The sequence below is a fragment of the Bacillus sp. 16GRE42 genome, assembly GCF_019837435.1.
Taxonomy (GTDB): Bacteria; Bacillota; Bacilli; order Bacillales; family Bacillaceae_G; genus Bacillus_A; species Bacillus_A wiedmannii.
The window spans coordinates 1-57,671 of the sequence record NZ_JADAXF010000010.1 but is presented as its reverse complement, the minus strand read 5'-3'; the positions used below and the strand labels follow the sequence as shown (position 1 = coordinate 57,671).

The following is a 57,671-nucleotide window of genomic DNA, read 5'->3' as shown; positions in this document are numbered from 1 at the left end:
ATAAGCCAACCAATGATCAAATGGAACTACATCAGAGAAGATGCCTGCATTTCCTGTTAATTCATGAAAATCTGTCTCTATTTTATGCTCTCCAGCTGTTAACTTTGGTAGTAGCGCACGTTTGAGTTGTCCAATTGAAGCGTTATTCCATCCATCAATAATATTCTTACCATCAAAATTTACTTTGACATAATCGTCGGCAAGAGTTTGCATAAAGTAATCCCCTGCTTCTAACCTTTGTGATTGATCAAATTTAGCTGAAAACTCATCAATTTTTTGTCCTTCTGGTGCGCCTAATCCCCAATTATAATGAACTTGGCTGGTTTTTTCTTTGTAAACATTATTACTAGATGAAATATCAGCACCTGGAATAACAGCATAAAAATTATCAATATCAGGAGTCCAAACAAGATAATGATCTTGAGGAGTAGAAATCCATTCATCATGTACAATTGCTGAACGGTGCCAAACTCTTTCAGCAGGATCAAAGATTTCCTCATATCCTACACCTGTCACAGCATGATTTTTATAAATTGGATGTGTTTGAGTTGTGATAATAGCCGGTCTATTTTTATCTATCTCTTTCTTATATTCCTCAAAAACAGCAGGATTCACAGGCTTGTTCTTATATTCTTTAATAGACACAGAATATTTCGCTGTCTTTTCCCAATATTCTTTCGCACCTGCAATACCATTATTGCCAAATGTATTACCTTGAGCATCTGTTTTCATTAATTTCGGTAGGGTATCGATAATATAAGTTTCATAATCTGCCTGATTATTTTTCAGACGTGGAAATCCATTATTTGCCCAATATACAGAAACATTTGCATATGCTGTAGGTAAACACCCATGAGTCCAGTCGTAGTCAGGTACATTCGGTATGTACTTATGATTATAGTATGGAGCATTCGCTGAGCGAGTTAACCCATTAAATTTTTTTATATTCTCGCTATTTGAGATAGTGTTCTTTGCATTCTTAAATATATTTATTTCTTCTAATTTTTCCTTTGATACTGATTTTTTAGTGTTCAAATCTATGAAAGAACCTTCTATATCTGATTTTTGTAAATATGAAATAGGGGCCACATAAATGCTATTCTCTTTCTTGATTGTTTTGAATGGACTAGCACCTTTCCTCGTAGATTCTATTACACCCGGAATCTTTTCGTTACCGCTCACAATAATAAATCCATTTTCCTGGTCTGCTTTTTGTACAACAAAAAGATATGCAGTTATTTTTTTATTTTCGTCATATAATTTCCTGTCAAATACCAGCTTACTATCTTTCCAATCAGTGTTGGAATTATTTTGAATAATATTAAAATAATTCACTGCTTGTTGTGTTGCTTTCTCAATAGGGACACTCCTTAAATCTCCCTTTTCTTCGGCATTGACACTGGTTGCAGTAACGAAGAGTAAAAATAAAAAGGTTAAAACGGTATAACTAGTTTGAAATACTTTGAACATACAAAAACTCCTTTTCTATAAGATTTTGAATTCTCACATATGATATAACAATTTTTAGAAAAAAGTAAATTATTTTCCTATATAAAAATTTACATATATTTAAAATTGAATTATAAATATATAGACTACTAAAAAGGGAGGTCCATGAATATGTGGAAGAAAACATTACTTATTTTTTGTTTATTATTTTCTATTTCTTTATCCGATGGTGGCTTTGCATCCGCTCAAACAATACCATCAAATGAAATGACTTCAAGCTTCTCTTATATTTTAAAGAGAAATGCCTTAATTATGGCTTATGCTGCTGAAGAGGCTAAAGAAGAAGGCACTTATCCTTGGAGTGTTGGATTGGCATTTGCCGAAAAAGTAAAGCCGGGTGGTGAATGGGATTATAAAACAAAATTCGGAAGAAAAAAACAGTTCATTTACAATGGCTACTTGATGAAAGGTGAAGACTTAGGAAATATTCACTTTGGTTATGTAGCAAGAGCTGGAACAATACCAATTGAACTATTAGCTGATATTGAAGGAGCTTACCAAATTTGGTATAGCGAGGAATTAAAAGGATGGGCTGATAATTATTTTGATCAAGAAAATGATGAAGCCGGTAGAGCATATGGGGTTATTTTATGGGATAACAAATTGCTTCCGAATCCCCAAGATCCACCCCCTCCACCGGTGAAGCCTTTTGATCCTAATGCAGAGAAACAAAAATTTAATGCTTTAACTGTTCAAGAAAAAACTAAAATTAAAGCAGATATACAACGTATCTCTAAAGAATTATCAAAGTAAACATATACGATTTTGATAATGTAAACTGACCTCATAAATAGGGGTCAGTTTTTTATATTCCTTAAATATGCAATTATACATATTTAAGGAATATAAATTGCTATAATATACCATTTATTCTAGAATATTATAAGATTATGAATTAAGGAGATGCGATATGAAACCAATTATTAAAGGATTAAGTATGAGTGTTTTAGCAATAAGCTTTTTACTTCCTTCCAACGTTAGCTTTGCAGATGAAAATATTCAACCAAAACAAACAGAAAATACAGGTGCTTCGCTAGATGCAACATTTTTAGAGACAGATGAAGGAAAAGAAATAATTGAAATTGGAAAAGAAAAAGCAGAAAAAGCCTGGGAACAAGAAAAGAAAAAGCAAAAAATGAATAGACTACGACAACCAAATGAAAAATATTATTTAAATGCTACACATTTTGAACAAAGAGATTGGTATTATTGTGGACCAGCATCAGGACAGGAAGTCTTAAGTTTTCATAAAAGAGATAGTGGATCCAATTTCACTTTGCCAACGCAAGATCATCTCGCTTCTGTGATGGGCACAACCTCAGCGGGTACTAATTCTGCTAACTTAGCATGGGGATTAAATTTATATAAGCAAGATTATGACTTTGCCGATAGTCCCTATGGAGCTTCAACTCCAAGCAGTATCAAAGAATTAGAAGTATTTATTAAATCTAAGCTATCACAACGTACTAACATGCCGATTGTCTTAACGAATACGCAATATATGTGGCGCTATAAGGATGCTGAGAAAAATTACAGACATTATGTTGCGATAAATGGATATGATGGAGCAGATGGAACAATGCACGTGATAGATCCTAATCATAAAAAAGATAAAAATGGTCATAATTTAGGAGGGGAATATTGGGAAAAGATTGGCGATTACAATATGACTGGATATGGTGTAGGAAAAGCAGTACAAAGTGCTGCTGGTGCTAACCCAACATTAGTATGGTAAGAAGTATTAAAACAATTCTAGTTCTCTTATTATGTTGGGGAGTCTTAATTTCCTGCAATCAAACTTCCCCTTCCTCTAATCAATCGACAGCAAATAAACAAGATAAAAGTAATACCTATTCTGAATTAAAAATAAACTACGAGACATTTTATATGCCATCTAGCTCTAACAATAAATTATATTTACCTGTTGATGATAAGAGTATGTCAGGAATGCCTAATAAGCTTCTTTCTTATAACCTTTCTAATAAAAAAGAAGAAACTGTCTTTTATTCTGAAATAAAAGATGCAAATGTTCAAGGTGTTCAGGCTAATGAAAAATGGTTATTATGGATTGATACAGACTCTTTTGGGACAAATTCTGTTCTCTATGTGAAAAATTTAATTAATAATCAACAATCTAACATCTATACAACAAAAAAAATACTGGATCCATTTCTTTATGATCATTATGTATCTTGGATGGATATTGATGATGAGAATGGTATCGGCACTATAGTACTTTATGATTTAGAAACTAATACAAAAAAACAAATAGCTACATTAGAATCCTATAATACTTATAGTACAACTATTCATATGAATAACAACCAATTAGTTTATTCAAATTCTAATGGAGAACAAACAACTGTATACACTTATAATCTTAAAAATGAGCAAGTTAATACTTATGAAATTCCACAAAAATATATAATGAAGCCTAGGATTGTTGAAAATAAAATTTTCTATACTAGTTTTTCTTCTCCAGAAAAACAATTCCCGGAGTCATATTATATTTTAGATATGGAGTCAAAAAATGTAGTGCAGTTTTTACAAGACGATATTACTGGAGAACAATCAAATAGTATTGGATTAGTAAGCGCATCTAAAGATTATATGATTTTTCAAACAACAGATCAAAAGATTTTTGCGTATCATATAAATAATAATGAGTATAAAAAAACAAAATTAGAAATATCTAATATATTTAAAGTACGCATGTCAGAAAACAGGGATGTTACTATTATATGTGATAATCCAAACGCATCTAAAAAAAGTGATTTGCAATTTATTAAATTGCTCCCCTATAATGAATTAAAAAATAAATTTCAAAATGAAAAGTTACAATATTTCACTTACTAAAAAATATCATGGATAAAAAAGCTATTTCAAAGAAATAGCTTTTTTATTTCCTTAAATGGAAACGTTTCTAAAAAAAAGGAGTATATAGAAATGATTAAAAAAAGTATTTTAACAGGAGTTATAGGATTACTTTGTATTAGTTGTTTTTTTTGGTTTATGTACCCTTCACCATACTTAGAAGAGTTAAATCAACAAGAACAAAAATTATATAATCAATTTCACAAAAACAACAATATATACGTATTAAAAGATCAAAACCCAGAAACTATCGTTAGATTGTTTTTATATTCTATTCAGCAAGAGCATTACGAAACCACCTATCACTTTTATACAACTCTTCATGATGAAGAAGATAAGAAAATGTTTTTAAAAAGTGCTACTTCTCAAAAAGAAATTTTATTTGCTTTTAAATTTGCAAATAACCCTATAGAAACTAGAAAATATTATGCTCGTATAAAACTACCATCTTTTTTTAATAATAAATATTTTGAAATGAGTGAAAAAGATGGTATATGGTTAATTAATGAACCCTCCATTAGTATACGTTAACTTAATTGCACACTTTCGTTTCTTTTCTAAGATTTTTACGGTTCTGATGCAAAATTCATTTAATAGATACATAGGGCCTACACAGGCTGTTTAATTACAACGGAATGAAAATTACATATGTTCTAGTCAGTATTTATAAATTAATCCTAATGTATTTAGCATTTACATTCTTAGCTAACTCTAATACGTATTTTGTAGACTGAACATTTACTTTTTGAAAATGCTCACGTTCTCCATAGTGTCTAACTTCTCCACCACAATGTATTAGTGACTCTATATTACTCTTTAAATACCCACTTTCTTTGAATCCAGACCTAGATTTATCAAGAATAAATCTCCTTCAATTATATTTATTAAAATATATACTCTAATTTATACCCCGAAACCGAATTCAAGAATATTCCAACTGGTCACTATGTATATTTCTAATAATATACACTGAAAAGGAGGAGTCCGTACAAAATGGAATATAGATTATTAGGTAACACGGGATTAATAGTTTCAGAGATAGGATTTGGTTCTTGGGCGATTGGTGGCGATGAATGGGGAGTAGTAAAAGATAATGAATCCATTGATGCAATCAATAAAGCAATTGACCTAGGGGTTAATTTTATTGACACTGCTGACGTTTATGGATTAGGTCATAGTGAAACACTCGTTGCAAAGGCTATACATAAACGTAGGCAGGATATCATTCTTTCTACAAAAGGTGGATTAATTGGTCATCATTATGACCCCAATCAACCAGCCGTTTATGGGAATCCTCGAAAGATCATTGATTCGTTTGATGCTAGTTTACTGCGGCTTAAAACCGATTATATAGATGTATACTTTTGTCATATTTGGTGGGATAAACCTGAAGAAACAGAAGCTTTTCTACAAGCTTTCCAAACCTTAAAAAAATCTGGCAAAGTGAGAGCAGTTGGCGTTTCTACTAATGATTTAGATTATATTAAACATTTTAATCAGAATGATGATTTAGATGTTGTACAATTTGATTATAGTATTTTAAATAAAGAACCTGAAAAAGACATCCTTCCTTATATTGAAAAACATAATTTAGGTGCTGTGATAAGAGGTCCACTTAAGATGGGAGTTTTAACTGGGAAATTTAATCATGAAACTCAATTTCCAGACGATGATTTAAGAAAAGATTGGCCCAAAGAAAAGTGGTTTAAAGATAGCTTAAACAAAGTAGAGAAATTAGGTTCACTTGTACGATCAAATCGAAGTCTAGCGCAAATCGCCTTACGTTATGTTTTAGGCCACCCAGCCGTTTCAGTTGCGATTCCTGGTGCAAAAAACTCTACTCAGGTTGAAGAAAATTCTTCACACTTAACTCGTCCATTATTATTAAATAATGAAATTGAATTCATTAAAAAACTTTGATCGAATAATTATTCTTCTATAAAAAATTATGCTGATTTTACTACCAAATCCATACTACTACTTCTTCTCCACTAGAACATATCTTTAACACTTCCACCCTATTTTTTCTCTTTTTCCGACAATTTCTACAGTTTATAAGGTAGTTGAACACTTTTATTCAACTACTTTATAATACGTTCTACATTATATTAAAATATCTACTACACTAGTTCAATACATGTTAGGACAACATATAAATTAAATAAACAATTAATTCAGATATATTTTTAGAAACTTCATTATCTCACAATTACTTTTTTAAAAATAAATCAAAAAATTTTTCTTTACTTTAAATTCCATAGTTCATATAATTTTCTATGGAATTACATTTTTTTCTAAATAGCTCCTCATTTCTAAGGATTCAAAAGGGCAATTACAAACTATTATACCCTTATGTTTAACCAAGTAAAATAAAAATCCAGTTTTTCACAACGAGAAGCGACTGCATGCAAGATATTTTAAAACTATTTCCGAGCGTTGACGGAAATGAAGAAAAACAACAACTTTTATTAGAATCTATGCAGAAAATAATTAAAAATCTTGACCAATTAAAAAATGAAGAGCGAGCTACTTTAGGTAAATGTGAGGAAAAATCAGAAGGATACTATAATAGCTTAATTCACCAAAGTCATATACCACTAGCTGGAATCACTATGTCTGAGGTTATTGAAGAGCTAAACCAATTTATGAATGGCCATCCTTATCCCAATAAATACTACTTGTCTAATGCTGTACCACTACCAAGTATTCCATCACTATTGGGTATACTAACCATGGCACTTTTAAATGGTAATGGCGTTTGGGATGTCTATGGCCCAGGGGCAGCTGAAGCAGAGGTAAAAGTTGTATCCATGCTTTCAAAACTGATTGGTTATAATCCACATAATAGCGGTGGTTATACAACATGGGGTGGACAAGGTTGTGTATTTTCGAGCTTACGTTTAGCAATTTCTAAACAATTCCCATTAGCAAAAGAACATGGTGCTCCACAAAATGTTTATTGCTTTGCTTCTGAAAATGCACATTATAGTTTATTAAAGTCAGCTGAAGCAACTGGCATAGGGTCAAATCACTTAATAAAAGTGAAGACTGATCCTTATACAAATTCTATGGATATAGAAGATTTAGAGGCTAAAATGATACAAGTTATTAAAAATGGCGGTATCCCCCTTTATATTCTAGCTACTATGGGGTCAACAGATACATTTACCATTGATGATATAAAAAAAATTAAAGAGAGCGCTGAAGCAATACAAAAAAAATATAAATTAAAACCTATTTATATCCATGCGGATTCTGCAATGGGCGGATTCTATAGTTTCTTTAATAATTATAGTTTTGAAGAAAATTCACTCTCATTTGAACCTAATGTGAAAAATGCCTTACAATACGTACAAGATAAAATGCAATATATGTCCCTTGCAGACAGTGTATGTTTTGATTTTCATAAATTAGGACAAACACCTTATGCTTCAAGTATTTTAATCGTAAAAAATCATACTGATTTACAACTGATGGACATTGAACAAGATGATACACCTTATCTTGGTAATAGATCATATGGGAGTTATCATACAGGCTATACCTTAGAATGTTCACGAGCTGGTAGCGCTATTCCCATGTATATCAATATATTAGCCTTTGGTGTTGAAGGATATCAAAAATTACTAGCAAATTATATTCGTGTAAATCTATTATTTAGAGAGAAGTTGCGTGAGGCTCTACCTCAGGTCGCAATCACAAATGATTTTACATATGGACCAATTACAACCTTCCGTTTCTATATGAATGGAGATGGCCAAGAAAATTGGGAAAAAGAACGAATGGGTCTTGCAACAAAAGAAGAGATTGAGGATACAAACCGATTAAATATAGAACTATTTAATTATCTAGGAAAAAATCGCGATCAAGTATTTTTTGGTGATACAACTCGTTCTTGTGTAGTAGATGTAATAAACAGTAGTGATAGAAATCCGATTTCCACATTAAAATTCTTTTCTATCTCTCCATATACAACTGTTGAATGTTTAGATGATATCGTATTATTTCTTTATGAACATATTTCGATTGCTACTAAACAGATTTATTCATATGTTTAATAACCACATTTGTTAGCGCTTTAATAGTTAAATTTAACTAGATTAAATAAAATTCTTTATTCTTTTAATTACTATTAACTATATCAGGAAAAGAGGAAAAACATATGAATATAGAGCTACTAGATACACACCACGTGGAAGATGCAGCACATTTACTTGCACATTCTTTTGTGAATAACGAACCTCTTGTAAGCAGTTTACAAATTCCCTTTGCTCCTTTTCACAAAATGTGCGAAGAAATGATAAAGCAAGCTGTATCTCAAGCTATGTCATTTGTAGCAATAGATAATTTTCAAATTGTCGGTGTTCTTTTAACAAGAAAAGTAACCCAACCACTAATAGATAAAGATAAGGCAAATGAACTATGCCCACAAATGGACCCTATTTTTCAACTTTTAGATACATTAGAGATGGAATCTATTGGGTTTTCTCATTTAGATAAAGAAAAATTGGTCTATCTAGATATGGGTGCTAGTCATCCAGATTGGATGGGAAGTGGTATAGTCACCAGCCTTCTTTCACATGCAATTCAAGAAATAAGTAAAAAAGATTTTGATTTTATTGCTGCTTGTACAAATAAAATTTCTCAAAAAATCCTAAAAAAACTGTTCACGACCTTGGAAATGAATGAAATAGTGTATAGTAGTTTTCCTTATAAGGAAACATACCCATTTGCTAACACGACAACTTCCTTAGCAGCTCAATTACTATATATACCTCAATCCCAATTCGTCATTAAGGCTATATAAATTTGTGTAGAAGTCTAGCTGTACTTTTGTACAGCTTCTTTTTTATATAGAGTAAAATAGAAATAGATATTCTTACATAAGTGACACCTTTTACACTTTAACTTCTTCGAATTCAATAGCCACTTTCTCAGCATGCCTTATTTCTCTCCTTAGCCTACCTCAAGATCCCCTTCTATTTATTTCAACATGTTTCATCGTGTTTTAATTTGTTACGCTCCATTATTTCATCTATACAAGTAACTTAAATACTTTTCCCTATTTTAATGTCTAATCTTTTATTTTTTAAGTAACGAGTGATACATAGACTCCCACTCTTAAACACTTTAAAACATACTACCTGATAACCCCTTAATATTACCTATAATGCTGACGGTTACCATTATCTTTCATTTCGTTTATCTATTCATATTACATACCCTATAACTATCTAATCTTCCTTAAAGAATCCCATTTAAAATTCATGATAAAAGGAAACAAACGTGTCAGATTTAGCATTTAAGAAAAAAGAGTGAAAATTACTGGATTCCCCTTTCTTCTCTTCCTTTTAAGAAGCTTTTTTAAGTCTAATTCAATTGTATTCCTGCTTAATAACATGCTCACTAATCCTTAACAATTTCTATAACTGTATAAAGACTTTACTAAATTACTAAAGGAATCTCCTTTCCCCTATCGAATTATTGTAGAGGAAAGGAGAGGAATACATGGAAATTCTAGGATTAGACCCTCGCGCATTAGCGACTTTAGGTGCACTTGAATACACCAACCGTCGTAATAAATTAATCGAAGACTCGGAGAATAATTTATACGAATGTAAAGAAATAAAAGAAATACTTCAATCACTTCCTAAAGAGAAGCAGATTGAGGTTCTTGAGAATCAAGCTCACTTTGAAGCTGTGGCAAAGATGATTGAACAAAACAATTTAATTCTTTTAGAACAGATGAAAGCTCTACAGCTAATTCAGAAATAATAAACTTATGATTGATTAATTCTACATATGCTTCCATAAATAATGTATCTTTATTGATACCATCAGCCTCTGTTTTTACAGGGGCTTTTGTTATGCGTTGATTCATATTTTGAATTTGAATGGTTTCTTTCACATGTACGAATAGATCTTCTAATAAACCTGGTGTAGACTCTAATTCTTGTTTCTCAATTTCCTCTGTGACGGCACTTATAAACTCCCATAGTACTTTTGCACCAAGTAGTTCTGCTAATCGTTTTTCACGCATTTCAAATGTTTTCATATTCATATTTAAACACTTCCCTTATCTAATATTTTCTTAAAAATAATTAATAAATTATTTCGTTTTAGGAAAACAATATAGAAATGAAATTCTCGCCCTAACAATTACACGTATCGTGACATTACTCTTCAAAAAAAAGAGTCCAATCAAAATTTAGTACCCTAGCTATATTCTTTGCGACAGGAACACTTGGATTTCTTTCACCACTTTCAATCATTGCATACATACTTCTAGATATTCTTGCCTTATATGCAATATAATCCTGTGTTTTCTCTCTATATTTGCGTTTTTCCAATAACCATAACCTCATTGTTCCCCTCCTTACATTGTCACAAAATGTGTATCTAATAATCACATTACATGAAAACAATTATAAATTCAACGTTTTTTACACATTTTGTGTAATTCATTAAATGTTACATATTGTGACGCTATAATTGATATAGAAAACATCTAAAAGGAGGTAGCATATGTTTGGCACAAGACTACACACTCTTCGAAAAGAACGCAAGATGCGTCAAGAAGACATGGCAAAACAACTAGGTATTGCCCGAACTACATATGCAATGTATGAACAAGGGAATCGAGAACCTGATTATAATACATTGATAAAATTAGCCACTTTCTTTGAAGTATCAATTGATTACCTCCTCGGTACAACTGAAATAAGACAAGTTACAGACATACAAGATCCTGAGCTCTATCAATGGTTTAAAGATATAAAAAATGCGACTCCTCAAAAGCGTGGAGAATTAAAGAAGTTTTGGGAGTTTATAATACAAAGAGAAGACTAGATTATTAAAAAAACCTTCACCTTGACAGGATGGAGGTCTTGAGTTCGAGCCTCTCCGGGGTCATATCCTTTTGTACCAACTGTTGATAATTTCATATTTTGACCAAAACTATCGGTGAGCAACGCTCAAGTTTTGATTGAAACTCCTCCTTTAATTCTAAATAGGAATGAAGGAGGTTCTTTTATGTCCTTAACTTACTTCACTGAAAAAGAAACAGTAAAAAAACGACAACCTCACAAACGAAAAACTAGCAAAATTTCAAAAGAAAATTCTGTTGAGCGTATATTTGAAAGGTTCATTGATACCAAAATGAAACAAAATTTACGTCCCAAATCTTTAAATCAATTCCTACTTATGTATAATAGTATAAAAGCATTTCATGAAACACAAAATGCTCAAACATTTTATATGACTGACATTACAACAAACTTTATTTCCGATTGGGTCTACTGGTTGAAAAATGAATATGTGCGTTATGAAGGTCATGCTTATATGCCAGAAAGTGCTCAAACTGTTGGATTAGCAGATGAAACTATCGCTAGTAGAATTAAACGTTTGAAAACATTCATTAATTGGTGCTTACGGCAAGAAATCATCACTAAGAATCCATTTAATAAGTTCGAAGGATTCCGTAAAGACAACACACAAATTGATATTCTCTCGATTGATGAATTGAACAAGTTATTGAAAGTAGCAAAATCATATTCCAATAAGAGTTTCAAGCACTTTCGTGATTATGTATTATTACACCTTCTTATTGATGGAATGTTTCGTATAACCGAAACATTGTTGTTAAGCCCATCAGATATTGACCATACGAATCGAGCGGTAATTATACAATCCAATAACGCTAAATCACGAAAATCTCGCACTGTACCATTATCAAATAAAACATATCGTTTGCTTATGCAATTGCTAGAAGAAAATGAAGCGTTTGAAAGTGATGTTGATGATTTAATTTTCTTGTCGCTAAGTGGGCTTATGTTAAGCAAAAACAATGTGCTTCGTGACTTTCGCAAATACGCCATTGAAGCAAAAATTAAAAAACGATTTTATTTACATTTAATACGTCATTCAGTGGCTACTCATTACTTATCATCTTCTGGTGATGTTGAATCATTGCGGAAAATCCTCGGACACGCCGATTTACGAACAGTTCTCATATACAGTCATATGGCAGACAGTACTGTACAAGAGAAACATGCAAATTACGGATTCTTTGGAAGCGAAAATGTAATCAATCGTAAACGAAGTAATAAAAGAAAATAAAAATAAAACCGTCTACTCCCCCACCGACCAAAGTTTGGGAATAAACGGTTCACGACAAATCCGTGAAGGACTTGCTATGTTTTATTATAGCAATGTTTCTTCTCCATGAAAAGGAGAATACCCATGTGTATTAAAAGCGAAATTAATTGCATTCAGAAACGTTTGCTTAAACGACTGAACGTTAAAAATGGATCGACTCTATTTACTATTATCGAGGCACTCTCTCAACAAGCATACGCAAAATGCTCGTTTGTAGTGTCACAGAAAAATTCTACACTAGCAACTAAATGTAATGTGACCGCTTCTACAATCAGTAGGAACTTGAAGAAAATCAAAGATAAATGCGCTGATTTAATACAGATTACACAAAATCGCAATGTGTCAGAACAATTTGCTTCACTGGTGTTTACATTCATTTCACAGAATACTCGTGAAGAAAATTCACAACTAAAAAATGAATGTCAAACGGTGAACAAACGGAGCAAGTCAATGATACCAACGTTGCTGATGATATTGCTGAATCTTCTTCTAGAAGTTTTTCTACTAATCCTTTAGTGTATATTTCTAATCCTAATAAAGATTTAAATAATAGTATTGTTAACAATAACATTATACAAAACGATATTATCCATGAAGAATATGTGTTCGCACGTAAAAACGGAATCTGTAAGAAATTGTTTTTCAAAATAATCAATAGAATAACAAATAAACGTGGAATTAATGATTTAAGAGCATATATTCGTGGAGCAATCAAAAACGTAATAAACCATATTTCATTTCGTAATGGAACACGTACATACGATAGTCCACGGAATCAACTGTTTTATGACTGGTTAAATGATGACGGACACGAAACGGTATAGATCTTGAATTTTTATTAATAGTTTTATAAATAATTGCCGTTTGCTGTCCGTGATTTGACTCAACTAAATTGTGAGGCTAAATAAAAATTCCCACGTAACGAATGAACGATACATGGTTATAATGGGCAATTTAATTATAGAAACTGTAGTTTTAAAAGATATTTGGATATAAGGGGATGAAAAAATAACGCCCATTAATCAATAAATACAATGAGCGTTATACAGTAAAATTTCTATTTTAATATAGATAATTAATAACATCGTACAAGTTTTATGTAGTCATCGTTCTAGCTCAACGCTATTTTGTTTTCAAGTCCGTATTTAAAAATTAATGTAACTAACTCATTCCCATCTATTAGGGTTATATCCACATGCTTTCTTACTTTTTCTACATACCTGATAACATTTTTATTATAACCAATGGTAGTGACAAAATACCCTTTCTGTCCTCCTACCCCTAATAATGCACCTGCAAACTCTCGTAGCAATTTGGGAGCTACAGATTTATCATTTTTATCGTAGCATTTAGCCTGAAAATAGAATTTAGATCTTCCGCCTTCTCTTGAGTGAATGATACCATCAATCCCTCCATCATTTCTCCCATCTATTATCTGTAAATTTCTTGAAAAGTCTGTATTATTAACTTTAGATAAAACCATACCTGCTACATGTGCAAAATATTTCTTATCTATCTTCCTTAACTTTTGCAGATATTTAGCGTTACGTTTGATAAGCAATTCTTTCTTTATTTCTCCTGCCTCCTTTTCCATTCTTCCTTTAGCTAGTTGGTTTAAAAAGTGTTCTGTAATTTCAGCAGGAGCCTGCTCTATTAGTTTTCTTGCTTTAATTGTCGCTATAAATGAATCTATACCATCAAATATGAGGCCTGCTTTAATAAATAATGCTTTAGCAGAATTAACTTGTTCATAAAGAACAGATTCTTCATCTACATTCATGTTCAGCTGAGTTAAATCTAACCTCTTGCTCTTGACTAGTAGTTTTGTGGCAATTTTCACACTGTCAACTTGCTTATAATCAATAATTAATTCTAACAATGGTAAGAAGATTCTCTCACGGACTTATAACATAATTATCGCCTCCCAAATACAATTTTCAATTCATTATTTCTACTAGGAGGCTTTATAAACCTATGGGTATCATCATAATTTCTAAACAAAAAAATCCATTCAATTTTTCATGATAACTATAGTCGTTATCATAATAAATGAACGGATCTAAAATTAGTTTAATACTTCTTCTTTTACCGTAAAAGCTTCTTGTAATACAGCTTTCATTAACCTTTCACTTTCTTGCTTTGATTGTTCGATATTTTTCTCTAATTCATTACATAGAGACATTAGCTGATTTAACTTTTCAACTATGCGTTTTTGTTCGTTAAGGGGCGGTATAGGAAATTTTAAATTACGTAAAGTTGTTAACGACACAGTTTTTTGTGCTGTGCCTGTAGCCCCTTCATCGCATTGTTTCTTTACTAAATCAGAAGTAAGCACCCAATATAAATATTTCATCATTATATTTAAACTTGGTTTCAGCAAAGCAATATGTCTTTGAAAGCAAAACTCTCTATCTGTATCTACAATTATCGGTATTCCATACGAACCTGTAACTGTGAATAAAATATCACCTTTTTTGGGCTTTCTAAGTTCAGACAGTCTATCATAATACTCTTTTGGTACAAAACGAGTATTTTCAAAAGAAAGCGTTCCTTTGGATACATTAGAGATAACCAAAAAGTTGATACCATCTGTTGTTTGCGGTGGAGGCTGATGATCTCCATCTGTAATTACGTTACAAATCTCTCCCAATCTCCCCCATTCCCACCTATTGGGTAAGTTAAACGGTTTCTCTTCATCTGTAATTTGAGGGAATGGCTTTTCTTTTTTTATTTTCTTTTGTTTAATTAATTCTTCTTTTTCTTGTTTTACTTTTTCTAGAAAAATACTTGCTGGTTCATCATTATCATCTTGTGGTACAAGCTTTCCTTTCACAGCAAGTGACAAAATAGCATTCCGTAATTTCTGTACATGTTTCGTATCTGTACAAAGAGAATGCAAATGAGATAAAACAAATTGGAAATTCTCCTTTAACTCTTTTTCTGTTTCCGATTGTTCCAACAAAAGAAAAGCAGATATATTTAACCTATCTTCTCTCCTCTGTTTCTTTTCTAACTGTTCCTTTAATTTTCTACAAAAACTCATAAGTTGATATATTTTCTCTACGATATGTTTTTGTTCAAGTACCGGAGGTACTGGTACAGGTATTTCTTTAAATTTACCTATTGATATACCACCTATAATTCCAGTCATTCTTGAACAAAAACTCCTATAAAAAAGAGGACTTTGGTATAGAAAATATATATATTCACTATTCATTTCTGCGTATGTTTGAATAGCAAATAACTTATTCCCAAAACATACATCCCTATCTAATATACCTATCTTTTTACCGGCACTTCCACCTTCAGCACAAATTAAAACTGAACCTTCATGAGCTACTTTAAATTTTTCTTCATGAAATGGTATTTTGACCCCATTTTCATATTTGATCTCTCTTGTTTGTGAGTCTATATCTTTAGTGGCTATAAAACCATACCCTTGTGTTACTTTAGAATATCTTGCTTCCTTAATTTTTGCATTAATACTATTTCCATTAAATATATTTCCTAATTCACCTAACCTTACCCACTTCCATCCTTTTGGAAGTATATATGGCTTTTCTTCCTCAGTGATTTTTGGAAATTCATTTCCTTTTCTAATTCTCTTTTCTTTAATTAGTTTCTCTCTTTCTACTTTAACCCTCTCTAATAAAGCACTTGCAGGTTCATTACTTGAGTTTTGTGGTACAAGTTTCCCTTTCACAGCCATATCTAGGATAAACTCTTGCAACTTTTGTACAGATTCTGGAGTGTCGAAAATAGTATCAAATTGTTCTAATAACGTAATCATTTTATTCCCTCCAAAATAGTTGCTAACTCCTGTTTTAATAAACCCTTCACCTCTCGCACTTGTTCCACAGCTCTCTCATATTTCTCCAATGTATCTTCCAGAGAAAGTAATTCTTGTTCTTCGCTGTACGGATTTTTAAAGTCCAAGTTGTATTTTCTTTCTATCACCTCATCTATAGTTATTTTCCAAGCATACCGGTTTTCCTCACGATTAATCCACCATTGCTTTTCAACTTCAAATTCTTCGTAACGGATTGGTTTTGTTTTTGTATACGTTTTATACCCTTCAGGAAGTGGGTGCTCATAAAACCAAATTTCTTTTGTTGGAACTGTTTTATCAAAAAAAAGTAAGTTTGTTGTAATTCCTGTATATGGTGAAAATACACCATTCGGCAATCGAACAATCGTATGAAGATTGAATTCCCTCAACAACTTCTCTTTAATATTTCCTTTTACACCTTCTGTTCCAAACAAAAATCCATCAGGTAATACAACTCCTGCCTTACCATTTTCCTTTAGGCGTTCCATAATCATCACCATGAATAAATCTGCTGTTTCGGAAGTTTGGAATTCCTTTTTAAAATTATTTTGAACAGATTTTTCTTCTACTCCACCAAAAGGAGGATTCATGCCAATTTTATCAACTTTTTGTTCATCCAAGATATCACGAGTATCAATTTCTAATGAGTTATCACGTTTAATTTTAGGAGCATCTACACCATGAAGAATTAGGTTGGTTACTGCTAATAAATGTGGCATTGGTTTCTTTTCTATTCCAATTAGCCCACTAAATACTGCTTCTTCTCCACCTGTCAGTTTATATTCTGATTGTTTTTTCATGTGCTCTAAAGCACAAGTTAAAAACCCACCTGTACCACATGCAAAGTCAGCAAATTTTTCTCCTACCTTCGGATCTAACATTTCAACAATAAATTCCGTAACTGCTCGTGGTGTGTAATACTCTCCACTGTTCCCTGCACTTTGTAAATCCTTTAAAATTGTTTCATAAATATCATTAAAAGCATGACGTTCTTCATAAGAACCAAAATCAATATTATCAATAACATCAATAACTTGACGAGTTAACGTACCATTCTTCATATAATTGTACGCATCTTCAAAGACATATTTAACAATAGCAGCACGTTCTTCAGTTTGTTCATCAATTACTAACTCTTTTAAAGTAGGAAATAACTTTTCATTGATGAACTCAACAAGTTCATTACCTGTCATAGCTTGTCCTGTTTCTTCATCCGCTTTTGCCCATTCACGCCATTTCAAACCCTCGGGGATGATTGAAACATAATCGTCTTCAAATACTTCCCATTCTTCTTCTTCCTTAGCATCATATATTTTTAGGAATAGCATCCAAACTAATTGAGAAATTCGCTGAGCGTCTCCATCGACACCAGGGTCTTGTCTCATTATATCTTGTATAGATTTCACGAAATTTGTAATTGACATTCCATCTAACCTCCACTTATCAATATGTAAATTATAACACAAAGACTATATCACAAAACCAAAAAAAAAAGAACACACGTTTTATATTAACATGTGTTCCAATCAGCGATTTAACTAATGTCAAATAACTCTCTTTCTAGCTCTTTTATAGCTGTATGCCAACCATTCTTCCCACCAAAAGCTTGTATCAAGTCTTTTGGTTTTCCAATTTCACAAAATGGTTCAAGTCTTAAAACTTTGGCATCGTCTAAGTTATAAACCCCTTCATTCATGTACTTTTCTAAGAGATTTTCTAACACCTTTTGTGCTACTTCTGAATACTTACCGAAATAATTTCGTTTTTTCACATTATTAGCCCGTTCTTTTCTAGTCAATGGCTTCATATCGTATGCTATATGACAAATCAAGTCAAAATCATCAATTTCATTTAAACCTGTTTCTTCACGCAAAGCATCTAAAATAACACCATGTTCCTTTAACTCCTCAATAATTGCTTCTTTTCGTTCCTCGGAATTCCAACGTCTTAGAAACGCATTTAAGTCAGCAAACTCTTCCTTTATATTACGTTTAGAATAATCTCTAAGCGATTCCGTCACTAACTTACCGTCTTTATCATAATATTGAACTCGTTCATGTAACAACATTACCTCAACGTCGTTCACATAAATCTTTCGTCTTGGTTCGCCACCATCACCGTCATCTCCAGTGTCACCACCACCGTTGCCAGTTCCTCCACCTTTTCCTCCTGTGCCCCCTTTGCCACCTTCGTCCTCACCACCATCAACTGGAATAGGATCTCCATCGAAATCAGGGTCAGCAAATTTATTAGACACATCTCTAAAGTCCAGCAAGTTAAAGTACAGCTTGTCGTGCTTCTCATTAATTCGAGTACCACGACCAAGAATCTGCTTAAATTCAATCATGGATTCAATTCGGGAATCAATGGCGACAACTTTACAAGTCTTTGCATCTACACCTGTTGTAAGCAGCTTTGATGTTGTTACAATAGTTGGGTACTTGCTATTCGGATCTATAAAATTGTCTAATTGCGCTTTACCTTCGTTATCATCGCCTGTAATTTTCATGACATATCGTGAATCTTCTTTTACTAAATCACTATTTTCATTTACTAATGCTTCACGCATACGTTCAGCATGTTCAATATCAATACAAAAAACTATCGTTTTCATAAATCTATCTTGCTTTTTAAGAAAATCTGAAATAACTTTTGCAACTAATTCTGTTCGTTTTTCTAATACTAAATTTGTATCAAAATCCATTGTATTATAAATACGGTCTTCAATAACTTTTCCATCTTTATCAAGTTGTCCCTTTTTAGGTCTAAAACCCATTAAATCTTTATCAAATCCGTAGCGGTATACCTTGTAGGGAGCAAGGAATCCGTCCTCAATTCCTTCTTTGAGTGAATAAGTGTATACTGGCTCTCCAAAATAGCCACTATTAGAAACATCCTCCGTTTCTTTTGGTGTTGCTGTGAGTCCAACTTGTACAGCATCTGAAAAGTATTCAATAATTTCTCTCCATTGCGAATCTTCTTTTGCAGAACCACGATGGCACTCGTCAATTACAATCAAATCAAAGAAAGAAGGAGGAACTTGCTTATAAATTTTATCCTCTTCATTAGGACCTGTTATTGCTTGATACAATCCTAAATATACTTCATAGCTTGTATCTATTTTACGATTTTTAATCTTTGTCATTACAGACTTAAATGGCTTAAAATCTTGATTCATTGTTTGGTCAACTAGAATATTCCGATCTGCTAAAAATAAAATGCGCTTAGCTTTCCTTGCTTTCCACAAACGATAAATAATTTGGAAAGCAGTATATGTCTTTCCTGTCCCTGTTGCCATGACCAATAATATTCTATTTTGACCTTTTGCCACACTCTTAATTGTTTCATTAATTGCGTTCATTTGATAATATCGAGGTGTTTTTTCACCAAGTTGAAAATAATACGGCTCTGTAATTAACATTTCTTCTTGATTATCAATATTATTATGCTGTTTATAACGATTCCATAATTGCTCTGGACTTGGAAATTCATCTAAACCTATTTGTCGTTCCCTACCTGTTAATCGGTCATGTTCAAGAAAGCCATCACCATTTGAAGAATATACAAAAGGTACCTTTAACGTCTCACCATAACCAATTGCTTGTTGAATTCCATGTCCAATTGAATGTTTATTATCCTTAGCTTCGATTACTGCAATAGGTAGATTTGCTTTATAAAACAATACATAATCGGCTCTTTTTTTAGTTCCCCTTGCGACAAGACTTCCCCTTACAATAATTCTACCATCTGTTATTTGATATTCTTCTCGCATTTGTCTATGTAAATCCCATCCAGCGTTCACAATAGCTGGTGTAATATATTTTGTACAAATATCCCGTTCAGTCATTTTGTTTTTGTTCATTACAAATTGTCACCCCCGTAAATTTTCCAGACAAATTTATATTTATAATATCAAATTTTACCATATACATATATAAATAGTCTTGGAACATATGGCAACTTTAAAATTTCCCTTTTAAAAAACACAATTTTTTAAGTTTAAAAACGTCATCTTCTTGATTTTTGAACCTCGGGAAAAATTCTTGTAGTTTTGCTACACCCTTCCACCCTTTTATTCTTATACTATTTTTCATTCCCAGTAGAGGGAGCATATTTGCATTGCTTGCTTTTTTAGTACCCAGTCATATTAATCTCTTTACCAACTTTTACTGTTCCTCCCTTATCAAATCATCTCGGTTATTCCTATACCAATTAATTAAAGAATATAAGTCATTTTGACAAAAAAAAAGAGACATTTGCCTCTCTCTTAAAACTGATGTTCAGCTTGTCGCTCTGCTATAATTATTAACTTCAAACTGAATATCTTACAAACTATACCCTCTCCATAGTACTTTAATCATAGATACAAAAAATTAAGTTTCATGGAGTAGGAACCCCGTATATTCTTATAATTAAAATAAATCCTTAAAATCTTTTCTTTCCATACTTGTGGAAGCAATTTCATCAGCCGAACTATTAGTGAATAGATCCGTTTGGATATCCCGATTCCTTAAAAATGACGCTCGTTCTTGTGCAAGATCATTTAAATATTCCTCAACTAAATATCCAGATTTCTCAAACTTCATGTCTTTCATGTCTTTCATGTCTTCCATATTCTTAAATATTTTGTTATTATTGTAGGCTTCAACGATATCTCTAAACATTCTATAATTCTCATTGTTAACTAATTTATTTATATATTTATAAATTGTGTCTTTATACCCCTCTTCAATAGAGCTAATAAATGCAATATATCCTCTAATACGATCATTTGAACTATAATCGGTAGTTACAAAAGCATGATGAATCATAGTCCTTACTTCCCTCTTAAGTTTTTTACTGGCTTTAACAGTCTTTTCATTCACAGTTATACCAGTAACCTTTTTATGAGAAGAGGGAGAAAGAAGCCTTGTTTTTAATGAATTAACATTAAAACCCTCATCCTCAATTATATCCTCTATAACCTTTTGAACTTTTTTTAGGGTTTCCCTATTATCACATGAAAAAGTTAAATCATCAGCATATCTTGTGTATAATATATCCCTTTTAGCACACAAACCTTTTAATCTTTTGTCTAATTTGTAACAAACTAAATTTGAAATATAAGGAGATGTAACACCGCCTTGTGGCAAATACCCATTATAAGTACATAAACTTGCTAATATATTGGAAACTACTATGTTATATCCCAAATCTTTAAAAAGATAAAAAACCTTTTCTCTCTTAATACTCGTAAAAAAGTCTTTTAAATCTAGTTGTAATAAATATAAACTATAAAGATGAATCTCAGCATTCTTCTTTATGCCATTTCCAGGTCCTTTTTTAAAAGCCATTGACTCTTCCGAAACGTCTATCTTCTCAAGAATTTCTTCTAAAATCCATCTTTGTACTAATTTTAATGAGTATGTAGGTGTATGTATTTCTCTTTGATCACCATTTTTTTTGCAAATAAAAAAACTTCTATAATATTCTTCGGAAGATTGAGATAACAAATATAGTAAACGCTTACTAACCCCTATAGAATTAGAGAATGTATCTAAATCCCTAATAATAGGTAAATTTAAAGCATTTAGTATAAAACTATTAGTAAAATTTTTATTCATTGTAAAAACCGCTTCCCTTACCCTAAGTCTTTTTTTTAAAAGTAAGTGTATGAATTCACCTTTGTGGATTTAGACACTTACTTTTGAAAAATCATGCATAATATACCATTCTGGAAGACGAATCATCTCCCAACACCTAAAACATAATAAATATGTGCACACTATATGAATTAAGTGCAACATCTAAGAGAAGCGGAATTAATTATAATATTTTCGCTTCATTATACCAAATCTTATTCGATCATACAAAATAGTTTTATTTTTAATATCTACACTTCCTAGTATTTTATTAACATTTTTAAAACCCTTTTCAGTTAATAAATAAACTAATTCCCCTTCGCTAAAGCTTTTACTTATATATTTATCCTTATGCAAAAGTTTTAAAGATGATCTGAAAAGGGTATCAAATTCATCAAGTTCGTAGTTATTTTCATGAAACAAAAATTTTAAAAAATCAATTATTATCTCTATACTTAATTTATTAAAAAAATATAACATGATTGGAATAAAATAATGCAAACCTGTAATTGTATTTATTGTTTTATTAATGCTTTGTTGTTCATCCCTGATGTTCTTTATCTTATTCTTTTTAAAAGCTTGTCGTAATTGCATATTCAGTTCTTCTACTTTATTAGGATTATAGAAGAAAACTTGATTTTTATTTGTTTTCTTTAATCTTTTTATTGGCCCAAGCATAAGAAAACTTTTATCCTTTTTTCTTTTTTCTTCAATAACCGCGATAACTTTATTAACCGTTTCTTCGTTATTCGTAAAAGCTCCTAATTCTACTAATGATCCATCACTCTCACATACAATACAGATAATGTCACAATTTTTTGCTAAAAATCTTTCTAAACTTAATAAATCATGTTCCTTATTTTTATTTAAAATCTCTTTGAATAAATCTTCCGGATAATGAATACGAATATCTTTTAAGGCATTCATACCCTTCCTTACTTTATCACGAGTTGATATATGTTTGGCATTACTAGTACCTCCACATAAAAAAACATCTACTGTAAGCTGATTTATTTTAATATAAATATCATTATGGATATTTACAAGTGTATTCTTGGTCTCACAATCTATTTTTTTCATTGTCAATTTACTTTCACCACACAATAATTTGATTACTAACTTCTATAACTCTCATATAGTAAAATACAACACTTTGCAATTTAAATTTATATATTGAGGATATTAAGAATAAATGAATTAAGCTCGTACTTCTGTATTTTTAATAAGAAGATATAACTAGATTAATAATACAAATTTAATATACTTACTTATATCACTATAGATTGATAACCGTTAATAAGAAACTTAAAATTCAGAACCCTTCCTTCATTCTAATCCTTTAATAACTTTTATAATTAGGCCAAAACTTCATTTTATAATTTTATTCATTGTCATTTTGACTATCGTTAAATCATCCTTTTTTATTAGAATTCCTTTTATTAGTTCATTTATTCGATGAAAATAAACTTCAACTAAAAATCATTACCTTATGCCATTAACTGTTTTTCCTTCTAATTGTATTAATTAATTATGGATTTTTAAAAGTCTATACATTTGATTCCTCTTCAATGCAAAGTTGTTTTCTATATAAAAAATTGAAATTTTTATTTATAAGTTCCTAGAAAATTATAACATATTTAAAAGTAAGTATTCCCTTTCCATTATTAAAACACTCGCTTTTTATTAATAGGATAAATCCCACTGATTGAATTTATTAATGTTATCGACTGTTTGGATTGATATTATTTTATGTACTTTCATGTAATTAATTTTCTTGATTATCATTTCCTCTACCCCTTTAATCAGTCCTTTTAACCCGGCTAATTTACCTATTATTAAGACTATCATTCTGTGATTTTTTCTCAAAAAAAATTGAAAAAACATTCTTAAAAAAACTATATTTAGTAAAAACCATAAGGTATCACTATATTAACCTGTTTCATTCTAACATAATACGGAGGACTATTAACATTACAGCTATTATTGAAATTTTTATTCCAGGAAAAAATTGAAAAATAGGAATCATTAAGAAGGTATGATTTCACAAATTATGATGCGTGGTTTCAATGCCTGCGAAAGAATACTAAAGCTTCGAATGGTAAGCGGAAAATTTATAAAATTTTATTAATGGAAGAAGTAAATGAAGAGCCTTATATTAATAGAAGTTACGGTGTAATCCCAAATGCTGCGGAATCAGTTTATTATGAGGTAATAGACTGATTTAACAAGCTGAAGCAAAAACAAACACGACATTAGCTTTTATTGGCGTATTATTTCGAGCTTATTTAACTTACATAAGTGGATATAAACCTCCCATGAAAGAATTAGCTGATTTGATTCATACCGTTATATTTAAAGTCACCATATTTATCTGTTACATAATTAGTATAATACATTTTTTAAAAATCTATTACTACGGGAAAATATAAACAAGTTGGCATAGAAGAAATAGCAACAGAACCGTTTGCTAAGCAAGGAGCTGCAGTTACTAAACTAGGAGTTGCCTTCACATATAGAGAGGCAATTAAACTTAACTGTGATACTCTTGGAAAAAAAATTAAAATTTCAACAGATTGGATTATATATCATGACTTGCAGTTGTATGGTTTTCGCACTTCACTTTCTTCTTGAGAAGATGAAACACCATGTCAAATAGCTCTTCTAACTCAAGCCGTGAAGAATCTAGTAATATAATAGCGAAAATATAAAGCCAGCAACTATTATCACAGTAACAAGAGGTACTAACTGTAGAGTTACATATGGAGAAACACAAAATAACGAAAATAGAAAAGGTGGTAAACAATGAACTGCACGCCAATTCTTAGACACATCCTAACAATTGGCGGTGTAGTTTCTTTATGACTAAATTTCCTTCAAAGGAACTAGTAATTTTGTAATTCCTTTATTCTTTAAATTTTCAAATCCATATTAGAGATGAAATTTTATATACACCAATTTCATATAAGTTTATTTTACACCTAGAGATTTCAATGTTGCACCATATTTTTTACACATAGACACTTTGTCATTTAACCTAAACACTGAAGTTATTTAAAGATTTTTCATATTCACATTGCAACTTTGACATAGAATTTCCAAGTTTTGATTTAGTAATTCTTCACCTATTCCCTTAGGAATAACATGTCTAATTTGTGCTAAGTTCATATCCAGCTCTTTTCCACAATTTTGACATTTATAATCTACCGTTTCCAGTAACTCAGACATTAATTTTTGGGATACACTAAATCTAGATGGACCGGTCTTCGATTCAATATAGGCTAATCTCTTCTCTATAGTTCTTATTGAGTTTAATATTAAACTTGATTCTTTACTCAAATGTATATCTTCAATTTTTGCTGGTTTAATTCCAAGAAGTTGAACAAGTGAGTTAACATCAGGATTAGTACTCTGACTAGATTTATATGTGCTAATTAAGCCTTTAGATATATCATCTATCGCTAAATTGACGGTATCAACTCTAAGATTTTCATCGTATACTATGTCTCTAAAACCTTGTATGTCAAAAATTCGTTCAGTGGACTCATCTTTTATTAGAGTAACTGGTAGATTAAAAGCTTGTCTAAGCCCTAATTCATAGAACACATTAGGGCTTTTTGAACTTAAATCACAAATCGCTATGTCCGCCTGAAGAATATTTTTTAGTATATCAAGAGCTATAAAATTAGTTTTTGTAACATCATCCCCACGAACAGCCTGAAAACCAGCTTTTTCACAGGCGGGTTTTATTATATACTCATAGACTCGTTTAAAGTGTCCTTTTGGATACGATCCACCGTCTGAAAACGGCATAATTACAAAACACTTTTTATCATTCAAAATTTCTTTTTTTGTCATTTTTAATTATAACCTCTCGATTTATTTTGATAAGATATTACATTTGTTCTATAACAATTAATAATTCCCCCAATAATCACCTAGAATTTTTATATAGTTTTCTTCTATTTCTTCTTAAAAACTTTTGCTTCTCATAGATATGCAATACCTTTTATTAAAAAATAGATATTACATTGAGCACAGATTTCCCCTGCACTCTCATAATATGAATTTTTCAAACTATAATTCAAAATTTTAATTAATTTTAATGACCAAATTTATAACGATTGATTACTAAAAATAAAAGACTAATTACAAAATGATCTCTCTTTACCCTTTTTAAACCTTAATTATTCATTATATCAAAAATTAACATTATAAGAGTTATATTCAGTCTCTATCTGATTAAACTCCTAACTCGTACATTACATTAATAAGAAACTAATTAATGTTCGGTCAATAAGTTTCAGTTATCCTACGTTACAGTATTCACATTAAAAAAATAAAAAGATCTTCATAATCCTCTATACAATTATATGCACACTCAATATTTCCAAAACAAAAAATTAATATATTTGAGCAACATAAGGAATATTAATATCTTTGTGATATTACAATTATAATGATGCGGTATTTACTCCATAAGGATTACTTAAACGGTTCCTTTTTAACTATATTTTGCGTAGCTTTAGAATTTTCGAAATTTTGTTGTAACATTCCGATATTTCCAATGATTTTATTACCGCCATGTTGTTTCATTTCCTCTTTTTGCTTCTGAAGCAATCGACCTACCTCCTCTTTCGTAATTTGAATCGCTTTATGAAAAATATCTTTTTTGTCTTGTAGTAAAAGATTATTATTTTGTTTAATCCCTTGTTTAATAACAGCTTTTAACTTTCTAATTATGTAAAAATAATTAGATAAATTCAATTCAGAGAGATGTATAAAATGGAAGCTTTTTATGTCCTCAAACCATACCATAATCGCAGGCAAGTTCTCTTCATTTATAAAAATGCCACTTTCTTCTTCAAACCTATTAATTATGTTATAACCAGAAAGTTTTCCCTTCACATCTTTCTCAGAGTAATAAATATTAACAATATCGGAAGTCATACCATTTAATTTATCGAATTTATTTTCTAAAAAAGTTTTTTGAAAAGCATCATCATCTTCAAACAAAATAATACAATGACAAAATGCTTTTTGATATGTTTCGTAACTTAAATAATTTACTTCTTTTGTCTTACTAAATAAATTACTTATTTCTTTAAGTAATGATTTTTTTCCAAAATAACTATTCAATAATGTCCCTTTTAAAGTTTTTTTACTTTCCATTTTTAATTCAGAGCAATAATATTCTATTTCTTTTTCAACTTCCATTTTAGTAAGTAGACCAATTTTTCTCTCTTTAAGTTTCCCAAAGAAATTAAATACATGGTAATATTCATTAAAACTACTCGAATAAACCGAAGATGCTTTAACCTCTGGATATTTAATAATAAAATCCATTATATTTTCATTATTAACATATCTGTACTGATGTATTACTTTAACAAAAACATTTACTATACTATAGGATGAAACAATATGGATATGATTTTCATATACATATAATGGCTGATATTTATAGTTGGGATTACTATAACAAAACCCTTCAAATTCCCTAATTAATTCTTTAGAAAACACTTCGCATATACTATCAAATGTCTCTTCTTGGCTAAATTGTCCTTTTTTTCTTATTTCCTCAGCAATAAACAAATCAATCTCTTTTAATAAATTTGTATAATCTCGAAGATAAGATACAAAATTGAATGAAAATCGGGTTAAATAGAGCCTATTATTTTGTTTCTTAGACAGTAATTCACAATTATAATATTGAAATTGCTCTTCATTCCATTGTACAGATAAATCCACACATGCTAAAAGTCCCCTGATTACATTATAAGAATTAAATTTCCAGTAATCCCCCTTGCGATAATAGGCATAGCTACTACTCTCAATCTCAAATCTCGAGCTTTTAGGGTAATCAATCTCTTTTTTTAAAGCCTCTAAATACCAATTTATAAATTCAGCTTTATGAATTGGTAACTTAGTATGATCATCTACATCGCCTATTAAAGAATTCACCGACTAGTTCCTCTCTATACTTAAATTCACAAACAAATACCACCTTTTAATAATTAATAGGTGGTATTTGTTATCCCCAATAAATAGTTTAATCTTACTAAATTGATTTAATGATTTTCTCAAATCCTTCTATAATCTTAGGTAATTTTTCTGTCAACTGAGTTGCGTTATCTATCGTTTTCATGGTCAGAATTTTTTTTAATGAACTTACAATTCCATTTGCAAAAGCTTTTACTCTAATTGGTTTTGGATTAGACTCTTTAGCAATTTCATTTAATTCACTTAAGTTATCCTGAACTTCCTCACGTTCTTCCTCTGGTAACATATTTAAAACAGCTTGAATTTCTCTAATTATTGTTTTTAATTCATTGATTTCTTCTTTATTCGAATCACCAATATTTTGAATACCGGTAGAACCTTCAAAATTTTGTTGCACGGCCCCAATTGGTGCATTGAAAATAATTTGGTGTTTCTTATTCATCTGACTGTACCCCTCTCCTTTTCTACCAATAAAATCTTTTAATCTCCCAGCTAAATTCAGTAAATCTATCAAATCTCCGGCCATACCTCTTCCTGCTTGATAGAGTCTTTCAACAAGTTGGAACCTCTCCGTTCCATATTCTTTATCTACACTATCACTATTCCAAAATACCCCATAATTCCGATAAAATTCTTCTCCATTGCTACCAATCTTCGTCAAAATTCTTACGTGATATTCAAGAATTTCAATATTAAAACCTTGAATTATTTCATTAATTTCTGTAATAGCTGTTTCAAACATTTTCATTGAACTATATAATATTAATTTGAAATCAAAGTCAAAATTTTCCCAATAATCCGTTTTTTCTAACTTATCTAAAATCTCCTTTACACAAAACATGGTTTTAATAAGAGCCTCTTTCCACTCTATTAGGTCTTGTTGCATATCTTCTAACGATTGATGTGAATAATCAGTCATTCCAATTGAAAATGAACGTACCAAAGGTCTCCCCCCAAAAACATCATCTGTATTTTTTCCAAAGTTATTTTCATTCCTATTTATTCAATTATAGAGCTTAATTTATATACAATCAATATTAGTATATCATCTCCATTGTATCTCTAATAAAGAATTATTTTGAGTATGAGAAGTAATAATTATTTTTAATGTACTTTCAATGGTCATGATGCAATATAAAATTAAATAAAAAATAACAAACCATATATATCCCTAATAAAATCGTATCTTTTACTACAAGTCTAAACAATTAATGGATGACATCTTTCAGATTTTGAACAAACTTCTTCCATAAATTAATGTGTTCTTTTTATCCACGCCACTCAATATAAAAATGTAAGTCTCAACACAGAATGCACATGCTTCTGAATAAAACAATGATCTTGTTCTACCATATTATAAAGATACCTAACCTGCCTAGTTGTATGCCTTCAATAATAGGTTTCTCTCTTTTAACTCTAGAATCACTACAGAATACGCTGAATTCTTATCTACTTTTATCACACGAGATTTAATAACATATGTAAATACGCTTTTCTGTCCTTTTATCCCTTGATTGACTAAGATAAAGATCAATTGTAGGACCTTCTAAATTAAATTCACTATATAAATACTTTCATTGTCCTTTACTTATATATGTTCCGTCCACTTTCCATAAGTTATTCGTTTGTTTGTTTGAAATAAGGTCGAATTCATTTATCAAATTCCGGCCCATATTGATGCACCCATCCCATAATAGTTGCATGAACCAGGAATAACTCTCGTTCCTCCATCATTTTCACTAAATCACAAAAGCTTAAGTTATCCCGCAGGTACCAACGTACAGTTAAGCAGATGATGTCTGGTTAATAATGTTTCCACTTAAATATATTCCCCTTTTCCATACTGATCACACACTTTTTATAGAGTATTACTATCAGTATTTCCGAGTTTGATAGACCATTTTCATATACTTCAAATTTTCCACACCAGAACCTCCCCGGAAGTATTCAGTATCGTTGACACAATATAAATTATTTTCTTCACTTCCAATTTATAGGACCTTTAATAATTAAAAATATAAAAGATGTAAGGAATAATAGGTTAATTCCCTAGTAATTGAAAAAGAAAAGGGCTTTGAGTTTTACTCCAAATGCTTTTCAGTTATTGTACAAATACAACACCATATAGTTTAAGTGGAATCCTTCACAATCTCATCTACATTAAAAAAAAACACAATTCCTTATACGCTATGTGATGAAAGAAAAATCTGCCTATTTGTGGTACGCACTTTTAATACATGGTAAAATTTATGTGTAAAAACGAAAAGAGGTAACAATATAGATCGGTACAGGTTTAACAGTTGAAAGAGAAATTAAAGCAATTAAAAAAAGGCGTACGAAAAAATAATTATCACAGCAAGTGAAGTAATAGAAGTCTATCATGGGAAAGAGCTTGTTAATGAGGAAGCATTAATAGATTTTATTAGTAAAATTCGTGATAAACTGCTTAACGCAGGTTTATCGGCTAATGAAGTCGCTGAAATAGGGAAAGTTCTAATGAAAAAAGGGCCGTTAAGCAAATTTACAGATAGCTCTTTTCTTCGTCTTCAAGAATTAGCGAATGATGTTCAAAATATAGAACTTGTTAGAAATACATTGAATACTCCAATAGGAAGAAAAGAAATAAGAAGTTTCAAATTTTATATTTAGGCATATAACTCTAGCGTAAAGAAATTTTAAGAGAACCCCACATATTAACTAATATGCAGGGTTTTTCCCCTTATTTAACTGCTAAACTTCTTCATTAATTTGAATACAATCTTTCACACTTCAATCAATTCAACTAATTGTTTTATAATATGTACAATATATAAAATTATTATATAATCCTATTGATTTTATTTATAAACTAATCAGCGATATTCAGTACGTATCTCCAAAGTAATACAAATTTGCACTAATACTTTCTATCGTTTGAAAAACGTAAAAATATACTCACTTTTAGACCCTAAGTTTTAAATTCCGCCGAACTTTGCAGGCGCCTGGCAAACCTTTTTCATTTTGAATAACCTGGGGTTTAAAAAGTCTGGTATTATTTTACCGACTACAGATTAAACGTTTTGAATTTACGATTTTCTAAGATAAATCCTTTTTTATCGCTCATTCTTCGGACACTAGATATTATGTTAGGAATACGACACGCTATTTTTTTTCGTGGAAGAGGCAAATATTTCTCATTCACCATAAAGTTAAACGAAAATCATATTATCATAAAATCTTAATAAATCGTCTTTTTAATATCATTTATTGTGGTATAATATAAATATACTATAGAAAATTATGGAGAAATCACATTATGCCTGATAATAACCATACCGAAATCATACATAATTCCACTGATGCACAGAATAATACAGAGATTAAGTATCCATCTGGAGATCTTTTACTTTCAATAGTCCAAAAAGAATATGATTATGAAACTACAAGAAAAACTGTACTAGAAACAAGAACTGGAGTTCTTATCACTTTAGCAGCTGCTATTCTTACTTTTACTTTCTCTAATATAAAACTACCTAAAATTAAAACACCAATCAATGAATTTTCATCATTAATTTTTTACGTATCTTATTTCTTAATTGGAGCTACCGCTGTTATAACAATTGGAATATCTCTTTGCTATTTACTACGCGTTCTCTTTATCGCAAAATATAATAGACTTGATACTACGGATATAAATAGACAAGCTGCAGGAAGTGTGCCTGATGTAGTTGCAACAGCATTAATGGAACAATATGAAAAAATTCTTCGTCATAATCAAAATGTAAACAACGATAAAATGCTCCTCTATCATAAAGGAGCTAACTGGCTAATTATTTCCTTGTTTACATCAGTAATTTTATATGGGATAGCCCTTAATTTATAGAGGAGGGAGGCACAAAAATGTCTGAAAAATTAAATGATATCATTAAACAACTTCAAGACCAAGGCAATCAAACAGCATCGCCATCTAATGCCCAAAAGGATACTCCAGTATTTAAATCTAAGATGCTGCTAGAAAAAGCATTACCAAAATTCGGCGTAAAAGCTGAATATTTTTCCGAAAAAGAAAACAACAACAAAAAAACTAATTAGGACTAAAGTCGGGTTATATAACCCGACTTTTTATTTAATTTAGAAATCTATTACTATCCCAAAAAACATCAAACTTATCTGCCACTTCTTTTTGTATTCTCGGTAACACGTGACTATACGTATTTAACGTTTGTTATATCCTTATGCCCCAATCTATCTGATATCAACTTTATAGAAGGTAACAACAATGAGATTTCTATCAGACTATTTATTAGTAAAGTAACGGTATATGCCTTTGTGGTTTTGCGTTGGTTTCATCAAAAATAAACCCTAATTACTCTGCTTTCAATTATGATTACATTCTTATTCACGAATGCCCTAACCTTTTTATTCCCTCATTATATTTGTAAATGTATAAATATCCCAGTTTTATATTCGGATTCAAATATAATTCTAAACTTAATCCCTCTAACTTCTGCTTCTGATAATTAAAAAAAGGAGTTTCTTCAATAAACTTATTAAATTGTTGATCTGTAATTTCACATTCCTATAACGCATTACAAATAGACATTATATTTATATTAATTGTCGTTACCATTTTCGTTGATTTTCTTTCAAAATACTTTAAAAGCATAGTATCATCTACTACATATATATCAGAATCCACTAATTTCCCCAAAGGAACATGAGTTAAAATTATTTTTTAACTCTCCTTAACTCTGGACTCCCTAATCCCCTAATATTCTATCTAGATTCTCTTTTTTAAAGGAAATTTCTGTTGTTTCTTTATGCTGCTTAATGACTTCTTTAAACTTATCTAGATGAATAGCATATTCTTTATAAGTAATTGATATTGTCCAATGCTTGAAATCAACCAGATAAAGCGTTTCATCAATATTAAAAATAGCATCATACTCTCAAGTTTTATCCACATTTCCCCCATTATGTATAAGTTATGTTTTCTTAAAGAGCACCAGATGGCATTTTACAAACGTAGTCCTCTCACTCCTAAATCAATTTCCTCATGATGATTAACATTTAGTATAGTTACTCTAGAAGCATCTGTAATATAACTTATTACTGGTAAGACTACTAGCTTATTTTTAAATTTAATAAATGGACAACTGAATAATAGTTTATATTTTTCTGAAAAATATAACTCACGTTACCTTTTTGGTATATTTACTAGGTATTCCAGCTAATTCGAAATTTATCCCATATATATTTTCTTTACAACAAAATATATCACTTACTGTACAGCTTTGTTATAATTAAATATCTATAAACATACTATAAGTTATGCTAAAGGGGGATTGAACGACATTTCAGAATTAACAATCAGACTACTACTTATATTTTTCCCTGGTATTATTTCATTACTAATCATTGACACCCTAACACCTCATAGGGTAAGAGAGTTTAAAATGTTTCTACTGCACTCCTTTATATTAGGTTTAGCATCGTATTTCTTATTATATGTATTCATTTCTATCAATAACTTTTTTGTTATAATGAAAGGGCTAATCCCTACATGGAAAGTTAGCTTTCTAAATTCTCTAGTCAACAAACAAGCATCTATAGATATCAAAGAAGTTGTAATTGCTACGATTGTAGCAATATTGTTGGCATTTGCTATTTCTACAATACTTAATCGGAAGTTCCTACATAAATTAGCAAAAAAAACGGGTATTAGCAAAAAATTCGGCCAATTAGACGTTTGGTCATATGTATTTGATTCACCAGAAGCCGTATGGGTAATTATTAGGGATTTAGATAATGACTTAATGTATCAAGGGTGGGTTGAAGCTTTTTCTGATACATTCGATAATAATGAACTATTCATTCGAGATGTAGATGTATACAGAAATTCTGACGCTCAGCTCCTATACTCTATGCAAGCTGTCTACATCACTAAAGATAAATCTAATTTAGTAATTGAATTCCCTTAAAAGCACACTATTTTATACAGGAGGATTTAAAATGGAAAAAAATAAAAGTTTACAAGAAAGTTCCATAAAAAAAGGCGGATTAAATGATAGACCTTTAACACCTAAACCACCCGCACCACCTGCACAACCTCCTAAGCAAAACAAAAATAATTAAAATAAAAAGAAGCTAGTATACTAGCTTCTTTTTATTTTAATATCAAGTTAAATACTAACTTCTATATCTTATGTGCTTTGGCCAACTTCCAATAATGATACCCCATAGCTGTCAAACGACAAGCTGTTGAATTCATAGCAGCATAATACATGTGTTCTGTATCAACAGGTACTACTAATCCAACACGCGCTAGCTTCTGAAGATTCCCAAAAATCTCTTCGTTTATAGAGTTATGTGGTTCTTCCGTCGGTTCAAACGATGGATCTAATGGAAAATATTCTTCTTGACTAGCAAAATATTCACTTAGTTTTCTAAGAAGCTCTACAGAAATAGGCGGATTAACCGTCCTTAGTGATGTAAATGTAGAAACGTTTGTTTTAAATATTGGTCTTTGATCCCATGCTCCTAACGTTCTATCTATATAAGAATATACACTACTTGGTGTAATATTCCCCATCAAATCTGAAGCCCCACCGTGTAGCGCTTCTACTAACAAAGATGTAAATACGCTAGATCCATCCACTTCCAACGCTGGTTCATTTTTCCTACTAGCTGTTAGAACTGTCATTCCTTCACAAATAGAAGCTAATCCCGTTACTTTATTACTATCTTGTATACCAAAAATCCCTGAATTACAACAATCTAATATAATAATGATATTTTTAGCTTTTGAATCATTTGCTAAGCTTAAAATATCATGCATAGATACCCCTTCATTATCTGTATGATAGTCAGTTGTAGCCAAATAACCACCTGTAGATGTTACAACCCCATGACCAGAGAAATACAGAAGAGCAACATCATTTTCACCTTCAAATAATTCTCTTATCGCACTTTTCAATTCAACTTTACTACATTCATCTGTAATAAGTTTACAATCAAAATTAGGAGAACCATCGCTATTACTTTTCAGCACAGTATGTACACTATGTGCGTCATTTATCGCCCCTTTTAAAGGTGCTGTCGGATAATCACTCAACCCTACAATAAGAGATTTTTTCATCCCATACATATCTATCTTCTCCCTTTACAGTTCACCCTTAATCGCCTTGATTAATGACTTTGAATTCCACTTTACAATAACATCCGCGTTATCTTTCACCTTTTTGGAAGTTCTTTGAGAACCAAAGCATTCCACTGCTATAATTTTTTTAGGGAAAAGAAACCCTGTTTTAGCCAATTGAATTTCCTCATCAATCCATTTGCTATATGAAGCGTATACCCCCGCTAAGATAATAACCACATGACATGAGCTCATTTGTCTCTTAATTGCTTCACGTAATTCTTTATCATTATTCGCATTATGAATCGGATCATCTTTAGGAACTGAATAGTTCTTATATATAAAACCCTCATCTTTATTTAATAATTCTAATAATCCTCCGTATTCATTGTTATAAGCCCATGAATGACTTATAAACAGATTGTATTTACCAGACAAATCACTTCATCCTTCCTATATAAATTCTCAAAAAGAGACGTCAATTGAGATATCCCTATTATAACTGATTTAATTTCAGAAAGAAAAAACATTTACAAATAGTTAGTTATTTACTCTACAACAAACATACTAAAATAATTATACAGGTCCCCCCTGAAACACGAAGAAAAATCTATCAAACACTCTATCCACTAAAAACTAATTAGCAGCAAAAACAACTAAAAACAAATGTAAATCACCAATAATGCACAAAATTATCACACAACACTGTCAAACACTCCACAAAAATGAAGAGCTAAGTGAATTGAAACAACTACGATTAGAAAATGAACATTTAAAAACAAAATTACTTTTATGGGGAAAGTATCTAGAAATAGAAAGGAGCTGCAGGAAGAAACTGCTAACGTCGCCAAAGAAGGCAGCACAATCTACATAAGAGGCGGAGTTTATAACCAAAAGGTTCGTGTCGCTCATTCTGGTGCCTCAGGCGCACCCATTACTTTTCAAAATTACCAGGATGAAAAAGTCATTCTCGATGGTTCTAAGGTCAAGTTAGAAGATGATGGGTTATTTACAATAGAAGACAAAAACTATATTCAAGTAAAAGGATTAGAATTTCGTAGCTTAAAGTCAACGAAAGTTAACGAAACCCCTATTGGTATTTATATCACTGGAACAGGAAGTTACATTGATATTAGAAATAATTATATTCACCACATTGAAGCAAATGTAAAGAATGGTAACGCACACGGCATTGCCGTATAAGGTACTTCATCTAGTGCACAAAATAATTTAAATCATATTGTCATCGATAATAACGAAGTAACAAATTTGAAATTAGGATTGAGTGAAGCCATTGCTGTGAATGGGAATGTAGATTCCTTTGAAGTTATCAATAACAAAGTACATGATAACAACAATATTGGAATTGTTCTGATTGGACATGAGGGTGTATCTTCAGTAGCTGCTTTAGATCAAGCACGGAATGGAGTTGTTCGTAATAACATTGTCCATCATAATTCATCTATCAATAATACCAGTTATAATGAATATTCAGCTGATGGTATTTACGTGGATGGTGGGAAGGAAATTATCATTGAGCAAAATCAAAGCTATGAAAATGACCTCGGTATTGAAGTAGCTAGCGAACATGCAGGAAAAAGTGCAAGCCAAATTACTGTGAGAGACAATACAATATCCAATAATTTCATGAGTGGCATTACAATTGGTGGATATGATAGTCAACAAGGATATGCTGAAAATAACACGATTACGAACAATGTGATTTATAAAAATGATACAAAAGATCAAGAGAGTGGCCAAATCGAATTAAATTACGATACCCGAAACAATGTAATTACCAATAACCAAATCTATGCAAGTAATAGCCGTATTTTTATCAGCAATAATTTTAATAAAAACACTGGAAACAAACTGGATTACAATCATTACTATGGTGATTTCGATCAAACTAATGGCTTATGGCAATGGAAAAGAAAAACGTATAAGGGATTTTCATCTTATCAGGCAGGTATGAATCAAGAAGGAAATGAACAACATAGTGTATTTAGCAAATTGTCTCCTTCATTTAAACTTATTTTAAAATGAATCAAATTTACTAAAATGACTTTATCTTAGCACACTTCAAATTCCCTCCCCTATAATGGCAAGGATGAATTAAAAATTGCAGTTTCAATTGAAACTGCAATTTTTCCAAGCTTATAAAAACTCTGTATTTATTCTTTAAGTACATAGGCGTATCTATAATTATATTAAAAAGCTGCGGCTAATTTCTCTTAATATTAAGTACTAATACCTCCGCAGAAATTAATCTATTATTAATTCAGGAACAAGTATATTAAAAATATGACCCCTTATTTTTAGTATTTCTTTTTATATTTAATAGCTCCTTCTCCAATATGAATAAGTAACTTTTATTATCCCTAAAGAAATAAAGAAATATAAGAGAATATTCATAAATTGCTCTGCTGTAATATATTGAAGTATGTTAAGGAGAAATAATATAACTATTCCCAGATAAAGAGTATTATATAAAAAATTAGTAGTTTTATACTGAATTTCTAAACCTCTCTCATCTCTTGCCTCTTGGCTTTTTTGAAATTTAAACATATATAATTCACTTAAGCATGATAAAACTATAATAACAATTACAGCATACTTTATAAATTCCATTAGTTTATTCCTCCTTATATTCGAAAACTTCCTCTAATGGTTTTCCAAAAGCTTGGGCTATTTTAAATGCAAGAATTAAAGAGGGATTATATTTATTCCTTTCCATAGAAGCTATAGTCTGTCTACTAGCACCTACTCTCTCTCCTAAATCTTGCTGTGTCCAACCTTTTTCGGCACGACAAACAACTATCCGGTTGTTTAACAACTACCTCCACCTCCTATAAATATTTTATCCTATTTTTTACATTTTGCATATAATCTTTAACATATTGTGTGCTATTTTTTACATTTTGTTAAAAATGCTATACGAGAAACATTGAATATTTGCAAGAAGTAGTCTCTTTGTACAACTAATAATCTAGAAAATTATTACTAAAGAAGTTGCTGCTTTTTATCCCTTTAAAAACTTAATCGCTTTGTTGTACTTCTCTAATCGTTTTAGGTCTTTATCTGTTATTCTAGCAAGATAGTAATTTATTGATGTTAGTAAAAGTAAATCTGAACAGATTGAAGAATCCACTACAAAAAAACTATCGAAGCAAAAGTAAACAACATATAGATTTGAATTATATTTCTCAACAATCAAAATTACTTAATGTGGTAAAATAATAATTGGGTTGGCACCCAATACCATATTACGATGGTTCCAGTCGCAGGAAGGCACCTTAGGGTGTCTTTTCTTTTGTTTGAAACACATTCTGCCAAAATACTTGTATCTTTGTTGAATTACGACTCATATAATCCAACAAACTTCGTATATATAATTTGTTACCCTAAATGGGTTGACAATACGAACTGTTATAGGAGGATTTTGTGAATGGTAAAAACAGCATGTGTAAGTATGATTACTGGCATTCTTTTAATATGTTCAACGGGATGTGCCACTCAAACTGATTCCATTACAACTAAAACTCAATCAGTAGATGATGGCACATATACAACAAAAGAGATCACAGACGCATTTCCTGTAGGAACACCCATAACTACTTACATTCGAAAAGAAGAAAAACTGAACGTAAAACATCTCACCAGTATTACACTTACAGATGGTGGCGTCGGTAGGGTTTTGGAAGCAACAGATGGTTTTGTTGTCGTATGTGGGAATGAAAAAGGAATTTTTGATGTGTTAATATTTAAAACCATGGAAGATGTAAAGAAATATGAACAGAGTTTAAAGCGATAATTCATATCCTTCTTATGCCTTTTACACAGAAATTGTCTTCTATCTCTTGCTATGGCTTTTCCTATGTATAATTGCATCAAGAGTAATCACACGTTATAATAGTCACCTAATTACATATGAAGAGGTGCAGAAAATGAATAAAACAGAATTAACAAAAGTAGTAGCAGAAAAAGCTGAACTTACACAAAAAGATGCTGCTGTAGCAACACAAGCGTTATTAGATACAATAACAAATGCATTAGCAAATGGAGAAAAAGTACAGATTCTTGGTTTTGGCACATTTGAAGTACGTGAAAGATCTGCACGTACAGGACGTAACCCACAAACAGGTGAAGAAATGCAAATCGCGGCTTCAAAAGCACCTGCTTTTAAGGCTGGAAAAGAATTAAAAGAGGCAGTGAAATAATTATACATATTGAAAAGGGTTTGATATTCATATCAGGACTCTTTCAATAGCCTTTTTGTTCATAAATCAAAAAAGTATCATCCAACATATATTAGATGATACCTCCTTTCCCACCTACTCACTTGGCTGTGACCCTTCACGCTCCTTCAGGAAGGAGTCTTCTTGGCAAAAATGATAAAAAGAAACATATACCTGCAGAAAATAAGAGGTTATGTTTCTTTTTTGATATAGTTTGTAAAATATACAAAATTAGAGTATATCTAATACAAATATTCATTGATTTGTACTACCTTTTCCTCATTTGGCATTAGAAATTGAAATGGAAGAGAATAAATTTGGAATGCTATTCTCAAAAGCTAATGTAAAGGAAGGGATTAGTTCATGTATTCTTTCTTGCAGTGATCTCTTATCTACTTCTCCAAGTTCGTTCAAAAGTTCATTCCCTCCCAAAGTCTCATCCTCAGTGATTAACATGCTTAACATATCTGAGTTAATGATTTCATGAGGCGAATAAACTAGTCCATTCATCATTATATATTTTTGGAGCATGGTAGAATTACCATCCCTTGCTTGCTTTAAAGCTTGTTTAAGATATAAATCAAAATATTTCTGTGTAAATTTCACACCTTTTAGCGGAACTACCCCTACATGTTCAACACCTTCCCAACGTAAATCCGCAATTGAACTCAGCCACCATGCCGGCTCAATAGCCTGTTGCATACGTTGCAGCACTTTGCGTTCGAATCCGGGTTTATGAGTAGAATGTTCTTTTAAACAAGTATCTAACATTTCAGCTTCAATGGCGGCTACGGTCATCCCTTGTCCATAAATGGGATCAAAATTACAAAAAGCATCACCTAACACTAATAATCCAGATGGCCAATTTTCCATTTGTTCAAAATGTTGACGAGTTGATTCATGCGCTCTAAATCCTCTTGGGACACTAATTGGATCTAACTCTTTGATTAACTCCCTCATCATAGGGGTAACTAATGAATCCAGTTCTTTTTCATATTCTTTTGAATTGGTTGGTGGATAGTGTGTACCTCCAGCAACAAATAGTAGCGCTTGAGCTATGTTTTCTTCAATATATAATAGCCCTACAGCTCCAATGTTTTTAGCAGGATCCCCTTCAGAAATTGCACTCAATTTCTCTTTGATATGTGAGGGTACTTTATAATATCTCGTGCTATATCCAAAATTCACCTTTAAACGTTCTGGTTCTGGAACATCATATCCCATAGATGTAAGCCATTTATTGAGTTTAGATTGACGACCACATGTGTCAATTACCAAATCAGTTAAAACAGTTCTCTTTGTTTTTAATTCATCTCGTTCTTGAATATTGATCCCAATAACACGCTTATGATCAGACGAAGTTAGAAGTCCTGTCACCACTTGCTTTGAATGAAAATATACATTAGGAATTTCTTGTACACGTTGGCGGATTGTCCATTCTAACAATGCTCGACTGCTCGCTGCACCTTTTCGTTCTATAACTAGTTCTAGTGCCCCATAAGGAGAAAATCGAATCATTTTATCATTCTTGACATTATGGGCCCCTAGATTTAATAAATTATCAACATATCCAGGAAAGAAACGGTTCATAATTATTTCTCCGCGTGGTAATACACGATGAGGATGAAAGTCTTGGGGTGTACCTGGACGTTCAGATGGCTTTTGAGGTAACGCATCTTTTTCAACAACTATCACTGTCTCAAAATAACTAGAAAGCACACGTGCAGTAAGCAAACCTGCAATACCAGCTCCAATTACTAGAGCTTTTTCTCTTTTTTGCTGTTGATATAGTAATTGATTATCCATCAATAATCTCTCCTCTTCCTAAAAAGTATATTTGTTCAGCATGTATCTATTAAAACTTTTCTAAAAATCAGAATAAACAAATGATGATTTTTCATTCAAATTATTAAAATTAAGTTGGTCCAAGTCAGAAAAAGTACACTTAAATGAGTATCCTTTTTCAACAAAATTCAGGTTCATATAACTTGTATAACTGCCCACCGCTTATAATTGCTTTTTTAATACTACTTTTTCCCCCCTTTAATATTTTTTTATAATTTGCACCTTAAATGTATCACTTTTGATATTCTTTTAAATATTTGGGATTTTTAGAAATATTTATTTGATTTTTAGAAATATTTCGATTCTATTTTATCAATTAGAAACTAGAGGATTTGATAAAAGTATGTAATAATGCATAATAAATCAATCAGATATTATGATATACTTTCAAAGAGCTAATACAAAATTTCTTTAGATTGGAAAACTAGAGTCTTATCTACCTAATTGTGGGGACGCCTTATGGCGTCTTTTCTTTTTTATTTTAAGAAAACCCCCAAGCATTCATATGCTTAAGGGTTTATCGATTGAAAGGTAGTGCCGTTTGGAATTCCTTAAATTAAGAACAAAGCGGGATTACTCCTAAACCAATTAATAAAGCTGCAGCAAAAGCTGGAATTGGCGCAGGAATCTCGATACCTTCTACAACTAAAAAGTATTGTCCATTTACAACTTTAAAACAAACTAATTGCATGGCTAATCCTCCCTTCTGTTAGGATTAATATATTATATTAAATAATCTTATTATTGATATAATTAAATAGTCCGTTTTTAAAAAAATGTGTAATTTATCAACATTCAGCGGAAACACATTAAATTATATTTCCCTTATTTTCAAAAAGACCTGCTCAATTCAAACGTAAAAACATAAGGTAAATTGAACCCATTAAAATCCATGGAATGAACCCTAGTTTTATTCTCTTATCTAAAGGAGGAACTATAATTATGGGATATGGTGGTAGTTGCGGCGAAGGCTGTGGTTTTGCTGGAGGCTTTGCTTTACTCGTTGTACTCTTTATACTATTAATCATTATCGGATGCAGTTGTTTCTGCTAAAAACTATTGGAGAAGGCATCTTTGGGTGTCTTTTCTTTATGGAAAAATCCCTACACAAAGTGCAGGGATTTTCATGCTACGAATATATAAAACTGATTACTTAATATATAACGACGTGCGCCACGTATCTCTTGGATAATTTATTGAAGTCTTTTGATATTCAAAAGTCCCTTCTTGATGCTTTGATGCGTCCCATTTATATTCCCAACCTACAATAGGATTACCACCAATTATTTGTGAACCAATACTTTTTACATCAAATCCATTCATTTTGGCAAAAGGAAACTGGCCATATCCTATTTCTTTTGTGTAAACATATAAGTAACTTCCCCCATGATCTTTAGTTGTACTAAAACTATTAGGAGTAATGTATTCAACTCCACCCAATTGTGATTCCACTTTTACTACACTTAAAGAAGTTAGAGGTGCTGCTGGTCCTGCTGATGCCTCCGATGCCATTCCTAACCCAACTACCGCTGCCACCGCTAATGATGATATCCCTAATGTAACTTTTTTAAACATATAAACATCCCCTTGTTTTATAATAAGTACAAGTTTGATATTAGCATGATTTTATTAGAATATTCCTTATTTTGAAAACGTTAACAATTTGTACTTTTTTTGATATGCAATTTAGCATATCGATTGACATACAGAATAATCCAGCCACTACTTTCAATATAAAAACTATTTTCAAATTTAATATTATTAACTCACTAAATTCTCGTCAAAAAACTGGTCGTCTATACAATAGTTTGGTAACATATAAGTATCTTTTAAGAAGGAAAAGCTAATATAGATCGACTAAATAATGTAAAGAAAATGTTTTATTGCATAAAAAAAGGCTCCATTGCTGGAGCACTCAAAAAATAATATAAGTAAATGAATTAAAACAAATAACAGACAATTAAACTATATAGATAAAAAATATATAAATCTATATATATGCAATGTTGCATATTAAAACAACTATTTATTGATGCTATAATAAGCTTACTCGATGATTGTTATATTTTTTTATGGTTTTTAAGTAATACAATACCTTCTTAACACCATTGTACAAGGAACAAAAGACATCTTAATCGATGTCTTCTTTTCTTATATAATAACAACACAATAAAATTAAGATGGTTCAAGTCGGAGGAAGGCACCTTAGGGTGTCTTTTCTTTATGGGCAAAAACAATCCACTTGTTTTAAGATGGATTATTGCTACTACAAGAGTAATTATAACTAATCTTTAGGAACCCTTTTCTCTATTTGTGGAAAAATCATCGATGTAACCCCAATACATATCCCAGCTATAGGAGCTGCTATAATTAAGCATATACATACCATATTTAACACTAAAAATCCCCCATTGCTCAATAGTTCTAGTTGTAAGTAAAAGAAAATATAAACATTGAATAGTTCATGTAAGTTGTTAACAACATGTATCTGTTTTTTCTATATAATACATATGTATTATACAAACTTAATCTGTACTCTACATGGAGATACTCTAGAATTAGCTTAAAAACTTTGGCGGCACCATTGGGTGTCTTTTCTTTATTTCTCAATATAAGAACTCTAAGAATATGCTATTATTTTAATACAAATTCCCTTTTATGCATTGAGATAGTATTGCCCCAAAAAAGCCCACCTATTTCCGTAGGTGGGCCATATCTTTATTACACAATACCAAATTATACTCTCATTTTTTCGTGAACTTTATGCAATTATACATATTCTCAAAAAATACACCAAATAAATATTACATGTAGTAAAATATAAATTGTGGATACATTCTATAAAGCAGATTCTTTTGAAAGACGTAACGTATTGATCTTAAATCTCTTGATATTTAGTGAACTAACAATCTGGTGTATATAGACGATTCTGTTTTATAGGATGTGTTTACACGTATAACAAAGGGGTAATACGTGTATATTTATATAAAATTAAAGTAGTTCAAGTCGGAGGAAGGCATCTTTGGGTGTCTTTTCTTTATTAATTTACATTAAATTAATAAAACTATATAAACAGTTGTAGTAAAATATAATTGGGTGGGAACCTAGATATATTTGTGCTGTAAGAGAAGTCTTATGTAGATCAAGTAGGAGAAGGCACCTTTGGGTGTCTTTTCTTTATGGAAAAATCCCCACACATTGTGTAGGGATCTTGTTTTTCTTACCATTTAATTTTTGTTGGATTTAACTTGGAAATGTATCCACGTACTAATTGTTTTTCGTTGCTGTCATAGATCCCGATATCACCAGAGAAATTTTCCCAATATTCCCCTAAATAGTCTTTTGAAGGTGTTTTCAAATCTACATATAATCCCATTGTCCCGAAACTTGCCACCTGGCGCGCTGCTATGTCTCATACTTGTTGCGTTCCCGCTGGAACGATAACAACAATTCGAGTTAGACTGTCTTTTTCTTCAATATGGACATCTAGCGCCTGTTCAGCCACCTTTATTCCATCCTTTGCTGTTTGGATTCCTAATTGACTTGATTTCACATCTTTATTTCACGCTCCCTGGCCTTGTTCTGTCATCGATTGTTCCGCTTTTTCTTGTGCTTTCGCTTCATTTAACCCACTGCTTTTCGGTTGTTCAACTGGTGTTGACTCTGCTTTTGGTTCTTCTTTAACTGTTTCCTTTACTACATTTTCATGCTGTTTTGATTTATCCGTCGATTGCTGCACAGGTACTTCCTTATGTTCTTGCTGCTTTTCTTCCTGAAATGCTTTAACTTTTTCTTTTTGTTCCTCTTTCTTCGCATCTTGCTCTATTGTCTCTTCTTCAGTACCACACGCTGCTAATAATAAACTTGCTGCAATTGTTAAGCCTGCTAATTTAATTCTTTCATATGTATAAACGACCACAGATACAAATATTAACTTTGTATCCCATATCTGAATCATTCAAATGATAACTAATTAATATTCAAATTCTTTATATTTAAATATTAACTTTATAATCTATTTTCAATCAAAACAAATTAATTTCTTCTTAAAACGTGGAATCATTCTTTTAAATTGATAGTGATGGAGTAACACCGCATCGTTATCAACCTAAGAGAAGGAAATACACCAAAAACAAAAAAACGATAAAAAAATAATAAAAAAGCTTATCATTAACTACTAAAGGATAAGCTTTTTTGTCTATATGTATTAAATTTTATTTGATCTCTTCCAAGCTATTACTGTAATAAGATATTGAATACCAAATAGGAAAACGAAAAGTATAATGAATTTTGCTATTGCTGCTAACCATCCGCCGAAATCTTCAGGGAAGTAATATTTGTATGTAGTAGCACCTATTGCGACAAAACAAAAAATAAAGGTATTACTCATTTTTTCTTTTAATTTTTCATTTAATTGTTCTTTATTATTAATATCTGTTTCATAAACGCCAGTCAGAATAGATTTAATAAAAAAGAATATCATATAACAAATTATAATGGCTAATGAAGCAATCCATTCTAGGAATGGGCGGTGTAGATATGCTCCCCTTATTACAACATCTATAAAAGCTAAAAGTAGGACAATAATTCCAGATTGCGCCCAAATTTTCATTTCTATTTGTTGAATTCTTTCATCTGAATGTGTACTGAGTGAAAACCATTTTTTTAGTTTTTCCATTTAAGAGTACCTCCTAAAATAATTTAACATTTTAGCCAAGTAGACTCCTTCCTCAAGGAACGCGAAGTGAGTAGGTGGGAGTCTACTTGGCTTTTAACCTAAACTCATATCTAATGTTTTAGCTATACGAATACAAAATTTTAAAGAAGGGTTAAACTTATTACTTTCAATATGACTACTGGTTTTTCGCGTAGCGTTTACAATATCGGTAAACTCCAGTTGAATTAGACTTTTTTAACTCTTATAATTTTCTCTTTACTTATAGACTTTAAATATGTCTCATTAGTAAATGATAACTTCATACTATAAATCTTATATTCCATATATTAAATTATTAACTACATAAATGCAATATATATTTTACATTAAGACGGATATATATTACCAATCTCTTTATTTTTGTATCTAAAACTATCCTACAAATTTAAGAATAGAAATTTTTTCTGTAGACGCCTTTTTCTTTAAGTTATTTTCGTATCCCCAATGTTACAGCAAGGGATTAATGTATCCGAGTTTTGGTGTACTTTATATTAAATATGCATAATTACATAATTATTCTTTATATAACGATATTGAAATTTACAATTTTAACCTGTAAAATACAGGATGTTAAATAAATACCTAAGGAGTTGTTAATATGAAAAAATTTATGGGCATGTTAGCTATGTGTTTTGCACTTACACTAGCATTTTTACCAACTATTTCAAAGGCGGATTCTTCACCATTACGAAGTGTTAGCATTAGTGCTGTAGGCGATAATAACAAAATGTATAGTGCAAGTTCTTACTTATCTATTCCTGTTCTTAAAGGCGATTATCTTTATGTGAAAGTTAGTGAAGTAGGTACACCGGATTCATATTCAGAAGCTTTAACTATTAATGGTGTTAGATATGCAGGAAGTTCTTTAGACGAAGTCAGTTCTTATACTGGTCCATTCGGATTTGAAAAAACATTTAGATTACGTATCAAAGATTCGTACATCTTCTCAAACACACCAAATTCAACAAACACTATAGCTTTTGAAGCTAGAGTTCCTTTCTCAATGCAAGTATTATCTAAAAGTATATCGGTTCATGTAGAATAATTTATAACATTATTATTAAATAAAAAATACATCCCTATAAGGATGTATTTTTTATTTAATTGAAGAAAAGACGATGCATACAATATCAAAATCTAATTAACATATCATTTGATTATCGGTAGCAAGATCAAAGATGCCCCCCTACTCTCGGAAAGAAGACTCCTTTTTCTTTTAATTATTTGCTTGTCCCGAATATAACAGCGAGGAATTTATATATTCGAGTTATGGTTTACTTTCGTTTAAAATGCAAATACCAATACATTGCAACTTCATCGCTTTCTTCATGTATCCCTTTATATACTAAAAAATCCAATCCACCTATTACAAACCCACATTTTTCATAGAACCTACATGCTGCTACATTATTATTTTGTGTTTCAAGCATTATACCTCGCATATTGCTTTCTTTTGCCCACTGTGTTGCTTGCTCAATTAACCTCCTACCAACTCCAAGTGAACGATATTTTTTATCCACCTTTATATCTTCTATGTAAGCATAGTGGTTCCAATTCTTTTTCAATACCATTACTCCTATAATTTGGTCATGTAAAATTGCTATGTAAATTACTTGTTCAGTCTTATTTATATATTCAGTGTATGCTAGTTCATCATCATATTGATCTTGTAAATAACTTTTCTCATAACTTGGAACGTCTTCTACTGTATATTCTATTTGCTTATTTACTGTTGAAAGAGAAAAAATTAACCGAGAGTTTACTATAAAACTATCATCAATCTCCGGTAAATTGTCTAAATCATCTACTTCTAATTCTCTAATTAAAAGGTTCATCGTATTCTCCTTTACGTGAGACCTCCAATTCATATTATTCCCCCTAGTTCTTTCCATGTCCCTTATTCAATTCTAATTTACTAACTGATTAGCGTTATTGCAAATCAAAATAATAAAACCGCATCTCCAATTATTAGATAACTATCTAATACATTGGAGATGCGGTTCACTTAGGTCATTGATGTTTCAGCTATTCTCTTTATTTGAAAATTACAGCTTTTGCGCTATGGGAAAGCCCATGTAGGACTTTAGTCCGCCTTTAGGCATGGGATGAAAGTATCGTTTTTGCATAGCAAAACATGATATACTTCATTTATAGTCATGCAAAAGACTCTAAAACAACTGTTCTCTGAAAGCAGAATACATGTGAGGTTGGAGTAGCCAATTCTTCTACTCCGTAAAATGTGTTAAGTCGTCAAGAACAAGACGTTAAAACATTTGAGAACCAACAACCTGTACGGTATGGTCACAGTAACGTAGCCCACGAACCTATATGGTCTGTTGTGGGAGTGGTGATGACACACCGCAATCTTGCACGTCAGCGATACCAGAAATGGACTTTGCCTTTGGTAGCAAGAATCCCACTGACGTTAGTCAGCTTGCCCCTTTAGGGGTGGGAATGTCAAATCTACCATACTAATTTAATCTTATATTCCTGAAGCCAACTATTAACTTGAAGTAAATAATCTATTATACCTCGTGCATCATTACCTGAAATTACTTCGTCTTTTCCTTCTGCAATAGCACGGACTCTTTCTACATTAATTAATGGCAAAATAGGTGATTGAGGATCGTTCAACACATGTAACATCCAATCACTAATACCTTGTAGATAAGAGGCATCCTTTGTGCTTGGATATGCACTTTTTTTGCGATAACGTACATCCTCTGGAAGTACATTTTCAAAAGCTCGACGTAAAATACCTTTTTCAATATTGTCTATACTCTTTATTTCGAATGGGACATTCCATAAGTATTCTACAAGCCGGTAATCGCAAAATGGAACTCGTACTTCAAAGCCATTCATCATACTTGTACGATCTTTTCGTTCTAGCATAAATGGCAAGAAACGTGTAATAAACATGTAAGACATTTGACGTTGCTTCCTTTGCAGATCACTTTCACCTTCTAAAAAGGGAACCTCAGCAACCGCATCTTCAAATTTTTGTTTTTGATATTTTTCAGGGCTAATCTTATCTTTAAAATCCTCTGATAAAATCCCTGTGCTATACCATAAATTAACACTCCAAGGGAATATTTCTGCATCTAAAAACTTATCTTGGTGGAACCATGGATATCCTGAGAACACTTCGTCTGCAGATTCGCCTGAAAGTGCAACTGTTGCGTCTTTTTTCATTTCCTTAAATAGCAAATAAAGAGACGTTTCTAGTTCTCCAACTCCTGGTAGATCACGCGCTCGCATTGGAGTTAATAAATACTCTATTAAACTATCTGATCCTAACTCTATAGAGTGATGCTTTGTTCCTACATATTCAGCCACACGTTTCACCCAAGGTTCATCACGATCAAAACGAAGGAAGTCTTGCTCAAAGTCTTTTTCATCATTGATGAAATTCAGGGAATATGTATGAAGGTGTTCCCCTTTATTCCCAAATTCGTTTCCAGCTAGACCTGTTAGACCACTTGAATCCAAACCTCCGGAAAGCATAGATACCACTGGTCTATCAGCAATTAACTGACGTTTAACCGTATCTTGTAAAATGGAGCGGATAGTCTCCACTGTCATATCAATATCATCTATATGATTTTTACTTTCAAGTTTCCAATACTGTGTCGTATTCGAACCATTAGAGGTAAACGTCATATAATGGCCAGCACGCACCTCGTGTATATCCTTGAAAATCGCATGACCTGGGGTACGTGTTGGTCCAAGACAAAATATCTCAGAAAGTCCTTCTTTATCTACTTCTGCATCTACAAGTGGGTGCGAAAGTAAAACTTTTAACTCTGAACCAAAGAGAATTGCACTCCCTCTTTGAGCGAAAAATAAAGGCTTCACACCTAGATGATCACGACCAAGCATCAATTTCCCAAATCTTTCATCCCAAATACCAAAAGCAAAAATCCCATTTAAGTGTTGAACACAATCTTCTTGCCATTCTAAATAGGCATGTAGTAATACCTCTGTATCAGACTTTGTCTGAAATTCATGACCTTTCTCCTCAAGTTCTTTACGTAATTCTTGATAGTTATAAATTTCTCCATTGAACGTAAGACCAATCGTATCATTTCCATCTTTATACAGCATAGGTTGAAGGCCACCTTCAGGATCAATGACGATGAGACGTCGATGACCTAATGCCGCTCGTTTTGAAAACCAATGCCCCTCTGCATCAGGTCCTCGGTGAATGATAGCATCTGTCATTTTTTTTAACGTTTCTTGTTCATGAGACAGGTCTTTAGACCAGTCTATCCACCCTGCAATTCCACACATAGTGTCTACCTTCTCTCAAATAGTATAGAAACCGACTAAAATCAAATATCAGTCGGTTTTCCGTAAAAAAATCCGACTAAAACTATCTTTTAGTCATGTTTATATAATAAAATGAATTAAATAAAAAATCAAACAATTCGATTGAGAAAAAAGTAACTATCCCCCTTTCATTTGAATTCTCATCGTCCGATTAAAAATTATTACCTCACACTTTCATTTTATCCCTAAATTAGAAAGTTGCATTCTATTATAGTTATATACTAGAAATAAGAATGGTGTATGTTATTCTATAAGAAGCAACTAGAGGACTTTTTATTAGGCGTTAATAAATGACAAATAGACTGATAGAGAATGTAATGACAGAAAACTTCGCTAAATATTTCAAGGATAGGGTGTAGACGATGATAAAATTAGAAAAAGAAAATAAAAAAATGAAAATCATTCAATCTGCCACAATACTGTTCTCTACGCGTGGTGTCCGTAACACAACGGTTGATGAAATTGCAAAGAAAGCTAAAGTTGGTAAAGGAACTATTTATTATTACTATACAGATAAAACTCAAATATTATGTGACTGCTATATGCGTCATATTCAACTTAAACGCTCACAATTATTTGATTTATATAAAGAGGAAAAGGATGTTTTGCTACGAATACAAAAAATCCTTCATTATATCAGCCTAGAATATCATCAAGACCCATTTGTTTCTACACTCTTTCAAGAATATAAAGAGTACCATTCACCTGAAATTATAGCTTGTTTAAAAAAATCTGAAGAAGAAGCAATTAAAATGATAAGTAATTTGCTTGAAAAAGGTTATCAGCAAGGGGCTTTTCAGAAGGTACCATTACCGCTTACAGCTTTTATGTTAGTGCGAATGATTTTTAACTATGAACAGGATTATATAAAAGATGATAAAAGTGATAAAGAATTTCTTCAGTTACTAAAACATATGCTTCTTAAAAACTAGTTTTAACCACATACAAAAAATAATTGTGGTACAAATATATAAAGAAAAGCACGAATACTGGTGTTTTTAATGAGCTCTTTTCAGTCTGGACAAATATAAGAAATATCCAATGTTTATTTAGGAATAACTGATAAAATCCCAATCCGTATGATTGTCCATAGAGTAATAAATTTTGTAAAGGACCTTTTGATATATTATTGATTTGCTTACCTGAAGAAATTTCTTTAGTTAGGTATTTGCCAACCTTTCTTGTTTACTATCAATCAATTTAAAAAAATTCTTCGTTTAGGGGCTACTTTAAAGTCTTAAGTTGATGGGCATGTGGTGGACCCCTACTAATATTCTTGCTTTTAAATTATTTTCAGTATATTATATTCATATGGTAATATAGAAATTACGGTATACAGAAAGGAATCAAATCTATTTGTAAGATTTAAATCCTTTTCAAAGATAAAAAAATTCCACCAAAACGTCATATAACTTATGCTTCTCTTTTTAAGATGTATCTAATAAACACACATTTTTTATCAATACAATTGTGTTTTCAATATAAATGGAAACTTTTAAATAGAGGTTTATTTACTTTCAATGATAGGAGTTAGTGTCTAAAACATAGAGAAATAAGGCACCATACATAGTACCTGACAAACTTGAGAGGTCTTGTATGTAGTTTACTCATTACAGATAACAAAAGAGCCTTACCTATCTAGGCAAGACTCTACTAGTTTAGTTATATAATATTTACATAACAACTAATAAACTAAAAACATATAGCACCAAGTAGCAGAACCCTAATATTCCTCCTACAGCTAATACCTGTTTAGCCCAACTTTTAATTTTGGGATTACTGTAAATCACTTGCACTCTTTCCATATTTCCTCCTATTAGGGAGAACCCTTAAAGACTCTCACCTCGCTATAGTACCATTAAAAAATGACTAATAGAGGTATAAGTTTTGTCTAAACGTATAAATATGCAATATTGCATACAAAAATGTATTGTTATAAATGTAAGCGCTTACTATAATAGGGTTATAAAGGTTTACCACATCTTAATACGAAAACAGAGGAGAGAATAATATGGAAATCGCAATGGCAGTTTTAAAATTTATAGGTGGAGCAATACCATTAATTCAAGAACTTCTAAAAGCATTTATGTAATTTCATGATTTAGCAATTCTTTATAAATATTATCATACAAATGATCTGTATATCAAAGATAAATTGATTTACAGATCATTTGCGTGAGCAAAGTCCCTTTAAGGTTATTGAGGGACTTTTTTAATTTTTAAATACTTAAGGTTACGTCACATCAAAATCAAGTTAGCAAAACAGTATGAAAAATACCAAGCACCCTCCTCTGCAGGGCCATCTTGGTATTTTTTAAACTCACATACAAATTATTATTTGTATTGTTGCATGGGTTCACTTTTAAATTATATACGTCTACTATACTATCGATAAACAATGACTACTGTCTCCCATTTAATCTTACAGATCACTTATAACATGTTCTAAAGGAACTCTCTTGGCGAAATCGATAAAAATAAAGAGAGACACTTGTCCCTCTCTCCATAAGTACTATTATTTTAAAATTCTAAATCATCCCTTTTAATATTAAGCCCAAAATTGACATAGTAATTGCACTAATAATAATTCGTAAAATCCAAGTTGTATTCATGCTAATCTTTTCTAATTGCTTATTAATTGTAGCTATGTCTTTCTCATTAATTGTTGTGCGAGTTTCTAAATTACGAATATCTCGCATAATTTCTTTTTGTTCTGCTTTTAGACTGTCAATTTTTGCATAAACATCTTCCAATACGTTCACACCCTTTTATAATCGTAATAAAGCAATCCTTACATGATATGAGACAACCCTATTCATGGTGAATTCATTGGAGGAAATTCCATACAAAATCCGTATTTTGTTAAAAATAAAAAAAGAGGCAGTTTTGCCTCTTTTAATACATAAAACTTAATTTTATCCAGCTTTATTATTAATTCCATTGATTTGTTGCTTTAATTTTAATCCACTTCACTTGCGTCCTATTTGAATTGAAGATTTCTCAATTGAATACTACACAATTCTAGACATTATGATTGATATACCGATTAATATTATGAGCATTTCGTATAAGTGTGGTTTAATTAATTACAGCTATTTTCAAAGACGACATATTAGCGATTATTTATGCCTATTCTACATAATTGTTAGCACTTATAAATTATTTTTTTGCTCTAATAAATGATTTGATTAAATCCATATTCATCTGACTCTTGGTCCACCACTTCTGCTGCTTCAAGACCAGATATTATCTTTGCACTTAGACTAGATGTAACAAATTTATCACCTTTTTTAATTTTTTCAGCCTTATCTTTTGGGATTTTTTTAATTTTAAGAACTTTCTTCTTCCCATCTTACCCTCCCTGTAACAAAGCCTAGAATAGATTGATCAGTTTGCAATGTTACTTCCAAACGATTCGTTCTTTCATCTTTAGACATCTGGGTGCACCCCTTTTCGATTCCAATCGTGCCTTTTTTCCAAGACTTAACAGTATATTAATACTAATCTCGTATTTCTCAGCCAGTTCCTTGTACTTCATACCTTGCATGTAGTCTTCTCGAGCTAACTCGTGTTTTTACTTCACTTCATATCACCCAGCACCTTCTATACAACTAGGAAGAAATTCGGTTATTTTCCTCTTCGAATAACTTTCTTACAAAGAAAAAAGACCTTGTAAACTACAAAGTCTTTTTACTTATATATAAACCTACAACTTTTATATTAGTATTAGTTAAATTCCCCCACCAGGCTCTGTATTAGCTGGTACTCCTGTATTTCCATGTGATTCTAATTTCGGCGCAGGGAAATGTCCATGAGTATAAGTTGGCGCTCCTCCATGATCCCCATCAGCTTCTAACTTAGGCGCCGGAGTGTCTATTCCTTCTATAACGATTTCACAACAGGGCGCACATACTACTGGATTAATGGCATCGCAGCTTTTATTTTCCTTTTATTCTTTATCCTCAACATGCGCGATTTAAAAAACAAAAACTACAGAACCTCATCACAATAGGAGTTGACACATATGTGAGAAAGATTTAAAAACTATAAATATTCTTCAAAAGAATTAGAGTTCATGCTTTGGTTATTTGGTATTACTTGTTTTGTACACTCGGTTGCTTTCTTTTGCGGACTATTTTCTTCTGAATTTCTTTGGTTTAAAGGTGTTTGCGCTATTGGAGCACTACTAGCCTTTATGGATGTTAAGCGAAAAATTAATAAGTACAAGATAGCATTATGAAAAGGAGCCATTACAGGTTCCTTTTTTTTATTGAAAAATAAAAAAGCAGCTGTTAGGCTACTTAAAGTTTGTCTTATCACCAAATAAAATGATATATATATTCTCCTGTTACACTTTCATCAACTCCAGCAACCCTAGCAAATCTCATCACATCAGCACCCTGAAGGAAATACATTGTTAGCATAACTGGCACCCGTGACCACATAAACCGATAAAGTTCATTCACTCTTTGCTTAGTAGTAACAATTAAATCGTTCGCAGGTCCATTAATCCACGCAGAGGTTCTAACTGAAATAAACGGAAGATTTTTCCCATTCACCACTATTCTCGCCATAATATGTGTTATATCCACATCGATACCCTCATTCCAAGAATCAAATCTGTTTCCCATATTTACATAAGTATTCGATTCTATAAGAAATGTTTAAAATGCTTTTTTATTAAATAAAAAAGCAGCTGATTCGCTACTTTTATTCGCTTCAACCTTCAAAATCTTTATATTGCTTTGGATATTCATTTTTGAACACATTTTCATGCCATGCATCATCTGCGTCCGGCCTTGACTGCTTATTATTGTATTCATTCACATCACAATTTCCATTGAACCACTCAGGATTCCTATGAACGTAACGGTAAATAAACTTGATTTAGGGTATCTAGAAAATTAATGTTTTAATTAAGGTTGTTTTAAGGGAAATTATCTATTCAAATGCCCATTTTGTTCAGATTCACGTTTAATTTGTAATTGCTATATAACAAAGAAAAAAAACATGCGTTTCCATTCCATCAATGTCTACAAAAAATGACAATTGATTCATACGATACGAATTCCTCCGTTCAATCTATTTACCTATGAATGAATTATTTTTTTGAGTTCTAATATGCAATAATGCATATTTCGTACTTTCAATTTTTACACATGCAATAATTTATTTATAAAAATACAAAGTATTAGTAAGGATGATTTTTATGAACAAATTCCGAAAGAAGATTATTAAATCGTTACAAACATTTTGGGGAGGCTTAGCATTCGGTATATTAATTTTTGCTATCCTTTTAATTATGGATCTAACAGATACCCCTTTAAATACATTAAGCTTGAGAGACTGGATAGGTTCTGCAGTAGGCGCAGCCATTATATCTATAGGGATATTTACTTTAAGTAAATTGGATTTAAAATAAATTTCCCGTCAATACTGTATATGGGCTGTATACCATAACTCATTTGAAGTAGTTTTCTTTGTATCTCCTTGTATTGAGCAGTTAACTTTTGCTTGCTGCTCTTTTATTTACGAAAAAAGATGAGGTTCTTCATAATAATTCTTCTTTATTTCTCAATATAAAGAGCCTTGGATTTTCGTTAACAATCCTTTACTATATGAACAAAGAGTAATTAAAAGACTTACTCTTTGCTATTGAGGGAAGAGCCTGAGAACCATATCAGGCTCTTCCTTGTTTATATACGCTGTAACCAAATAACGATTTTATTAAAATTTAATTCACGCCTTATTTTCAATTTTCATATACTTATACGGACTATAACAAATATGCAATATAGTTCTTGGTCAAAGAGCGCCATACGCTCTAACGGTACCCTTCTTTATTCAAATAATGATTTTGTTAAAAACTTACATAGATATACTTTTCGTTATATAATTAAATTATCAATATATTAGGAGTGTTAGTTATGACAGAAACAATTATGATTTTGTTATATATATGTTTCATAATGATTGCAGTTTTAAGCTTGATAAAAGAATTTCGAAAACCACAAAAAAACCAGTTCTTGATTTTAGTTGATTCTCTAATTTTGCTAGGAGCTTTATTCCTAGTAAGTAGTATTTTCATCTAAATTACATAACGAGAACTCCATTAAGGAGCAAAGCAGCCTAGCGCAAGCTGACTGCTTTTTTTATTAAATTAACTATTTTTTTGAATTTCTCAATTCACAAAGTACTAACTTTATAAAATGAGTTCATACATATTTATTGAATACATTTTAAATTCTTAAAGCATCAAATAATTTAGGAGTTGATAAATATGTCAAGTCAACCGCTAGTTATAACCCTTCCTCCTATTTCAAAAACCCAAATTACATTCTATTCTTCTTCCGGCCAAGTAATTAACCACACTTTTTTAACAAATGAAACTTTAGAACCTATCATAACGTTTGCATATTGTCCTGTAGACTTTGAAAGACTTGAAACTAAAAGAATGCCCGTCCTTATAAAATAATTTTTCATTCTCATTTACGAATAATCTTTTTTACTTTACACATACTATCTGCAAGTCAGCTTCCCAGAGCCACTCTCTTTCAAATCGGTGCTCTTTACTCCGTTTCGTTTGGTGCATGGCAGGTAACTTAGTCAATTATCTGCCTTTTTTACGTATAAGCATAAATTTTTTGTACAACAAGCAGTTAGCTAATTACATTGTTGTGCTGAATGAATTTTTAATTTAGTTTTCTTTCCTGCATAATATTTCGATAGTTGTTTAAACTATAGTTGTAACTTTTTGTTACAACATATATCTGTATCCAGTGCAAAATGATTTTTTAACTTGTCACCATTTAATTAAACGAGCATATATATTATTAACATAGTTTTCTTTCACTAATAGGGTTTCCTTTTTAAGAGCACTTGTGTATAGTGCTCTGTTTTGTGCGAAAAACTTTTCTCAACAACTATCGTGTAGAATACCAACTCCATTTTTGGTAAAATATAGGAAATCCCTATTATGCTTAGTTTTTATAAAAGGACCCACCCCCTCAAATGTGGGTTCTTTTAAATTTTTTCTACAAAATAACGTTTTTGTTTAAAATAATGCTCCCACTAATTTGGACACATTTTCCACTATTTTTACCAAAAAATTCATGATATGGTTAATTAGTCGAGTACGTCATTGCTTGACACTTACCCTTAGAAGCCCCGTAGATAAGCGGGGTTTCTTTTATTCAAATCACTATTTTATTGAATTTTCCAACTCATATTCCGCATATCATGCGCTAGGATGCTCCTGTAGGATACTATACTTACAAAAGACAATACGAAATCCAAGTCCACTTCAACGCGCGTATTATGCAGTGATTGAACTACCCCCACTTTCACTTCGTTTAGAAGTGAGGGATTCCTAAGTAAAGAGTTCTATCGAACTCTAATTGATTAGGCTAACCCCGCAGTCCCTGCGGTTAGAAGT

Annotated in this window: 48 protein-coding genes and 7 pseudogenes (1 of these 55 running past the window's edge); 23 read left to right on the top strand and 32 right to left on the bottom strand. The window is 31.3% G+C overall.

The window, feature by feature from the left end; genetic code table 11:
- On the bottom strand, positions 1–1,470 hold the 5' portion of the coding sequence (locus ILS93_RS27320) for a PA14 domain-containing protein (RefSeq protein WP_222661696.1). It extends 822 nt beyond the left edge of the window; 1,470 of the gene's 2,292 nt are visible here — the first part of the coding sequence; the start codon lies at positions 1,468–1,470; its stop codon lies beyond the left edge, outside the window.
- A gap of 150 nt (positions 1,471–1,620) precedes the next feature.
- On the opposite strand from ILS93_RS27320, the gene ILS93_RS27315 reads away from it, so the two are divergent.
- The 4 genes from ILS93_RS27315 to ILS93_RS27300 all read left to right on the top strand — a co-directional run bounded on the left by ILS93_RS27315 (position 1,621) and on the right by ILS93_RS27300 (position 4,914).
- Entirely contained in the window at positions 1,621–2,262 is a 642-nt protein-coding gene (locus tag ILS93_RS27315) for a polymorphic toxin type 44 domain-containing protein (protein WP_098343417.1), read from the top strand.
- A 157-nt stretch (positions 2,263–2,419) separates the two neighbouring features.
- Complete coding sequence (locus ILS93_RS27310) at positions 2,420–3,244, top strand: C39 family peptidase (protein WP_222661695.1); 825 nt, start codon at positions 2,420–2,422, stop codon at positions 3,242–3,244.
- Complete coding sequence (locus tag ILS93_RS27305) at positions 3,238–4,365, top strand: hypothetical protein (RefSeq protein ID WP_222661694.1); 1,128 nt, start codon at positions 3,238–3,240, stop codon at positions 4,363–4,365. The genes ILS93_RS27310 and ILS93_RS27305 overlap by 7 nt, the downstream gene beginning before the upstream one ends.
- A gap of 90 nt (positions 4,366–4,455) precedes the next feature.
- Positions 4,456–4,914, top strand: a complete 459-nt coding sequence (locus ILS93_RS27300; RefSeq protein ID WP_222661693.1) for a hypothetical protein — start codon at positions 4,456–4,458, stop codon at positions 4,912–4,914.
- Positions 4,915–5,065: 151 nt separating this feature from the next.
- Here ILS93_RS27300 and ILS93_RS29165 read toward each other — a convergent pair.
- Positions 5,066–5,268: pseudogene (locus tag ILS93_RS29165) on the bottom strand (SDR family oxidoreductase); the annotation flags it as partial.
- A 108-nt stretch (positions 5,269–5,376) separates the two neighbouring features.
- Here ILS93_RS29165 and ILS93_RS27290 point away from each other — a divergent pair.
- The 3 genes from ILS93_RS27290 (at position 5,377) to ILS93_RS27280 (ending at position 9,190) form a co-directional block, all read left to right on the top strand.
- The gene (locus ILS93_RS27290) at positions 5,377–6,303 is read left to right on the top strand and encodes an aldo/keto reductase (RefSeq protein ID WP_222661692.1); all 927 of its coding nucleotides are present in this window, start codon (positions 5,377–5,379) and stop codon (positions 6,301–6,303) included.
- 485 nt (positions 6,304–6,788) lie between these two features.
- On the top strand, positions 6,789–8,441 hold the full coding sequence (locus tag ILS93_RS27285) for a pyridoxal phosphate-dependent decarboxylase family protein (protein WP_222661691.1): 1,653 nt from the start codon (positions 6,789–6,791) through the stop codon (positions 8,439–8,441).
- 104 nt (positions 8,442–8,545) lie between these two features.
- Positions 8,546–9,190 (top strand): GNAT family N-acetyltransferase, encoded by a 645-nt coding sequence (locus tag ILS93_RS27280; RefSeq protein WP_222661690.1) that lies wholly within the window; start codon positions 8,546–8,548, stop codon positions 9,188–9,190.
- Between the two features lie 843 nt (positions 9,191–10,033).
- On the opposite strand, the gene ILS93_RS27275 is transcribed toward ILS93_RS27280, so the two are convergent.
- Together ILS93_RS27275 and ILS93_RS27270 are read right to left on the bottom strand one after the other, a co-directional pair.
- Positions 10,034–10,444 (bottom strand): hypothetical protein, encoded by a 411-nt coding sequence (locus ILS93_RS27275; protein WP_098405381.1) that lies wholly within the window; start codon positions 10,442–10,444, stop codon positions 10,034–10,036.
- Positions 10,445–10,559: 115 nt separating this feature from the next.
- The gene (locus ILS93_RS27270) at positions 10,560–10,748 is read right to left on the bottom strand and encodes a helix-turn-helix transcriptional regulator (protein ID WP_222661689.1); all 189 of its coding nucleotides are present in this window, start codon (positions 10,746–10,748) and stop codon (positions 10,560–10,562) included.
- A gap of 160 nt (positions 10,749–10,908) precedes the next feature.
- On the opposite strand from ILS93_RS27270, the gene ILS93_RS27265 reads away from it, so the two are divergent.
- The 3 genes from ILS93_RS27265 to ILS93_RS29025 all read left to right on the top strand — a co-directional run bounded on the left by ILS93_RS27265 (position 10,909) and on the right by ILS93_RS29025 (position 13,364).
- On the top strand, positions 10,909–11,232 hold the full coding sequence (locus ILS93_RS27265; RefSeq protein WP_222661688.1) for a helix-turn-helix domain-containing protein: 324 nt from the start codon (positions 10,909–10,911) through the stop codon (positions 11,230–11,232).
- A gap of 183 nt (positions 11,233–11,415) precedes the next feature.
- Positions 11,416–12,501 carry a tyrosine-type recombinase/integrase gene (locus tag ILS93_RS27260; protein ID WP_261784338.1) on the top strand — a complete coding sequence of 362 codons (1,086 nt, stop codon included), beginning with the start codon at positions 11,416–11,418 and terminating at the stop codon, positions 12,499–12,501.
- Between the two features lie 458 nt (positions 12,502–12,959).
- Positions 12,960–13,364: a hypothetical protein gene (locus ILS93_RS29025; protein ID WP_315971463.1), complete on the top strand. Its 405-nt coding sequence runs from the start codon at positions 12,960–12,962 to the stop codon at positions 13,362–13,364.
- Between the two features lie 287 nt (positions 13,365–13,651).
- Here ILS93_RS29025 and ILS93_RS27250 read toward each other — a convergent pair whose 3' ends face one another.
- From ILS93_RS27250 to ILS93_RS27205, 10 genes and pseudogenes are all read right to left on the bottom strand, one after another.
- Positions 13,652–14,419 (bottom strand): restriction endonuclease, encoded by a 768-nt coding sequence (locus ILS93_RS27250; RefSeq protein WP_222661686.1) that lies wholly within the window; start codon positions 14,417–14,419, stop codon positions 13,652–13,654.
- A 186-nt stretch (positions 14,420–14,605) separates the two neighbouring features.
- Positions 14,606–16,330: a restriction endonuclease subunit S gene (locus ILS93_RS27245; RefSeq protein WP_222661685.1), complete on the bottom strand. Its 1,725-nt coding sequence runs from the start codon at positions 16,328–16,330 to the stop codon at positions 14,606–14,608.
- Positions 16,327–17,793 carry a class I SAM-dependent DNA methyltransferase gene (locus ILS93_RS27240; RefSeq protein WP_222661684.1) on the bottom strand — a complete coding sequence of 489 codons (1,467 nt, stop codon included), beginning with the start codon at positions 17,791–17,793 and terminating at the stop codon, positions 16,327–16,329. Before ILS93_RS27240 ends, ILS93_RS27245 begins: the two co-directional genes overlap by 4 nt.
- 110 nt (positions 17,794–17,903) lie before the next feature.
- Positions 17,904–20,231 carry an EcoAI/FtnUII family type I restriction enzme subunit R gene (gene hsdR, locus ILS93_RS27235; protein ID WP_222661683.1) on the bottom strand — a complete coding sequence of 776 codons (2,328 nt, stop codon included), beginning with the start codon at positions 20,229–20,231 and terminating at the stop codon, positions 17,904–17,906.
- A gap of 550 nt (positions 20,232–20,781) precedes the next feature.
- The gene (locus ILS93_RS27230; RefSeq protein WP_222661682.1) at positions 20,782–21,972 is read right to left on the bottom strand and encodes a retron St85 family RNA-directed DNA polymerase; all 1,191 of its coding nucleotides are present in this window, start codon (positions 21,970–21,972) and stop codon (positions 20,782–20,784) included.
- Between the two features lie 198 nt (positions 21,973–22,170).
- Positions 22,171–23,070: a retron St85 family effector protein gene (locus ILS93_RS27225; protein WP_257148119.1), complete on the bottom strand. Its 900-nt coding sequence runs from the start codon at positions 23,068–23,070 to the stop codon at positions 22,171–22,173.
- A 1,971-nt stretch (positions 23,071–25,041) separates the two neighbouring features.
- Positions 25,042–25,845, bottom strand: coding sequence for an HNH endonuclease (locus tag ILS93_RS27220; protein ID WP_222661681.1), 804 nt, complete (start codon positions 25,843–25,845; stop codon positions 25,042–25,044).
- A 627-nt stretch (positions 25,846–26,472) separates the two neighbouring features.
- Positions 26,473–27,951, bottom strand: coding sequence for a hypothetical protein (locus ILS93_RS27215; RefSeq protein WP_222661680.1), 1,479 nt, complete (start codon positions 27,949–27,951; stop codon positions 26,473–26,475).
- Between the two features lie 97 nt (positions 27,952–28,048).
- A complete protein-coding gene (locus ILS93_RS27210; RefSeq protein WP_098376844.1) occupies positions 28,049–28,933 on the bottom strand; it encodes a hypothetical protein in 885 nt (294 codons plus the stop codon).
- 359 nt (positions 28,934–29,292) lie between these two features.
- Positions 29,293–29,787: pseudogene (locus ILS93_RS27205) on the bottom strand (DDE-type integrase/transposase/recombinase); the annotation flags it as partial.
- A gap of 1,498 nt (positions 29,788–31,285) precedes the next feature.
- Between ILS93_RS27205 and ILS93_RS27200 the strand changes: the two are divergent.
- Together ILS93_RS27200 and ILS93_RS27195 are read left to right on the top strand one after the other, a co-directional pair.
- The gene (locus tag ILS93_RS27200) at positions 31,286–31,852 is read left to right on the top strand and encodes a hypothetical protein (RefSeq protein WP_222661679.1); all 567 of its coding nucleotides are present in this window, start codon (positions 31,286–31,288) and stop codon (positions 31,850–31,852) included.
- 17 nt (positions 31,853–31,869) lie between these two features.
- Positions 31,870–32,061, top strand: coding sequence for a hypothetical protein (locus tag ILS93_RS27195; protein ID WP_222661678.1), 192 nt, complete (start codon positions 31,870–31,872; stop codon positions 32,059–32,061).
- 487 nt (positions 32,062–32,548) lie between these two features.
- On the opposite strand, the gene ILS93_RS28870 is transcribed toward ILS93_RS27195, so the two are convergent.
- Positions 32,549–32,680 (bottom strand): hypothetical protein, encoded by a 132-nt coding sequence (locus ILS93_RS28870; protein ID WP_261784337.1) that lies wholly within the window; start codon positions 32,678–32,680, stop codon positions 32,549–32,551.
- A 745-nt stretch (positions 32,681–33,425) separates the two neighbouring features.
- On the opposite strand from ILS93_RS28870, the gene ILS93_RS27190 reads away from it, so the two are divergent.
- Together ILS93_RS27190 and ILS93_RS28865 are read left to right on the top strand one after the other, a co-directional pair.
- A complete protein-coding gene (locus ILS93_RS27190; RefSeq protein WP_396021603.1) occupies positions 33,426–33,950 on the top strand; it encodes a hypothetical protein in 525 nt (174 codons plus the stop codon).
- A 31-nt stretch (positions 33,951–33,981) separates the two neighbouring features.
- Complete coding sequence (locus ILS93_RS28865; protein WP_255301357.1) at positions 33,982–34,104, top strand: hypothetical protein; 123 nt, start codon at positions 33,982–33,984, stop codon at positions 34,102–34,104.
- Positions 34,105–34,165: 61 nt separating this feature from the next.
- Here the strand turns inward: ILS93_RS28865 and ILS93_RS27185 are convergent, their stop codons facing one another.
- Positions 34,166–35,116 carry a caspase family protein gene (locus ILS93_RS27185; RefSeq protein WP_098376848.1) on the bottom strand — a complete coding sequence of 317 codons (951 nt, stop codon included), beginning with the start codon at positions 35,114–35,116 and terminating at the stop codon, positions 34,166–34,168.
- Between the two features lie 15 nt (positions 35,117–35,131).
- Entirely contained in the window at positions 35,132–35,545 is a 414-nt protein-coding gene (locus ILS93_RS27180; protein WP_222661677.1) for a TIR domain-containing protein, read from the bottom strand.
- 244 nt (positions 35,546–35,789) lie between these two features.
- Here ILS93_RS27180 and ILS93_RS27175 point away from each other — a divergent pair.
- Positions 35,790–37,153: pseudogene (locus tag ILS93_RS27175) on the top strand (right-handed parallel beta-helix repeat-containing protein).
- Positions 37,154–37,444: 291 nt separating this feature from the next.
- Here ILS93_RS27175 and ILS93_RS27170 read toward each other — a convergent pair.
- From ILS93_RS27170 to ILS93_RS29160, 3 genes and pseudogenes are all read right to left on the bottom strand, one after another.
- Positions 37,445–37,738 carry a hypothetical protein gene (locus ILS93_RS27170; protein WP_222661676.1) on the bottom strand — a complete coding sequence of 98 codons (294 nt, stop codon included), beginning with the start codon at positions 37,736–37,738 and terminating at the stop codon, positions 37,445–37,447.
- Between the two features lie 4 nt (positions 37,739–37,742).
- On the bottom strand, positions 37,743–37,943 hold the full coding sequence (locus ILS93_RS27165; RefSeq protein WP_000933887.1) for a helix-turn-helix transcriptional regulator: 201 nt from the start codon (positions 37,941–37,943) through the stop codon (positions 37,743–37,745).
- A gap of 186 nt (positions 37,944–38,129) precedes the next feature.
- A pseudogene (locus tag ILS93_RS29160) lies at positions 38,130–38,204 on the bottom strand (GTP pyrophosphokinase); the annotation flags it as partial.
- Between the two features lie 351 nt (positions 38,205–38,555).
- Here ILS93_RS29160 and ILS93_RS27160 point away from each other — a divergent pair.
- Together ILS93_RS27160 and ILS93_RS27155 are read left to right on the top strand one after the other, a co-directional pair.
- Positions 38,556–38,921 carry a hypothetical protein gene (locus tag ILS93_RS27160; RefSeq protein WP_016083066.1) on the top strand — a complete coding sequence of 122 codons (366 nt, stop codon included), beginning with the start codon at positions 38,556–38,558 and terminating at the stop codon, positions 38,919–38,921.
- A 133-nt stretch (positions 38,922–39,054) separates the two neighbouring features.
- A complete protein-coding gene (locus ILS93_RS27155; protein ID WP_001043951.1) occupies positions 39,055–39,327 on the top strand; it encodes an HU family DNA-binding protein in 273 nt (90 codons plus the stop codon).
- Positions 39,328–39,624: 297 nt separating this feature from the next.
- Here ILS93_RS27155 and ILS93_RS27150 read toward each other — a convergent pair whose 3' ends face one another.
- Positions 39,625–41,151 (bottom strand): FAD-dependent oxidoreductase, encoded by a 1,527-nt coding sequence (locus ILS93_RS27150; protein ID WP_222661675.1) that lies wholly within the window; start codon positions 41,149–41,151, stop codon positions 39,625–39,627.
- Between the two features lie 595 nt (positions 41,152–41,746).
- Complete coding sequence (locus ILS93_RS28860) at positions 41,747–41,881, bottom strand: hypothetical protein (RefSeq protein WP_001177696.1); 135 nt, start codon at positions 41,879–41,881, stop codon at positions 41,747–41,749.
- 251 nt (positions 41,882–42,132) lie between these two features.
- Between ILS93_RS28860 and ILS93_RS27145 the strand changes: the two genes are divergently transcribed.
- Positions 42,133–42,243, top strand: a complete 111-nt coding sequence (locus ILS93_RS27145) for a YjcZ family sporulation protein (RefSeq protein WP_000540371.1) — start codon at positions 42,133–42,135, stop codon at positions 42,241–42,243.
- Positions 42,244–42,339: 96 nt separating this feature from the next.
- Here the strand turns inward: ILS93_RS27145 and ILS93_RS27140 are convergent, their stop codons facing one another.
- From ILS93_RS27140 to ILS93_RS27130, 3 genes and pseudogenes are all read right to left on the bottom strand, one after another.
- Entirely contained in the window at positions 42,340–42,765 is a 426-nt protein-coding gene (locus ILS93_RS27140) for a DUF4879 domain-containing protein (protein WP_088047624.1), read from the bottom strand.
- Positions 42,766–44,410: 1,645 nt separating this feature from the next.
- Positions 44,411–45,148, bottom strand: a pseudogene (locus tag ILS93_RS27135) (DUF874 domain-containing protein).
- 249 nt (positions 45,149–45,397) lie between these two features.
- Positions 45,398–45,868 carry a DUF6773 family protein gene (locus ILS93_RS27130; protein ID WP_141537811.1) on the bottom strand — a complete coding sequence of 157 codons (471 nt, stop codon included), beginning with the start codon at positions 45,866–45,868 and terminating at the stop codon, positions 45,398–45,400.
- A gap of 637 nt (positions 45,869–46,505) precedes the next feature.
- Here ILS93_RS27130 and ILS93_RS27125 point away from each other — a divergent pair.
- Positions 46,506–46,952 (top strand): hypothetical protein, encoded by a 447-nt coding sequence (locus tag ILS93_RS27125; RefSeq protein ID WP_222661674.1) that lies wholly within the window; start codon positions 46,506–46,508, stop codon positions 46,950–46,952.
- 229 nt (positions 46,953–47,181) lie between these two features.
- Here ILS93_RS27125 and satA read toward each other — a convergent pair whose 3' ends face one another.
- Entirely contained in the window at positions 47,182–47,742 is a 561-nt protein-coding gene (satA, locus tag ILS93_RS27120; protein ID WP_222661702.1) for a streptothricin N-acetyltransferase SatA, read from the bottom strand.
- Between the two features lie 628 nt (positions 47,743–48,370).
- On the bottom strand, positions 48,371–50,197 hold the full coding sequence (gene asnB, locus ILS93_RS27115; RefSeq protein WP_222661673.1) for an asparagine synthase (glutamine-hydrolyzing): 1,827 nt from the start codon (positions 50,195–50,197) through the stop codon (positions 48,371–48,373).
- Between the two features lie 401 nt (positions 50,198–50,598).
- Between asnB and ILS93_RS27110 the strand changes: the two genes are divergently transcribed.
- Positions 50,599–51,168: a TetR/AcrR family transcriptional regulator gene (locus ILS93_RS27110; protein ID WP_149173899.1), complete on the top strand. Its 570-nt coding sequence runs from the start codon at positions 50,599–50,601 to the stop codon at positions 51,166–51,168.
- Positions 51,169–51,909: 741 nt separating this feature from the next.
- On the opposite strand, the gene ILS93_RS28850 is transcribed toward ILS93_RS27110, so the two are convergent.
- Positions 51,910–52,041: a hypothetical protein gene (locus ILS93_RS28850; protein ID WP_258126936.1), complete on the bottom strand. Its 132-nt coding sequence runs from the start codon at positions 52,039–52,041 to the stop codon at positions 51,910–51,912.
- A gap of 100 nt (positions 52,042–52,141) precedes the next feature.
- Here ILS93_RS28850 and ILS93_RS27105 point away from each other — a divergent pair.
- A pseudogene (locus ILS93_RS27105) lies at positions 52,142–52,328 on the top strand (hypothetical protein).
- Positions 52,329–52,764: 436 nt separating this feature from the next.
- On the opposite strand, the gene ILS93_RS27100 reads toward ILS93_RS27105, so the two are convergent.
- The 4 genes and pseudogenes from ILS93_RS27100 to ILS93_RS27080 all read right to left on the bottom strand — a co-directional run bounded on the left by ILS93_RS27100 (position 52,765) and on the right by ILS93_RS27080 (position 54,867).
- On the bottom strand, positions 52,765–52,989 hold the full coding sequence (locus ILS93_RS27100; protein ID WP_097819922.1) for a hypothetical protein: 225 nt from the start codon (positions 52,987–52,989) through the stop codon (positions 52,765–52,767).
- Between the two features lie 688 nt (positions 52,990–53,677).
- Positions 53,678–53,783 (bottom strand): annotated as a pseudogene (locus ILS93_RS29240) (terminase gpP N-terminus-related DNA-binding protein); the annotation flags it as partial.
- A gap of 497 nt (positions 53,784–54,280) precedes the next feature.
- Positions 54,281–54,556, bottom strand: coding sequence for a hypothetical protein (locus ILS93_RS27085; RefSeq protein WP_222661672.1), 276 nt, complete (start codon positions 54,554–54,556; stop codon positions 54,281–54,283).
- Positions 54,553–54,867, bottom strand: coding sequence for a hypothetical protein (locus ILS93_RS27080; protein ID WP_222661671.1), 315 nt, complete (start codon positions 54,865–54,867; stop codon positions 54,553–54,555). Before ILS93_RS27080 ends, ILS93_RS27085 begins: the two co-directional genes overlap by 4 nt.
- A gap of 578 nt (positions 54,868–55,445) precedes the next feature.
- Between ILS93_RS27080 and ILS93_RS27075 the strand changes: the two genes are divergently transcribed.
- Positions 55,446–55,658: a hypothetical protein gene (locus ILS93_RS27075; RefSeq protein WP_098538146.1), complete on the top strand. Its 213-nt coding sequence runs from the start codon at positions 55,446–55,448 to the stop codon at positions 55,656–55,658.
- 858 nt (positions 55,659–56,516) lie between these two features.
- Positions 56,517–56,711 carry a hypothetical protein gene (locus ILS93_RS27070; protein WP_222661670.1) on the top strand — a complete coding sequence of 65 codons (195 nt, stop codon included), beginning with the start codon at positions 56,517–56,519 and terminating at the stop codon, positions 56,709–56,711.
- Positions 56,712–57,671: the final 960 nt, after the last annotated feature.

What these genes read in the sequence shown, in the direction of transcription:
- ILS93_RS27315 (WP_098343417.1), top strand. Translation starts at nt 1,621, where the DNA reads ATGTGGAAGAAAACATTACTTATTTTTTGTTTATTATTTTCTATTTCT.
- ILS93_RS27310 (WP_222661695.1), top strand. Translation starts at nt 2,420, where the DNA reads ATGAAACCAATTATTAAAGGATTAAGTATGAGTGTTTTAGCAATAAGC.
- ILS93_RS27305 (WP_222661694.1), top strand. Translation starts at nt 3,238, where the DNA reads ATGGTAAGAAGTATTAAAACAATTCTAGTTCTCTTATTATGTTGGGGA.
- ILS93_RS27300 (WP_222661693.1), top strand. Translation starts at nt 4,456, where the DNA reads ATGATTAAAAAAAGTATTTTAACAGGAGTTATAGGATTACTTTGTATT.
- ILS93_RS27290 (WP_222661692.1), top strand. Translation starts at nt 5,377, where the DNA reads ATGGAATATAGATTATTAGGTAACACGGGATTAATAGTTTCAGAGATA.
- ILS93_RS27285 (WP_222661691.1), top strand. Translation starts at nt 6,789, where the DNA reads ATGCAAGATATTTTAAAACTATTTCCGAGCGTTGACGGAAATGAAGAA.
- ILS93_RS27280 (WP_222661690.1), top strand. Translation starts at nt 8,546, where the DNA reads ATGAATATAGAGCTACTAGATACACACCACGTGGAAGATGCAGCACAT.
- ILS93_RS27275 (WP_098405381.1), bottom strand. Translation starts at nt 10,444, where the DNA reads ATGAATATGAAAACATTTGAAATGCGTGAAAAACGATTAGCAGAACTA.
- ILS93_RS27270 (WP_222661689.1), bottom strand. Translation starts at nt 10,748, where the DNA reads ATGAGGTTATGGTTATTGGAAAAACGCAAATATAGAGAGAAAACACAG.
- ILS93_RS27265 (WP_222661688.1), top strand. Translation starts at nt 10,909, where the DNA reads ATGTTTGGCACAAGACTACACACTCTTCGAAAAGAACGCAAGATGCGT.
- ILS93_RS27260 (WP_261784338.1), top strand. Translation starts at nt 11,416, where the DNA reads ATGTCCTTAACTTACTTCACTGAAAAAGAAACAGTAAAAAAACGACAA.
- ILS93_RS29025 (WP_315971463.1), top strand. Translation starts at nt 12,960, where the DNA reads ATGTCAAACGGTGAACAAACGGAGCAAGTCAATGATACCAACGTTGCT.
- ILS93_RS27245 (WP_222661685.1), bottom strand. Translation starts at nt 16,330, where the DNA reads ATGATTACGTTATTAGAACAATTTGATACTATTTTCGACACTCCAGAA.
- ILS93_RS27240 (WP_222661684.1), bottom strand. Translation starts at nt 17,793, where the DNA reads ATGTCAATTACAAATTTCGTGAAATCTATACAAGATATAATGAGACAA.
- hsdR (WP_222661683.1), bottom strand. Translation starts at nt 20,231, where the DNA reads ATGAACAAAAACAAAATGACTGAACGGGATATTTGTACAAAATATATT.
- ILS93_RS27230 (WP_222661682.1), bottom strand. Translation starts at nt 21,972, where the DNA reads ATGAATAAAAATTTTACTAATAGTTTTATACTAAATGCTTTAAATTTA.
- ILS93_RS27225 (WP_257148119.1), bottom strand. Translation starts at nt 23,070, where the DNA reads ATGAAAAAAATAGATTGTGAGACCAAGAATACACTTGTAAATATCCAT.
- ILS93_RS27220 (WP_222661681.1), bottom strand. Translation starts at nt 25,845, where the DNA reads ATGACAAAAAAAGAAATTTTGAATGATAAAAAGTGTTTTGTAATTATG.
- ILS93_RS27200 (WP_222661679.1), top strand. Translation starts at nt 31,286, where the DNA reads ATGCCTGATAATAACCATACCGAAATCATACATAATTCCACTGATGCA.
- ILS93_RS27195 (WP_222661678.1), top strand. Translation starts at nt 31,870, where the DNA reads ATGTCTGAAAAATTAAATGATATCATTAAACAACTTCAAGACCAAGGC.
- ILS93_RS27190 (WP_396021603.1), top strand. Translation starts at nt 33,426, where the DNA reads ATGTTTCTACTGCACTCCTTTATATTAGGTTTAGCATCGTATTTCTTA.
- ILS93_RS28865 (WP_255301357.1), top strand. Translation starts at nt 33,982, where the DNA reads ATGGAAAAAAATAAAAGTTTACAAGAAAGTTCCATAAAAAAAGGCGGA.
- ILS93_RS27185 (WP_098376848.1), bottom strand. Translation starts at nt 35,116, where the DNA reads ATGTATGGGATGAAAAAATCTCTTATTGTAGGGTTGAGTGATTATCCG.
- ILS93_RS27170 (WP_222661676.1), bottom strand. Translation starts at nt 37,738, where the DNA reads ATGGAATTTATAAAGTATGCTGTAATTGTTATTATAGTTTTATCATGC.
- ILS93_RS27160 (WP_016083066.1), top strand. Translation starts at nt 38,556, where the DNA reads ATGGTAAAAACAGCATGTGTAAGTATGATTACTGGCATTCTTTTAATA.
- ILS93_RS27155 (WP_001043951.1), top strand. Translation starts at nt 39,055, where the DNA reads ATGAATAAAACAGAATTAACAAAAGTAGTAGCAGAAAAAGCTGAACTT.
- ILS93_RS27150 (WP_222661675.1), bottom strand. Translation starts at nt 41,151, where the DNA reads ATGGATAATCAATTACTATATCAACAGCAAAAAAGAGAAAAAGCTCTA.
- ILS93_RS28860 (WP_001177696.1), bottom strand. Translation starts at nt 41,881, where the DNA reads ATGCAATTAGTTTGTTTTAAAGTTGTAAATGGACAATACTTTTTAGTT.
- ILS93_RS27145 (WP_000540371.1), top strand. Translation starts at nt 42,133, where the DNA reads ATGGGATATGGTGGTAGTTGCGGCGAAGGCTGTGGTTTTGCTGGAGGC.
- ILS93_RS27140 (WP_088047624.1), bottom strand. Translation starts at nt 42,765, where the DNA reads ATGTTTAAAAAAGTTACATTAGGGATATCATCATTAGCGGTGGCAGCG.
- ILS93_RS27130 (WP_141537811.1), bottom strand. Translation starts at nt 45,868, where the DNA reads ATGGAAAAACTAAAAAAATGGTTTTCACTCAGTACACATTCAGATGAA.
- ILS93_RS27125 (WP_222661674.1), top strand. Translation starts at nt 46,506, where the DNA reads ATGAAAAAATTTATGGGCATGTTAGCTATGTGTTTTGCACTTACACTA.
- satA (WP_222661702.1), bottom strand. Translation starts at nt 47,742, where the DNA reads ATGAACCTTTTAATTAGAGAATTAGAAGTAGATGATTTAGACAATTTA.
- asnB (WP_222661673.1), bottom strand. Translation starts at nt 50,197, where the DNA reads ATGTGTGGAATTGCAGGGTGGATAGACTGGTCTAAAGACCTGTCTCAT.
- ILS93_RS27110 (WP_149173899.1), top strand. Translation starts at nt 50,599, where the DNA reads ATGATAAAATTAGAAAAAGAAAATAAAAAAATGAAAATCATTCAATCT.
- ILS93_RS28850 (WP_258126936.1), bottom strand. Translation starts at nt 52,041, where the DNA reads ATGGAAAGAGTGCAAGTGATTTACAGTAATCCCAAAATTAAAAGTTGG.
- ILS93_RS27080 (WP_222661671.1), bottom strand. Translation starts at nt 54,867, where the DNA reads ATGGGAAACAGATTTGATTCTTGGAATGAGGGTATCGATGTGGATATA.
- ILS93_RS27075 (WP_098538146.1), top strand. Translation starts at nt 55,446, where the DNA reads ATGAACAAATTCCGAAAGAAGATTATTAAATCGTTACAAACATTTTGG.
- ILS93_RS27070 (WP_222661670.1), top strand. Translation starts at nt 56,517, where the DNA reads ATGTCAAGTCAACCGCTAGTTATAACCCTTCCTCCTATTTCAAAAACC.